Origin of the sequence: Pandoraea oxalativorans (genome assembly GCF_000972785.3) — a bacterium.
GTDB classification, from domain to species: Bacteria; Pseudomonadota; Gammaproteobacteria; order Burkholderiales; family Burkholderiaceae; genus Pandoraea; species Pandoraea oxalativorans.
The window spans coordinates 4,945,111-5,002,781 of record NZ_CP011253.3 but is presented as its reverse complement, the minus strand read 5'-3'; the positions used below and the strand labels follow the sequence as shown (position 1 = coordinate 5,002,781).

42 protein-coding genes, 2 tRNA genes, 3 rRNA genes and 4 pseudogenes (2 of these 51 only partly in view) are annotated in these 57,671 nt (G+C 61.5%); 32 read left to right on the top strand and 19 right to left on the bottom strand.

Annotated elements, in window-relative coordinates; translation table 11 throughout:
* The 6 genes from rbbA to rpe form a co-directional block, all read right to left on the bottom strand.
* On the bottom strand, positions 1-2,057 hold the 5' portion of the coding sequence (rbbA, locus tag MB84_RS22050; RefSeq protein WP_084009928.1) for a ribosome-associated ATPase/putative transporter RbbA. 724 nt of this gene lie to the left of the window's left edge; only the first 2,057 of its 2,781 coding nucleotides appear in the window; it begins with the start codon at positions 2,055-2,057; its stop codon lies off the left edge, out of view.
* A gap of 10 nt (positions 2,058-2,067) precedes the next feature.
* Entirely contained in the window at positions 2,068-3,141 is a 1,074-nt protein-coding gene (locus tag MB84_RS22045; protein WP_046289900.1) for an HlyD family secretion protein, read from the bottom strand.
* A 19-nt stretch (positions 3,142-3,160) separates the two neighbouring features.
* On the bottom strand, positions 3,161-4,612 hold the full coding sequence (locus MB84_RS22040) for an efflux transporter outer membrane subunit (RefSeq protein WP_245725429.1): 1,452 nt from the start codon (positions 4,610-4,612) through the stop codon (positions 3,161-3,163).
* A 422-nt stretch (positions 4,613-5,034) separates the two neighbouring features.
* Positions 5,035-6,540, bottom strand: a complete 1,506-nt coding sequence (gene trpE / locus MB84_RS22035) for an anthranilate synthase component I (protein WP_046289899.1) — start codon at positions 6,538-6,540, stop codon at positions 5,035-5,037.
* Between the two features lie 417 nt (positions 6,541-6,957).
* On the bottom strand, positions 6,958-7,674 hold the full coding sequence (locus MB84_RS22030) for a phosphoglycolate phosphatase (protein WP_046289898.1): 717 nt from the start codon (positions 7,672-7,674) through the stop codon (positions 6,958-6,960).
* Entirely contained in the window at positions 7,671-8,351 is a 681-nt protein-coding gene (gene rpe, locus MB84_RS22025; protein ID WP_046289897.1) for a ribulose-phosphate 3-epimerase, read from the bottom strand. Before rpe ends, MB84_RS22030 begins: the two co-directional genes overlap by 4 nt.
* A 344-nt stretch (positions 8,352-8,695) precedes the next feature.
* Here rpe and apaG point away from each other — a divergent pair, with 344 nt between their 5' ends.
* Positions 8,696-9,070 (top strand): Co2+/Mg2+ efflux protein ApaG, encoded by a 375-nt coding sequence (gene apaG / locus MB84_RS22020; protein WP_039393382.1) that lies wholly within the window; start codon positions 8,696-8,698, stop codon positions 9,068-9,070.
* A gap of 45 nt (positions 9,071-9,115) precedes the next feature.
* On the opposite strand, the gene MB84_RS22015 is transcribed toward apaG, so the two are convergent.
* On the bottom strand, positions 9,116-9,367 hold the full coding sequence (locus MB84_RS22015) for a hypothetical protein (protein WP_046289896.1): 252 nt from the start codon (positions 9,365-9,367) through the stop codon (positions 9,116-9,118).
* Here MB84_RS22015 and mltA point away from each other — a divergent pair.
* On the top strand, positions 9,366-10,508 hold the full coding sequence (mltA, locus tag MB84_RS22010) for a murein transglycosylase A (protein ID WP_046289895.1): 1,143 nt from the start codon (positions 9,366-9,368) through the stop codon (positions 10,506-10,508). The two genes, MB84_RS22015 and mltA, sit on opposite strands and share 2 nt — an antisense overlap.
* A 96-nt stretch (positions 10,509-10,604) precedes the next feature.
* Here mltA and paaK read toward each other — a convergent pair whose 3' ends face one another.
* The 5 genes from paaK to paaN form a co-directional block, all read right to left on the bottom strand.
* Positions 10,605-11,900: a phenylacetate--CoA ligase PaaK gene (gene paaK / locus MB84_RS22005; RefSeq protein ID WP_046289894.1), complete on the bottom strand. Its 1,296-nt coding sequence runs from the start codon at positions 11,898-11,900 to the stop codon at positions 10,605-10,607.
* 129 nt (positions 11,901-12,029) lie between these two features.
* Entirely contained in the window at positions 12,030-12,485 is a 456-nt protein-coding gene (gene paaI / locus MB84_RS22000; RefSeq protein WP_425415876.1) for a hydroxyphenylacetyl-CoA thioesterase PaaI, read from the bottom strand.
* A gap of 169 nt (positions 12,486-12,654) precedes the next feature.
* Positions 12,655-13,437: a 2-(1,2-epoxy-1,2-dihydrophenyl)acetyl-CoA isomerase PaaG gene (paaG, locus tag MB84_RS21995; protein ID WP_046289893.1), complete on the bottom strand. Its 783-nt coding sequence runs from the start codon at positions 13,435-13,437 to the stop codon at positions 12,655-12,657.
* Between the two features lie 42 nt (positions 13,438-13,479).
* A complete protein-coding gene (gene pcaF, locus MB84_RS21990; RefSeq protein WP_046289892.1) occupies positions 13,480-14,682 on the bottom strand; it encodes a 3-oxoadipyl-CoA thiolase in 1,203 nt (400 codons plus the stop codon).
* Between the two features lie 169 nt (positions 14,683-14,851).
* On the bottom strand, positions 14,852-16,546 hold the full coding sequence (gene paaN, locus MB84_RS21985) for a phenylacetic acid degradation protein PaaN (RefSeq protein ID WP_046289891.1): 1,695 nt from the start codon (positions 16,544-16,546) through the stop codon (positions 14,852-14,854).
* Positions 16,547-17,173: 627 nt separating this feature from the next.
* Between paaN and MB84_RS21975 the strand changes: the two genes are divergently transcribed.
* The 13 genes and pseudogenes from MB84_RS21975 to MB84_RS31075 all read left to right on the top strand — a co-directional run.
* Positions 17,174-17,950: an enoyl-CoA hydratase gene (locus MB84_RS21975; RefSeq protein WP_046289889.1), complete on the top strand. Its 777-nt coding sequence runs from the start codon at positions 17,174-17,176 to the stop codon at positions 17,948-17,950.
* An 83-nt stretch (positions 17,951-18,033) separates the two neighbouring features.
* Complete coding sequence (locus MB84_RS21970) at positions 18,034-18,834, top strand: basic amino acid ABC transporter substrate-binding protein (protein ID WP_046289888.1); 801 nt, start codon at positions 18,034-18,036, stop codon at positions 18,832-18,834.
* A 573-nt stretch (positions 18,835-19,407) separates the two neighbouring features.
* Positions 19,408-20,940 (top strand): 16S ribosomal RNA (locus MB84_RS21965).
* Between the two features lie 64 nt (positions 20,941-21,004).
* Positions 21,005-21,081 (top strand) — tRNA-Ile (locus MB84_RS21960).
* Positions 21,082-21,133: 52 nt separating this feature from the next.
* Positions 21,134-21,209 (top strand) — tRNA-Ala (locus tag MB84_RS21955).
* A gap of 298 nt (positions 21,210-21,507) precedes the next feature.
* Positions 21,508-24,385: ribosomal RNA gene (locus MB84_RS21950) — 23S ribosomal RNA — on the top strand.
* 128 nt (positions 24,386-24,513) lie between these two features.
* A 5S ribosomal RNA gene (gene rrf / locus MB84_RS21945) occupies positions 24,514-24,626 on the top strand.
* The 16S, 23S and 5S rRNA genes sit together here with 2 tRNA genes alongside, the layout of an rRNA operon.
* Before the next feature lie 436 nt (positions 24,627-25,062).
* A pseudogene (locus MB84_RS21940) lies at positions 25,063-25,983 on the top strand (IS110 family RNA-guided transposase); the annotation flags it as partial.
* A 143-nt stretch (positions 25,984-26,126) separates the two neighbouring features.
* Positions 26,127-27,337 (top strand): IS3 family transposase gene (locus MB84_RS21930; protein WP_157122856.1). Its coding sequence is split into 2 segments (ribosomal slippage): positions 26,127-26,442 and positions 26,442-27,337, totalling 1,212 coding nucleotides; the frame shifts between segments, so codons are not numbered across the junction.
* Between the two features lie 57 nt (positions 27,338-27,394).
* Positions 27,395-27,853 carry an IS66-like element accessory protein TnpA gene (gene tnpA, locus MB84_RS21925; protein WP_052654594.1) on the top strand — a complete coding sequence of 153 codons (459 nt, stop codon included), beginning with the start codon at positions 27,395-27,397 and terminating at the stop codon, positions 27,851-27,853.
* The gene (gene tnpB / locus MB84_RS21920; RefSeq protein ID WP_046289885.1) at positions 27,850-28,197 is read left to right on the top strand and encodes an IS66 family insertion sequence element accessory protein TnpB; all 348 of its coding nucleotides are present in this window, start codon (positions 27,850-27,852) and stop codon (positions 28,195-28,197) included. Before tnpA ends, tnpB begins: the two co-directional genes overlap by 4 nt.
* 58 nt (positions 28,198-28,255) lie before the next feature.
* Positions 28,256-29,842, top strand: coding sequence for an IS66 family transposase (tnpC, locus tag MB84_RS21915; protein WP_046289884.1), 1,587 nt, complete (start codon positions 28,256-28,258; stop codon positions 29,840-29,842).
* 56 nt (positions 29,843-29,898) lie between these two features.
* Positions 29,899-30,006: pseudogene (locus tag MB84_RS31075) on the top strand (IS110 family transposase); the annotation flags it as partial.
* A gap of 326 nt (positions 30,007-30,332) precedes the next feature.
* Here MB84_RS31075 and istB read toward each other — a convergent pair.
* From istB to istA, 4 genes and pseudogenes are all read right to left on the bottom strand, one after another.
* A complete protein-coding gene (gene istB / locus MB84_RS21910; protein ID WP_044453167.1) occupies positions 30,333-31,154 on the bottom strand; it encodes an IS21-like element helper ATPase IstB in 822 nt (273 codons plus the stop codon).
* Positions 31,151-31,420 (bottom strand): annotated as a pseudogene (locus MB84_RS21905) (IS21 family transposase); the annotation flags it as partial. The pseudogene MB84_RS21905 and the gene istB, both read right to left, overlap by 4 nt.
* A gap of 59 nt (positions 31,421-31,479) precedes the next feature.
* Complete coding sequence (locus tag MB84_RS21900) at positions 31,480-33,018, bottom strand: IS3 family transposase (protein ID WP_046289882.1); 1,539 nt, start codon at positions 33,016-33,018, stop codon at positions 31,480-31,482.
* Positions 33,019-33,053: 35 nt separating this feature from the next.
* A pseudogene (gene istA, locus MB84_RS21895) lies at positions 33,054-33,887 on the bottom strand (IS21 family transposase); the annotation flags it as partial.
* Positions 33,888-34,269: 382 nt separating this feature from the next.
* Here istA and MB84_RS21890 point away from each other — a divergent pair.
* Complete coding sequence (locus MB84_RS21890; protein ID WP_046293136.1) at positions 34,270-35,061, top strand: DUF3047 domain-containing protein; 792 nt, start codon at positions 34,270-34,272, stop codon at positions 35,059-35,061.
* 87 nt (positions 35,062-35,148) lie between these two features.
* On the opposite strand, the gene MB84_RS21885 is transcribed toward MB84_RS21890, so the two are convergent.
* Positions 35,149-36,345 (bottom strand): M20 aminoacylase family protein, encoded by a 1,197-nt coding sequence (locus MB84_RS21885; RefSeq protein WP_046289881.1) that lies wholly within the window; start codon positions 36,343-36,345, stop codon positions 35,149-35,151.
* A gap of 213 nt (positions 36,346-36,558) precedes the next feature.
* Between MB84_RS21885 and MB84_RS21880 the strand changes: the two genes are divergently transcribed.
* Together MB84_RS21880 and MB84_RS21875 are read left to right on the top strand one after the other, a co-directional pair.
* On the top strand, positions 36,559-38,634 hold the full coding sequence (locus tag MB84_RS21880) for a molybdopterin-containing oxidoreductase family protein (RefSeq protein WP_046289880.1): 2,076 nt from the start codon (positions 36,559-36,561) through the stop codon (positions 38,632-38,634).
* A 135-nt stretch (positions 38,635-38,769) separates the two neighbouring features.
* Positions 38,770-39,840 carry an aminopeptidase gene (locus MB84_RS21875; protein ID WP_245725428.1) on the top strand — a complete coding sequence of 357 codons (1,071 nt, stop codon included), beginning with the start codon at positions 38,770-38,772 and terminating at the stop codon, positions 39,838-39,840.
* 37 nt (positions 39,841-39,877) lie between these two features.
* On the opposite strand, the gene MB84_RS21870 is transcribed toward MB84_RS21875, so the two are convergent.
* Together MB84_RS21870 and MB84_RS21865 are read right to left on the bottom strand one after the other, a co-directional pair.
* Complete coding sequence (locus MB84_RS21870; protein ID WP_039393362.1) at positions 39,878-40,357, bottom strand: MarR family winged helix-turn-helix transcriptional regulator; 480 nt, start codon at positions 40,355-40,357, stop codon at positions 39,878-39,880.
* Between the two features lie 183 nt (positions 40,358-40,540).
* On the bottom strand, positions 40,541-41,698 hold the full coding sequence (locus tag MB84_RS21865) for a porin (RefSeq protein ID WP_046289878.1): 1,158 nt from the start codon (positions 41,696-41,698) through the stop codon (positions 40,541-40,543).
* A 318-nt stretch (positions 41,699-42,016) separates the two neighbouring features.
* On the opposite strand from MB84_RS21865, the gene coq7 reads away from it, so the two are divergent.
* The 14 genes from coq7 to MB84_RS21795 all read left to right on the top strand — a co-directional run.
* The gene (coq7, locus tag MB84_RS21860; RefSeq protein ID WP_046289877.1) at positions 42,017-42,664 is read left to right on the top strand and encodes a 2-polyprenyl-3-methyl-6-methoxy-1,4-benzoquinone monooxygenase; all 648 of its coding nucleotides are present in this window, start codon (positions 42,017-42,019) and stop codon (positions 42,662-42,664) included.
* Positions 42,665-43,086: 422 nt separating this feature from the next.
* Positions 43,087-43,515, top strand: coding sequence for a division/cell wall cluster transcriptional repressor MraZ (gene mraZ / locus MB84_RS21855; RefSeq protein ID WP_046289876.1), 429 nt, complete (start codon positions 43,087-43,089; stop codon positions 43,513-43,515).
* Between the two features lie 22 nt (positions 43,516-43,537).
* Positions 43,538-44,491, top strand: a complete 954-nt coding sequence (gene rsmH, locus MB84_RS21850) for a 16S rRNA (cytosine(1402)-N(4))-methyltransferase RsmH (RefSeq protein WP_046289875.1) — start codon at positions 43,538-43,540, stop codon at positions 44,489-44,491.
* Complete coding sequence (ftsL, locus tag MB84_RS21845) at positions 44,488-44,832, top strand: cell division protein FtsL (protein WP_046289874.1); 345 nt, start codon at positions 44,488-44,490, stop codon at positions 44,830-44,832. The genes rsmH and ftsL overlap by 4 nt, the downstream gene beginning before the upstream one ends.
* Positions 44,829-46,604, top strand: a complete 1,776-nt coding sequence (locus MB84_RS21840) for a peptidoglycan D,D-transpeptidase FtsI family protein (RefSeq protein WP_046289873.1) — start codon at positions 44,829-44,831, stop codon at positions 46,602-46,604. The genes ftsL and MB84_RS21840 overlap by 4 nt, the downstream gene beginning before the upstream one ends.
* Before the next feature lie 32 nt (positions 46,605-46,636).
* Complete coding sequence (locus MB84_RS21835) at positions 46,637-48,175, top strand: UDP-N-acetylmuramoyl-L-alanyl-D-glutamate--2,6-diaminopimelate ligase (protein ID WP_046293135.1); 1,539 nt, start codon at positions 46,637-46,639, stop codon at positions 48,173-48,175.
* Positions 48,172-49,596, top strand: coding sequence for a UDP-N-acetylmuramoyl-tripeptide--D-alanyl-D-alanine ligase (locus tag MB84_RS21830; RefSeq protein ID WP_245725427.1), 1,425 nt, complete (start codon positions 48,172-48,174; stop codon positions 49,594-49,596). The genes MB84_RS21835 and MB84_RS21830 overlap by 4 nt, the downstream gene beginning before the upstream one ends.
* Positions 49,597-49,611: 15 nt before the next feature.
* On the top strand, positions 49,612-50,781 hold the full coding sequence (gene mraY, locus MB84_RS21825; RefSeq protein WP_046289872.1) for a phospho-N-acetylmuramoyl-pentapeptide-transferase: 1,170 nt from the start codon (positions 49,612-49,614) through the stop codon (positions 50,779-50,781).
* Positions 50,782-50,990: 209 nt separating this feature from the next.
* Positions 50,991-52,517: a UDP-N-acetylmuramoyl-L-alanine--D-glutamate ligase gene (gene murD / locus MB84_RS21820; RefSeq protein WP_046289871.1), complete on the top strand. Its 1,527-nt coding sequence runs from the start codon at positions 50,991-50,993 to the stop codon at positions 52,515-52,517.
* Positions 52,514-53,782 carry a putative lipid II flippase FtsW gene (gene ftsW, locus MB84_RS21815; RefSeq protein WP_039393354.1) on the top strand — a complete coding sequence of 423 codons (1,269 nt, stop codon included), beginning with the start codon at positions 52,514-52,516 and terminating at the stop codon, positions 53,780-53,782. Before murD ends, ftsW begins: the two co-directional genes overlap by 4 nt.
* On the top strand, positions 53,779-54,882 hold the full coding sequence (gene murG / locus MB84_RS21810) for an undecaprenyldiphospho-muramoylpentapeptide beta-N-acetylglucosaminyltransferase (RefSeq protein WP_084009925.1): 1,104 nt from the start codon (positions 53,779-53,781) through the stop codon (positions 54,880-54,882). Before ftsW ends, murG begins: the two co-directional genes overlap by 4 nt.
* A 1-nt stretch (position 54,883) precedes the next feature.
* Entirely contained in the window at positions 54,884-56,293 is a 1,410-nt protein-coding gene (murC, locus tag MB84_RS21805) for a UDP-N-acetylmuramate--L-alanine ligase (RefSeq protein ID WP_046289870.1), read from the top strand.
* Positions 56,294-56,339: 46 nt separating this feature from the next.
* Entirely contained in the window at positions 56,340-57,278 is a 939-nt protein-coding gene (locus tag MB84_RS21800) for a D-alanine--D-alanine ligase (protein WP_046293132.1), read from the top strand.
* A gap of 47 nt (positions 57,279-57,325) precedes the next feature.
* A protein-coding gene (locus MB84_RS21795) for a cell division protein FtsQ/DivIB (protein ID WP_046289869.1) crosses the window boundary here: on the top strand, positions 57,326-57,671 show its beginning. The gene runs 488 nt beyond the window's last position; only the first 346 of its 834 coding nucleotides appear in the window; it begins with the start codon at positions 57,326-57,328; its stop codon lies beyond the right edge, outside the window.

Genomic DNA, 57,671 nt, shown 5'->3' with positions numbered 1-57,671 from the left:
ACGGTTTCGGCACGCATCGGCATCGCGCCGTCGATCCACGCGCCAACCTGCACGGCTTTGCCGCGCGACACGTCGCGCGCGAAACCCGGCGGAATCTCGATGGCCAGCGCCAGTTCGCCGTCGCGCAGGCGGCGGTCCATGTCGTCGTAATCGGTAATGGGCGGCTGTTCGATGAAGTATCGCGACCCCGCGATGTTGAGCGCGTAGTTCTGGCTCATCGTGGTCTGGTCGCGGTCGAGCACCGCGTAGCGCAGATCTTCGACGTCCATGCTGATGCCGTACCCCATCACCAGCATGAGCACGAGCGAGCCGACCAGCGCCAGCGTGGCGCGCACCGGATCGCGCTGCAACTCCAGCGTCTCGCGCCACAGGTAGCTGATCATGCGGCCGAGCGAGAAGCCCCTGAGCTTGGTATGGGGCGCTGTCGCAGCGGTGGCCACTTCCGTCTTCGGCGTCTCGGGGGCCTCCGGGGTGCCGCCACCGGCCTCCACCAGATATTCGATGAACGCCTGTTCGAGCGTGTCCGCGCCTTTGTCCTTCGTGATCTTCGCGGGCGGATCGGAGACGAGCACCTTGCCCGCGTGCATCAGCGAGATGCGGTCGCAGCGGTCGGCCTCATTCATGAAGTGCGTGGAGATGAAGATGGTCACGCGGTCGCGGCGGGACAACGCCACGAGCAGACGCCAGAAGTTGTCGCGTGCGACCGGATCCACGCCGGACGTGGGTTCATCGAGGATCAGCAATTCGGGCTTGTGCACCATCGCCACGGCCAGCGACAGACGCTGACGCATGCCGAGCGGAATGCTGTCGGGCAGCGCGTCGAGCACGTCGGCCAGCCCGAAGCGCTGCACCATTTCGTCGACACGTGCGTCGACTTCGGCCTCGGGCACGTGGAACAGTCGTGCATGCAGCACGAGGTTCTGATGCACCGTCAGTTCGGTGTAGAGCGAGAATGCCTGCGACATGTAGCCCACGCGACGGCGCGTGTCGATGTCCTTCGGGTCGACTTGATGACCGAACAGCCAGGCCTGTCCTTCGCTTGCTTGCAGCAGACCCGTGAGCATCTTCATCGTGGTCGACTTGCCGCAGCCGTTCGAGCCGAGGAAGCCGAAGATCTCCCCGCGACGAATCCGGAAGTCCACATGATCGACGGCGACGAAATCGCCGAAGCGCATCGTCAGCCCTTTGGCTTCGATGGCGATCTCGGTGTGTTCGTCGATATGCAGCGGTGGGATCACGACCGGCTCATAGCCGCGTTTCTTCTCTTCCGGCAGCAGATCGATGAAGGCGGCTTCGAGGTTATCGCGCTGCGTGCGGGCGAGCAGTTCGGTCGGTGTGCCGGTCGCGAGGACATTGCCTGCGTCCATGGCGACGAGCCAGTCGAAACGCTGTGCTTCGTCCATGTAAGCGGTCGCGACGATCACGCTCATCGCGGGGCGTTCGCGTCGGATCCGCGCGATCAGATCCCAGAACTGCGCGCGGGCGAGCGGGTCCACGCCGGTGGTCGGCTCGTCGAGAATCAGCAGATCGGGATCGTGGATCAGCGCGCAGCACAGACCGAGCTTCTGCTTCATGCCGCCGGAGAGCTTGCCCGCCGGACGATCCAGAAACGGACGCAGACCGGTGCTGCGCGTGAGATCGTCGATGCGGCGGCGTCGCTCGGCGGCGTCGTGACCGAACAGGCGCGCAAAGAATTGCAGGTTCTCCTCGACGGAGAGTGTCGGATACAGGTTCTTGCCCAACCCCTGCGGCATGTAGGCGATGCGTGGGCAGACGAGGTCGCGGTGCGCTTTGCTTGCCATGTCGCCACCCAGCGCTTCGACGGTGCCCGTCTGCACGGCGCGTGCGCCGGCGATCAGCGAGAGCAGCGTCGATTTGCCGACACCGTCCGGCCCGATCAGCCCGACCATGCAGTTCGCCGGGATGTCGATGGAGACGCTATCGAGCGCGACCGTCTTGCGGCCGTACTTCAGCGTGACGTCAACGACATGGACGACCGGCGGTGCGCCGTACCCGGGCGTGTGTTTGCCGTTCTCAGGTGAGGAGGAGTCCGTCATGACGCGCGGCTCACTGCGGCAACCGGATCTGCAACTGGGCGGGCCACTCTGCCTTGCTGTCGGTCTTCACCCATGCCACGCCGGGCAGGCCGGTCTTCACGAGCTTCAGATGCTGTTGCAGCAGTTCGGGCGCGATCTGCGCGCGCACGCGGAACATCAGCTTCTGACGCTCGCTCTCGGTCTCGACCGTCTTCGGCGTGAATTGCGCCGTGCTGGAGACGAACGAAATGCTGGCGGGAATGACGAACTGCGGCGCGGCGTCGAGCACGATGCGGGCTTCGGCGCCCATTGCGAGGCGTCCCGCGACGGCTTCGGGCAGGAAGAACGTCATGTAGACGTCCGACAGGTCGACGAGGTTGAGGACCTTGCCGCCCGCCGCGAGCACTTCGCCCGGCTGCGCGACGCGATACTGCACACGCCCGTCGCGCGGTGCCTTGAGTTCGCTGTCCGTGATATCGGCTTCGATTCGGGTGATGGTGGCCTGTGCGGCTTCGACCGTCGATTTCGATCCGGTGACTTGTGCGTTGGCCGCTTCCACGGCCGATTGCGCGGCGGCGACCTGCGCCTTGGCGGCGGTGACGGCGGCGCGGGTGCTGCGTACGCGTGCGCGGTCGTCGTCGAGCTCCTGCACCGACGATGCGCCTTCCTTCGAGAGCGTTTCCGAGCGCGATAGGCGGCGTTGTGCGGCGTCGAGTTCGGCCTCGCGCGCGGCCACGTTGGCTTCGGCCGTGGCCTTGTCCGACAGACGTGCAGCGGCCTGTGCCTGAATCGCGGCGACGTTGGTGACGGCTTGCTGATACTGCGCGCGCGCTTCGTCGCGCTGGGCGTTGAGCGTGTCGATCTGCATCTTGGCGAGGACTTGCCCCGCCTTCACGAAGTCGCCTTCGCGCACGTAGATCGCTTCGACGCGTCCGGCCATCTTCGTCGCGATATCGACTTCGGTGGCTTCGATGCGTCCGTTACCACTGGCGAAACCGTCGCCCGGGCCGCTGTGGCTGTAGGTCTTCCATCCGTACCATCCCAGCCCGATCACGACGAGCACGATCAGGGCCGGAACGAGTTTCTTGGCGTTGGGAAGCGTCATGTTTTATGACCTCTTTAATTTATTGGACAGTCGGCGCGGTGGTCGCCGTGCCCGGCGATGGCTCGATGACGCGGGGCGTTTGTCCGAACGGTCCCGACGGTGTGTCGGCCGCAGGCATGAGACGGCTGCCGCCGCCGAGCGCCGTGTAGAGCGACACGCGAGCGGAAAGCAGCGCGCGTCGTGTCTGCACCGTGGTTTGTTCGATGGCGAGGAGGTCGCGTTGGGCATCGAGGACTTCGAGGAACGCAGCGGCCCCGTGGTCGTAGCGCAGCTTGGCGAGACGCGCGCGTTCCGCCTGCGCATCCTGCGTCGCTTGCAGAATCGTCACCTGCTCGGCGAGCCAGCGGCGTGCGCTCAACGCATCGGCGACGTCGCGGAATGCGCCCTGAATCGTCTTCTCGTAATTCGCCACCGACTCCACGCGGCGCGCTTCGGCCAGATCGAGATTGTTGACGAGACGTCCGCCCTGGAAGATCGGAATGTTGATGCTCGGCGTGAAGGTCCACGCGGCGCTGCCCGCTTTGAACAGGCCGTCGAGTGCGCTGCTTGCCGTGCCGACCGAACCTGTCAGGGTGATCTGCGGGAAGAACGCCGCGCGCGCTGCGCCAATGTTGGCGTGCGCTGCGCGCAGTTGATACTCGGCGGCGATGATGTCCGGACGATCCTCCAGCAACGACGACGGCAAGCCGGGATCGAGATCGCGCATCAGACTGGCATCGTCGACCGTGCGATCGAGCGCTTGCGGTGAGGTGTCGATGGGCACGCCGACCAGCACTTGCAACGCGTGCGCTTGCGCGGCGCGTTGCTGTTCGAGTTGCGTGACGAGCGCCCGCGCTTGCTGCCAGAGCGTAGTGACTTCGGTGAGATCGAGTTTCGACGTCGAACCGACTTGCTCGCGTCGCGTGAAGATGCGCAGCGACTCGGCGCGGCTGTCGACCGTTTGCTGCGCGAGCGCGATGCGTTCGTCGAATTCGCGCAGACTCAACCACGTCTGCGCAACTTGCGAGATCAGACTGAGTTCCAGCGCGCGGCGCGAGGCGTCGGACGCGAGGTAGTCGTCGAGCGCGGCGTCTTTCAGATTGCGGATGCGGCCCCAGAAGTCCAGCTCCCATGTCGACAGCCCGAGCCCGACCTGATACTGGCTGCTGATGTAGGGATTGCCGGTCAGACTCAGGTCGCCGGGCAGACGCTGCCGTGTGCCGCTCGCACCGATGCCTGCGGACGGAAACAGATCGGCGCGTTGAATGCCGTACACCGCGCGCGCCTGTTCCACACGCGCTAACGCGACGCGCAGATCGCGATTGTTCGCAAGTGCAGTGTCGATGAGGCTGCGTAGCTTCGGATCGGCGAAGTACTCACGCCAGTCGAGCGCGGACGCGGGCTGCGCCGTGGCCGTGGCGGGGGAGGTGCCGACGTCAGACGTCCACACATTGGCGACCGGCGCGGCGGGGCGCTCGTAACTGGGCGCCATCGAGATACAGCCGCTAAGCACCGCAGCGGCAAGCGCGGCCGTGATCGATATGAGGGACCGAGGCCTGTCAGGCCGATTAAGCCTATTGGACCTATGGGGCCGAATGGGCCTGACGGACGTTGGGGACATCGCTTGGGTATTCGCGATGTCGGAACGCATACGTGGATTGCATGGTTTCGCCATAGAAGCTTCGACCTCCCGACGGACACCTAACTATATCGTGGGTGACGTCAATCGGCGTATGCCAAAGAGGTCGAAAAAAGCGAACGGTTGTGCTAAATCAAGAAAGGCCCCGAATCGATTAGAGCGTCGATTCGGGGCCTTTCCGGGTGAAGCGTCACCCGCATGCAATGTAGGGATGCTTGTGCCGTTTTAAACGGCAATGCGCTTCACCTTGGTGCAGCGGTATGAGGAGGCGGGGATCAGTACTCTGCGTCGAGACCGTCCTGCACCTGTTCGGCCGCACGCAGTACGGCGCGCGCCTTGTTCTCCGTCTCTTGCCATTCCGATTCGGGCACGGAGTCGGCCACGATACCGGCGGCGGCTTGCACGTAGAGATTGCCGTCCTTCACCACGCCGGTGCGAATGGCGATGGCAACGTCCATTTCACCGCCGAACGACAGATAGCCCACTGCGCCGCCGTAGAGGCCACGCTTGACCGGTTCGAGTTCGTCGATCAGCTCCATCGCACGCACCTTCGGCGCGCCGGTGAGCGTGCCAGCCGGGAAGGTGGCGCGCAATACGTCGATGTTCGATAGGCCCGGTTGCAGGCGGCCTTCCACCGAACTCACGATGTGCTGCACGTGCGAATACTTCTCGATGACCATCTTGTCGGTGACTTCGACGGTGCCGGTTTGCGCGATGCGGCCCACGTCGTTGCGTGCCAGATCGATCAGCATCACGTGTTCGGCGATTTCCTTGGGGTCGCCGAGCAATTCCTTCGCCAGTTCGGCGTCGCGCTCGGGCGTCGCACCGCGCGGACGCGTGCCTGCGAGCGGACGAATCGTCACGATCTCGTGTTCGCCGTCGGGCGTCTGACGACGTTCCTGACGCACCAGAATCTCCGGCGATGCGCCCACGACCTGGAAGTCGCCGAAGTTGTAGAAGTACATGTACGGCGACGGGTTCAGCGAGCGCAGCGCGCGGTAAAGCGAGAGCGGGGCGTCGCGGTACGGTTTGATGAGGCGCTGGCCGACCTGCACCTGCATCAGTTCACCGGCGGCAATGGCTTCCTTCGCCTTGGCGACGGCGGCCAGATAGTCCGGCTTGGCGAATTCGCGGAAGGTCTCGGTGCGCACGCTGCCGGACGTGACGGGAGCGTCGACCGGCGCTTTCAGGCGCGCGCGCAACTCGCGCAGACGCAGGCGTGCCTTCGAATAGGCTTCCGGCTGCGTGGGGTCGGCGTAGATGATGAGGTAGAGCTTGCCGGTCAGGTTGTCGATCACGGCGAGTTCTTCGGTGAGCAGCAACTGGATGTCCGGCAGATTCAGGTCGTCGCGCGGCGCGGTGTGCGCGAGCTTCTTCTCGATGTAGCGCACGGCGTCGTAGCCGAAGTACCCGGCGAGGCCACCGCAGAAACGCGGCATGCCCGGGCGCAGCGCCACTTTGAAGCGCGCCTGAAACTGGGTGATGAATTCGAGCGGGTCGCCCTCATGCGTCTCGACGACGGCGCCGTCGCGCACGACTTCGGTCTTCGGGCCGAAGCTGCGCAGCAGCGTGTGGGCGGACAGGCCGATGAAGGAGTAGCGCCCGAAGCGCTCGCCGCCGACGACGGACTCCAGCAAGAAGGTGTTCGCACCGCGACGGTCCCCCAACGCCAGCTTGAGATAAAGCGACAGCGGGGTGTCGAGGTCGGCAAAGGCTTCTGCGATCAGCGGGATGCGGTTGAAGCCCTGGTTGGCCAGCGATTTGAATTCGAGTTCGGTCATGTTGCACTCTGCCTGCAAGTTTGCCGGCGGGCGGTCCCGCAATATCGGCGTGGATTGGCGTTGAAACTACCTGAGTCGTGTCGGAGTGGCGTGTGCTGACCCACGTCGCGGCGCATCGGTTCGCAGCGAATCCGCGCGCATCGGCGGCGAGCGCGATGGCTTGGCGAAAGCTGAGGAAACGATGCGTCTCGACGAATCCGCACGCCGTACGGGACCGCGCGCCGATCGATAACTTCTTGGGAACAACAACGATGCAAGAAACGGGTTGCCGAAGACGAACTTCGACGGTCCCGGCCACCCCTTGGGAAGGGTTCAGCAGGACCAGCGTCGCCAGGGCCAGGCCCCCCGGTCGATCACGCTAAGACTCCGTTTCTTGTTCAGGAACATTGCTTGAATGCAGTGTGGAAGATGACGAATTCAGTTCGCCAGTGCGGACGTCGCCTTGGGCAGAATCGCCCGGGCAGCGCCCAGAATTGAGGCGACTATACCATCCGTGTCGATCGTTTGTATAGATTCGCCATGGTTGTAGCCGTACGGCACCGTGAGCGAGCGGCAGCCCGCAGCGCGGGCGGCCTGCGCGTCGTTACCGGAGTCGCCGACGAGCACCGTCTGCGCAGGCGTCACACCGAACGCTTCACACGCTTTGACGAGTGGCATCGGGTCCGGCTTGCGCCTGGGCCACGAGTCGCCGCCGTACACGAGGTCGAACTGATCGCTCAGGCCGTAGTGGGCGAGCAGGTCGACCGCGAAGCGATGCTGCTTGTTCGTGATGCAGGCGACCGGCAGACCGGCTTCGCGCAACGCGGCCAGCCCTTCGCGCACTTCCGGATAGAGCACCGTGTTCTCGCCGTTGATCGACGTGTAGACGGCTTCATACTTGTCTTGCGCACGGTCGAACAGCGCGTCGATGTCCGACTCGGGGAAGCGTTCGGCAAGCGTCTTGCGCACGAGGTTGGCCGTGCCCTTGCCTACGAACGTCATCAGACGCTCGACAGGCACCGGTTCGGCACCGAGGTCGGCGAGCATGGCATTCAACGCGACACCGAAGTCGCCTGCGGTGTCGACAAGCGTGCCGTCGAGGTCGATCAGCACGGCGCGGATGCCGTCCAGCTGGAGATGCGGATTCTGGATCATGCGACGCTCGCGAGTTGGGCACGCATCTGATCGATGACCGTCTTGTAGTCGGGTTTGCCGAAGATGGCCGAACCGGCGACGAACGTGTCCGCGCCTGCGGCCGCGATTTCGGCGATGTTGTCGACCTTCACGCCGCCGTCGATCTCGAGACGGATCTCACGGCCGGTCTCGGCGGTGTACGCGTCGATACGGGCACGCACGGCGCGCAGCTTGTTGAGCGCTTCCGGAATGAACGACTGGCCACCGAAACCGGGGTTGACCGACATGATGAGCACCATATCCAGACGGTCCATCACGTGATCGAGGTAATGCAGCGGGGTGCCGGGATTGAAGACGAGGCCGGCCTTGCAGCCGTTGTCGCGAATCAGGCTGAGCGTGCGGTCCACGTGTTCCGAGGCTTCCGGGTGGAACGTGATCAGATTGGCGCCAGCCTTGGCGAAGTCGGGCACGATGCGGTCGACCGGGCGCACCATCAGGTGCACGTCGATGGGCACGTCCACGTGCGGGCGAATGGCTTCGCAGACCATCGGGCCGATCGTCAGGTTGGGAACGTAATGGTTGTCCATCACGTCGAAGTGAATCCAGTCGGCGCCCGCCGCCACGACGTTACGGACTTCTTCGCCCAGCCGGGCAAAGTCGGCGGACAGGATGCTGGGGGCGATACAGAATTGCGTCATGGCAGGGCAGGGGGGAAGCGTCAAAAGCGCCATTTTAAAGCTTTCACATGACGCTTGCCCGTTGTGTGCCGCAGGCCCCGGCCCGAAAGCCTTTGCGTGAGTTACAACGCCGGATTCGGCGCTGGATTCGACTCGGCGGCGTTTGAAGCGCGTTTGGCGAGCATCCGGGGGACATTCGACGGGCGTTTGCTGGTTGCGACCCGCGACGACTTGCCGCAGAATGCCTTGCAAAACGGGACAGCATTTGTGTTTATCGCCTGTCACGCTGCTGGAACCCGCCGCCGTCCCATAAGAGTCAGACCAGAACAACATCAGAGAGCCCGCATGCGCTACAGGAACACCCGATGAGCCAGTACGAATTTACCGTCACCGTGCGTCCGCAGTACCTTCCGGAACAATCGGAACCGGATCGGCGGCAGTTTGCCTTCGCCTACACGATCACCATCCGCAATAGCGGCGAGGTACCGGCACAGCTGATTTCACGTCACTGGGTGATTACCGACGGCGACAACAAGGTGCAGGAAGTGAACGGGCTGGGTGTGGTCGGCCATCAGCCGTTCCTCCAGCCTGGCGAACAGTTCGAGTACACGAGCTGGGCGATGGTGGCGACGCCGGTGGGCACCATGCGCGGCGAGTACTTCTGCGTGGCGGAGGACGGCACACGCTTCGAAGCGCCCATCGCGGAATTCGCGCTGACCATGCCGCGCACGCTCCACTGAGCCGGGCATGCGTGCACCGTTGGCGTGGTTTGGCGGACTGGCGCGTCAGCGACGGTCGTCGGACCAGTCTTCCTTCTTGAGCGGGTCGCCGGACGCGTCGCGTGGATCCGCGGGGTCCACCCTGTCCACCCCTTCTACCGTATCGCTTGGCATCGGCCGGGTGGCGCGCATCTGGCGAACCCTGCGTCCGGGCGACGGCTTGCGTCGCAAGATCACGATAGCGGCGACGATCACGATCGCCAGCAACACCTCCGGCAATACCAGCAAGGCCGGATATTCATCGAACAGATTACTCATGACGTCCTTCCTGAATGTGTTCGGGCGGTGGCGCCCGGGCCGGGGCCTGGCGCTCGCCGCGTTTGCCGCATTGCTCTATGGTTGTTCGAGTGTGCCTCCGTCGACCCCGTCGCGTCCAGGCGTTCCGCCGTCGAATGTGGCAACGCCTCCGGCCAGTGCGGGACGCATGCAGGCCGTGACATGGGCCGACGTCGATGGCTGGCAGGATGATTCCCTGATCGGCGCACGTCTCGCGCTCGCCCAAACCTGCGTGAAACTGGGACGTCAGACGAAGTGGCAACCGGCGTGCCGGGCCTCCGAGCAACTCGACGATCTCGACGCTGCCTCGGTGCGTCAGTTCTTCGAGCAGTACTTTACGCCGTTTCGCATCGCGAACTCCGATGGGACGCAGACGGGGCTGATCACCGGTTACTACGAACCGCTGCTGCATGGCTCGCGCGTGCGCAGCGGGGTCTACCAGACGCCGCTGTATAAATGGCCCGCCGGACGCAAGGCCGGATCGCTTCCCGCCCGTGCCGAACTGATGCGCAGCGGCATGTTGCGCGGCTACGAGCTGGTGTACGTCGACGATCCGATCGAGGCGTTCTTCCTGCAAGTCCAGGGCTCCGGTCAGATCGTGCTCGACGACGGCTCGATCATGCGCGTGGGCTACGGCGGCAACAACGATCAGCCGTACAAGTCGATCGGCCGCTGGCTGATCGATCGCGGCGAGATCACGGCGGCGCAGGCGACGATGCAGGGCATTCGTGCCTGGGCGCGCGCGAACCCGTCGCGCGTCGATGCGCTGCTCGACGTGAATCCGCGCTTCGTCTTCTTCCGCGAAATGCCGAACCACGGCGTGGGCGGCATCGAAGGCCCCATCGGCGCGCTGGGCGTGCCCTTGACGGCAGAGCGCTCGATTGCCGTCGATCCGGCGTCGATCCCGCTGGGCAGCCCTGTGTTCCTGTCGACGACGCGTCCGCCGTTCGGGCCGCAGGCCAATTCGCCGATCAACCGGCTGATGTTCGCGCAGGACACCGGCAGTGCAATCAAGGGCGGCGTTCGTGCCGACTTCTTCTGGGGGCTGGGCGACGATGCCGGTGATCTGGCCGGACGCATGCGCCAGAGCGGCAAGATGTGGGTGTTCCTGCCGAACCAGTGAGCCGGAGCGCTTTCGGCAAATTTCGACGCCGACGCCCATGAAAAAGCCCGAGAACGACGCGGGCTTTTTTCATGCTGACGAGATGCCGTGAGCGTCTTAGCGCGGGCGCTTGTCCACGACCCGGCGTGCTTTGCCGACGGAGCGTTCGATGCCGCCGACCGGCTTCACGCGTACCGCACACGACACGCCGATGAGCGTCTTGATGTCGCGCTTGAGTTCACCGCCCGCCGCTTGCAACGCAGCGGCGTCGTCGCATCCGACGGCCGCTTCGACGTCCACCGCCATTGTGTCCATCGGACCTTCCTTGTCCAGAATGATCTGATAGTGCGGGGACAGCACCGGCTGACGCAGCAGCAATTCCTCGATCTGCGACGGGAAGACGTTCACGCCGCGAATGATCATCATGTCGTCCGAACGGCCGGTGATCTTCTCCATCCGACGCATCGTGCGCGCCGTGCCCGGCAGCAGGCGCGTGAGATCGCGCGTGCGGTAACGAATGATCGGCAGCGCTTCCTTCGTGAGCGACGTGAACACCAACTCGCCAAACTCGCCGTCGGGCAGCACTTCACCCGTCTCCGGATCGATGATTTCGGGATAGAAGTGGTCTTCCCAGATGGTCGGACCGTCCTTCGTCTCGGCGCATTCGCAAGCCACGCCCGGGCCCATCACTTCCGACAGGCCGTAGATGTCGACCGCGTCGATTCCCATGCGCTTTTCGATGGCCGTGCGCATGTCGTTCGTCCATGGCTCCGCGCCGAAGATGCCGATGCGCAGCGACGATTCCGCTGCCACGATGCCCTGACGTTCCAGTTCGTCGGCGATCGCGAGCATGTAGCTCGGCGTCACCATGATGATGTCCGGCTTGAAGTCCTGAATCAGTTGCACTTGCTTCTCGGTCTGACCGCCGCCGAACGGAATCACCGTCAGGCCGGCGCGCTCTGCACCGTAGTGCGCACCGAGACCGCCCGTGAACAGGCCATAGCCATAGCTGATATGCACCTTGTCGCCGCGACGCGCACCCGAGGCGCGGATCGAACGTGCGACCAGATCGGCCCAGGTGCTGATGTCGTTAGCGGTGTAGCCCACAACCGTCGGCTTGCCTGTCGTGCCCGAGGACGCATGCACGCGCGAGACCTGCTCCATCGGCACCGCGAACATGCCGAAGGGATAGCTGTCGCGCAGATCCTGCTTCGTCGTGAACGGGAACTTGGCCAGATCGGCCAGCGAGGTCAGTTCGTCCGGGTGGACGCCGGCCTCTTCGAACTTCCGGCGATACACCGGCGAATTCTCGTAGGCATGCCGCAGCGTCGTCTTCAGTCGGTCGAGCTGAAGGGCGCGCAGTTCGTCGAGGCTCGCTTTCTCGATCGGCTCGAGCGGCAAGGCGGTGGTCATGACTGTCTCCTTGGGGTCTTGCTTCTTACGCTGATACGTTGATTACCTCGCGCGCGCCCGATGCCGGAGGTGCGTAATACCGAGTACTGCCGAGTACTACCGAGTACTACGGGGTATTGCCGGACTTCGTCAGACGACGCTGCCCTTGATCTGTGCGGACTTGCCGCGGAACATCGCCACCACCTCACCGGCGCTGTTCGTCAAACGAATGTCGTAAATGCCATGACGCCCTGAGAGCACCTGCTCCTGCGCTTCGGCGGTGAGCGTGTCGCCGCCCGAGACCGGCTTGAGGAACTCGATGCTGCAACCGGCCGCCACCGTCACGACGTTGTAGCTGTTGCAGGCGAACGCAAACGTCGAATCGGCCAGCGTGAACATCAGGCCGCCGTGGCAGATGGCGTGACCGTTGAGGAATTCGTCACGAATGCGCATCGACATACGGGCATAGCCCGGACGCACTTCCTGCAACTCCATGCCCAGCCATTGGCTCGCTCGGTCGGTGCTGTACATCGCTTCGCCCGTCGCGTGGGCGAGTTCTTCCGGCGTCATGTCACTGACGGCTTTGGCGGCGGAGGTTTGGCTCATCGGGGGTTCCTCTTGTGTCTCGTCTAATCTTGTTATGTCGTGGTCTCTTGCGCGGCGCGTGTGGTTTTGGCGTTCGGTGTGCGTCGCTGCCTGTTTTGTTTTTCCTCGGTCCTGCGTACCTTCAGCTTGCTCGGTGCTTCGTCCGTGCTTGTCCGTGCTTCGTCGGCGATCAGCGGCCCTCGAACTTCGGCGCGCGCTTTTGCAGGAACGCGTTCACGCCTTCCGCATAGTCGTAGGAGGCGCCCAGCGAGCGTTGTCCGTCGCGCTCCAGATCCAGTTGCTGATCTAGCGTGTTGGTCGCCGAGGCGTAAAGCGCTTCCTTGATGGTCGCGAGCGCCTTGGTGGGTTGCGTGGCCAGTTGCGTGGCGAGCTTTTGGGCTTCGGGCAACAACGCGTCGTCGTCGACGCATCGCCAGATCAGGCCCCACTGTTCCGCCTGCTCGGCCGAGAGCTTGTCGCCGAGCATCGCCAGTCCCATCGCGCGGGCCATGCCGATGCGTTGCGGCAGGAACCACGTGCCGCCGGTGTCCGGCACGAGGCCGATCTTCACGAAGGCCTGCACGAAGTTGACGCAAGCGCCCGCCAGAACGATGTCGCACGCGAGCGCCAAATTTGCACCCGCCCCTGCGGCGATGCCGTTCACTGCCGCAATCACCGGCATCGGCATGGCGCGCAGCCTGCGCACGAGCGGGTTGAAGTTCTCGTCGATCAGCGCGCCGAGATCGGTCGATGCGCCCGGTGTGAAGTCCAGATCCGCCAGATCCTGCCCGGCGCAGAAGCCGCGGCCCGCACCGGTGATCACAATGGCGCGTGCGCCTTGTGCCTGCGCGGTGTCGAGGGCGTCGCGCAGTTCCGCGTGCATCTGCCGCGTGAAGCTGTTGAGCTTCTCGGGACGGTTGAGCGTGATCGTGGCGACATTGTCTTGCAGCGTCAGTTGAATCGTGGCGGTCATCGGGGGCTGTCTCCGGGGCTCTCTATATAGAAGGGTTATCGCTCAGACGCGCTCGATGGCGATGGCGATGCCCTGACCCACGCCGATGCACATCGTGCACAGCGCGAAGCGGCCGCCCGTGCGGTGAAGCTGATACATCGCCGTCGTCACCAGACGTGCGCCCGACGCACCCAGCGGATGGCCCAGCGCGATCGCGCCGCCATTCGGGTTCACGCGGGCGTCGTCATCGGCGAGGCCGAGTTGACGCATCACCGCCAGGCCCTGGCTGGCGAACGCTTCGTTCAGCTCGATGACGTCGAACTGGTCGAGCGTCATGTTCAGTTGCTTGAGCAACTTGACCGTGGCCGGGGCCGGCCCGATGCCCATGATGCGCGGTGCGACACCGGCGGTCGCCATGCCGAGCACGCGGGCACGCGGCGTGAGGCCATGCAGTTTGGCGGCGCTTTCGCTGGCCAGCAGCAGAGCGCACGAGCCGTCGTTCACGCCGGAGGCGTTGCCGGCGGTGACGGTGCCGTCGGCACGAACCACGCCCTTGAGCTTGCCCAGCGCTTCCATGCTCGTGGCGCGCGGATGTTCGTCATGTTCTACGACGATGGCGTCGCCCTTTTTCTGGGCGATGGACACCGGCGTGATTTCCTGTGCGAGCGTGCCGTCGGCTTGCGCGCGCGCGGCCTTCTCCTGGCTGCGCAGCGCAAAACGGTCCTGATCTTCGCGATTGATCTTGAAGTCGTCGGCCACGTTCTCTGCCGTCTCCGGCATCGAGTCGACGCCGTACTGCGCCTTCATGAGCGGGTTGATGAAGCGCCAGCCGATGGTCGTGTCGAAAATCGCGGCCTGACGCGAGAACGCGCTGTCGGCCTTGCCCATCACGAACGGTGCGCGCGTCATCGATTCGACGCCGCCTGCGATCATCAACCCGGCTTCGCCCGCCTTGATGGCGCGTGCGGCGGTGCCGATGGCGTCCATGCCGGAGCCGCACAGGCGGTTGAGCGTCGCGCCCGGCACGTCGGTGGGCAACTCGGCAAGCAGCGACGCCATGCGAGCGACGTTGCGGTTGTCTTCACCTGCCTGATTGGCGCAGCCGTAAATAACGTCGTCGATCAGCGTCCAGTCGACGTTCGGGTTGCGCGCCATCAGCGCCTTGAGGGGGATCGCGCCGAGGTTGTCGGCGCGAACGTCCTTCAGCGCACCGCCGTAACGGCCGATGGGAGTGCGGATCGCGTCGCAGATGAAGGCTTCGGTCATGGTGTCTCGTTCCTGTCTTGGCTTGGGGCGGGAAGATCGGTCGCGGGGCCTGAGCACTGAAGCGCAGGGGCCATGCGACGGTGAGTGACTATGGTGGTGACTTACCGTCGCAATTGCGTGAGGGGTTTCCCGTCCTCTCTATCTATAGATGTGACTCGATGGACGTGAGTCAGGCAGCGCCCGCTTCGGACTTGGCCGGCACGTGGTGGCGGCTTTGCACGACGCGGAAACGATTGGCAACGAAAGCTGCGTCGGCCAGGCTGGCGTTTGCAGCCGGGTTGCCGCCCGTGCCGTGGTAGTCCGAGTAGGCCGCCGACTGATTGACGAACACGCCGCCGGTCAGATTGAGCGACAGAGCGACGCGGCCTTCGATGGCGGCGTCGAGTGCCAGTGCTTCGCCTTCCGGCGTCGTCGTGTAGGCCGACAGCGTGAGGGCGCCGTGCTGCGCAGCGGTGCGTCCGGCCAGCGCGAAGGCTTGCTCGCCGCTGTCCACCGCGATCACGAACGTGACCGGGCCGAACCATTCTCGGGTGTAGGTGGCTTCGTCGGCGACGTCGAGCGCGACGATCAGCGGCGTGCGCACGCGCGCACCGGCGAAGGCCGGGTGTTCGAGCGTCTGGCTGTCGAGCACCACACGGCCGACCTTGCGGGCTTCGTCGATGCGAGCGAGGACGCCTTCGTTCTGGATCGCGCCGAGCAGTTCGACGGCCTTGGCCGGATCGCTGCACGTCTTCTGAACGCTACCGGCAATGGCGGCCACCACTTCGTCGAACGAGACCTTACCGTCCGGCGTCTGAATTCCGTCTCGCGGGATGTAGATGTTCTGCGGCGCGGTGCACATCTGGCCCGAGTACAGCGCGAGCGAGAAACCGATGTTGCGGGCCATGCCCTTGAGGTCGTCCGTCGAGTCGATCACGATCTGGTTCACGCCGGCCTTCTCGGTGTAGACCTGCGCCTGACGCGCGTTGATCTCCAGCCAGTCGCCGTTGGCGGTGCTGCCGGTGAAATCGATCACGCGCACTTCGTCGCGCTTCGCGAGTTGCTGGACGATGGCGCCGTCGTTCGGGTTGGTCGCGGCGAGCGTGACGACATCCGGATCGAAACCGGCTTCCTTGAGCACTTCACGCGCGATCTTCACGGTGATGGCGAGCGGCAGGATCGCGCCCGGATGCGGTTTGACGACGACGGCATTGCCGGTCGCGAGGCTGGCGAACAGGCCGGGATAGCCGTTCCACGTCGGGAACGTGCAGCAGCCAAGCACCAACGCCACGCCACGCGGCACGACGGTGTAGCGCTTTTCCATCGCCAGCGGCGGGTTCTTGCCCTGCGGCTTTTCCCAGTAGGCGTCTGCCGGAATGCGGCGCAGTTCGTCCCATGCGTAGGCCACGGCTTCGAGACCGCGATCTTGTGCGTGCGGGCCACCGGCCTGAAACGCCATCATGAAAGCCTGACCCGTCGTGTGCATCACGGCGTTGGCCATCTCGAAACTACGTGCGTTCAGGCGCTTGAGGATTTCGAGCGAGACGCCGACCCAGGCGTCCGGCGTCGCGGCGCGCCACGACTTGTGGGCATCCTTCACGCGGGCGAGCAGGGCGTCGATTTCGAATCCGGGGTAGGTCGTGCCGAGCGCAAAGCCGAACGGCGAGGCTTCCTGGCCGACGCTACCCGTGCTGCCGCGCTGCTCCAGCGGGAAGGCGGCGTTCAGATACTGTTTAAAAGCGGCTTCGCCATCGGCGGCGGCCGTCTCGCCATAAGCGCGCGGGCTCGGCATTTCCGTAAACGGGCTCCAGTAACCACGCGTGGCGATGGCCTGAAGGGCGCGCTCGAGAGTCTCTTGGTGTTTGGCGAAGAGGGGATGAGTCATGGTTGTGGATCTGTCCGTGTCGGGATGCGGCTGGCGGATTCGCTATCTTGCGGGCAAGTTCGTGGCTCGCGTGGCAAGACGCAGGGGACGGCACCGGGTCGTCTGACTAATGGGGCTGACGCATGCTTGGACCGATGCTTGTCGTCGCTTCGTCGTCAACATTAATTGACCGACCGGTTGGTTTGTTAATATAGCACCAAATCTTCCGGGCGTGGAGCACGATGATGCCGGGTTTTCCCCGACGGATCCGGGCGGGCGCGCTGTGCGGCGCAAGCGGGCGTGGCGAATGCCGGGCGGGCGGTCGGTTCGGGGAATTCATCGTCGGATGCAACTGGCTCTCGCGCCCGATTTCTCGGACTTTGTCCCGACATTGGATGGCTTGCGGCCTCCAATCTGCGCTGCGGAACGAAAGGTGCGTGCCCGGGGGATCGATGGCATCATGCCTAACCACTGCAGTCGACGCGCCGCGAGCCGCACACCCAGGCCCGTGGAGAGCGCCGCGGCGCCGTCGCAAACCGATGGCGCGCCCATCGCCTTATTTGTTTCCGGCGGCTACCCGGGTATCGAGCCCGAGTAACCGCAGACCCCCGAATCACAAGACGAGACTTTGACTGGAGGAGTAAGAGGATGACGTACGAGAACATTCTGGTGGAGACGCGCGGTCGCGTCGGTCTGATCACGCTGAATCGTCCGAAAGCGCTCAACGCGCTGAATGACGCGCTGGTGGACGAGCTGGGCGCTGCGCTCACCGCCTTCGACGCCGACGAAGCCATCGGTTGCATGGTGATCACCGGGAGTGAGAAGGCGTTCGCCGCCGGCGCCGACATCGGCATGATGTCCAAGTACACGTTCGCCGACGTCTTCAAGGGCGACTACATCACGCGCAACTGGGAGACGGTGCGCCGCATCCGCAAGCCGGTCATCGCTGCAGTGTCGGGATTCGCACTCGGCGGCGGGTGCGAACTGGCGATGATGTGTGACTTCATCATCGCCGCGGACAACGCAAAGTTCGGACAGCCCGAGATCAAGCTTGGGGTGATTCCGGGCGCGGGCGGTACACAGCGTCTCACGCGTGCCGTGTCGAAGGCCAAGGCCATGGACATGTGCCTGACCGCGCGCTTCATGGACGCCATCGAAGCCGAGCGCGCCGGCCTCGTTTCGCGCATCGTGCCGCTCGACAAGTTGCTCGACGAGGCGATCGGCGCGGCCAACACCATTTGTGAATACTCGCTGCCGGTCGTCATGGCTGCGAAGGAAGCCGTCAACCGCGCTTTCGAATCGACTCTCGACGAGGGCGTGCAATTCGAGCGTCGGATGTTCCATTCGCTCTTCGCACTGGAAGACCAGAAGGAAGGCATGGCGGCGTTCGTCGAAAAGCGCAAGCCGGTTTTCAAGCACCGCTGATCTATTGCGAAAAGCCGGGACGGCCGCCGTTGGGGAGGTCGTCCTATGATAGGCTGCCGGTTTTTTCAGCAAGGGACGAAACAATGTCGATGAAACGACGTGCATTTGCGCTGGCCCTGGTGGTGGCCTCGGGGCTGCTGTTGAGTGCCTGCGGGAAGAAGGAAGAATCGGCTGCGGGCCGGTCGGTCGGGCCGGACGGCTCGCAACCTGTGTACGTCGTCGGATCGGACGCTGCCTATGCGCCGTTCGAATTCGAAACCGATACCCGGCAGATCGCCGGTTTCGATATCGATGTGATGAAAGCCGTCGCCGATAAGGCGGGCATCTCCATTCGTTTTATCAATACGCCGTTCGAAGGCATCTTCAATTCGCTGGTGCAGGGCGACCGCGACATCCTGATCTCCGCGATCACGATTACGGACGAACGCAGCAAACAGATGGATTTTTCGAAGCCTTACTTCGAGGCGTCGCAGTTGATCGCCGTGCCCGCGAACTCGACCGTGCAGAAGTTCGACGATTTGAAGTCGATGAAGGTCGGCGTGCAGACGGCGACGACGGGCGACGAAGTCGTGCAGAAACTGATGGGCAAGAACAATCCGTCGGTCAAACGTTTCGAAGGCACGCCGCTGGCAATGAAGGAACTCGAAGCGGGGGGCGTTGATGCAGTGGTCGCAGATAACGGTGTCGTGGTGAACTTCATTGCGAATAATCCGAATGCGAAGCTTCGCACGGTCGCTGACAGCAGCTTCCCGAAGGAGTACTACGGCATTGCGGTGCGCAAGGGCGATGCCGAGTTGCTGGCCAAGATCAACAAGGGTGTCGATGCGATCAAGGCGGATGGCACGTATGACGCCATCTACGAGCGGTACTTCGGTAAGAAGTAGTCCCGAAGTCACCTGGCATACAGCGCCTGCCGACGCTGTATGAAATGAAAAAACCCCGTCGCGACGGGGCTTTTTCATGGGTTTTCAAATTATTTTCACAAAGTGCTTGCCAGGGTTCGGGGTTTTCACTAATATTCCGTCTCTCGCAACGACAGCGACGCAGCGAAAGCAGCGACGAAGTTGAAGCGACGGGCTGGAAAGCCCGGTGGTTAGTGGTTTTGGAGCTTGCGAGTCGCTACGGCGACGAACGAAGAAAGCGAAAAAAACTGTTGACGACGACGAGAAGCTGCGACATAATCTCACTTCTCTGCTGCTGATGCAGCGACGCAGAAAACGAAGCGACGGCGCGGTAACAAAGCGACGAAGTTAAGTCAGATGCGATTGATCTTTAAAAATTAAACAACCGATAAGTGTGGGCACTCGATGAATGGTGCGTCTGCTTCGGCAGATAAGCTTTAAATTTATTGAGGCTCACATAGTAATAGGTAAGTTAAGTAATTAACTTGTCAGCATACTTTGAGAGCGACCGGTTCGAGTGATTTATCACGAAAAACCGAAAACAGTAACAGGTTTAAACTGAAGAGTTTGATCCTGGCTCAGATTGAACGCTGGCGGCATGCCTTACACATGCAAGTCGAACGGCAGCACGGGTGCTTGCACCTGGTGGCGAGTGGCGAACGGGTGAGTAATATATCGGAACGTACCTTGTAGTGGGGGATAGCTCGGCGAAAGCCGGATTAATACCGCATACGCTCTGAGGAGGAAAGCGGGGGACCTTCGGGCCTCGCGCTACAAGAGCGGCCGATATCAGATTAGCTAGTTGGTGGGGTAAAAGCTTACCAAGGCGACGATCTGTAGCTGGTCTGAGAGGACGACCAGCCACACTGGGACTGAGACACGGCCCAGACTCCTACGGGAGGCAGCAGTGGGGAATTTTGGACAATGGGCGAAAGCCTGATCCAGCAATGCCGCGTGTGTGAAGAAGGCCTTCGGGTTGTAAAGCACTTTTGTCCGGAAAGAAATCCTCTGGGTTAATACCTCGGGGGGATGACGGTACCGGAAGAATAAGCACCGGCTAACTACGTGCCAGCAGCCGCGGTAATACGTAGGGTGCAAGCGTTAATCGGAATTACTGGGCGTAAAGCGTGCGCAGGCGGTTTTGTAAGACGGATGTGAAATCCCCGGGCTTAACCTGGGAACTGCATTCGTGACTGCAAGGCTAGAGTATGGCAGAGGGGGGTAGAATTCCACGTGTAGCAGTGAAATGCGTAGAGATGTGGAGGAATACCGATGGCGAAGGCAGCCCCCTGGGCCAATACTGACGCTCATGCACGAAAGCGTGGGGAGCAAACAGGATTAGATACCCTGGTAGTCCACGCCCTAAACGATGTCAACTAGTTGTTGGGGATTCATTTCCTTAGTAACGAAGCTAACGCGTGAAGTTGACCGCCTGGGGAGTACGGTCGCAAGATTAAAACTCAAAGGAATTGACGGGGACCCGCACAAGCGGTGGATGATGTGGATTAATTCGATGCAACGCGAAAAACCTTACCTACCCTTGACATGTACGGAAGTCCGCTGAGAGGTGGATGTGCTCGAAAGAGAACCGTAACACAGGTGCTGCATGGCTGTCGTCAGCTCGTGTCGTGAGATGTTGGGTTAAGTCCCGCAACGAGCGCAACCCTTGTCCTTAGTTGCTACGCAAGAGCACTCTAAGGAGACTGCCGGTGACAAACCGGAGGAAGGTGGGGATGACGTCAAGTCCTCATGGCCCTTATGGGTAGGGCTTCACACGTCATACAATGGTCGGTACAGAGGGCTGCCAAACCGCGAGGTGGAGCTAACCCCAGAAAACCGATCGTAGTCCGGATCGCAGTCTGCAACTCGACTGCGTGAAGCTGGAATCGCTAGTAATCGCGGATCAGCATGTCGCGGTGAATACGTTCCCGGGTCTTGTACACACCGCCCGTCACACCATGGGAGTGGGTTTTGCCAGAAGTAGGTAGCCTAACCGTAAGGAGGGCGCTTACCACGGCAGGATTCATGACTGGGGTGAAGTCGTAACAAGGTAGCCGTAGGGGAACCTGCGGCTGGATCACCTCCTTTCTAGAGCATGCACTGGAAGTTGAGTGTTCACGCTTATCGGTTGTTGACTGCGTAGATCTAAGTCGGGTCTATAGCTCAGTTGGTTAGAGCACCGTCTTGATAAGGCGGGGGTCGATGGTTCGAGTCCATCTAGACCCACCAAGCTTTTTAACCACTGTGCGACAGACTCAAGTGGTGGTAAGTCGGCTTGATTGGGGGATTAGCTCAGCTGGGAGAGCACCTGCTTTGCAAGCAGGGGGTCGTCGGTTCGATCCCGTCATCCTCCACCAATACCTTAGATCGCATCGATGTCAGTCAAAAGCAAGTTATCTCAGTGGTACTTCTGAAGTAAATCCCTGAAAATGAATGCTTTTGAATGACAACAATGTCATGCAGTTTATGTTCTTTAACAATTTGGAAGAAGAAGTAGTACAACGGAAGCGCGTTAGAGATGGCGCGTGGAAATTGTACGGGTTGTGATTGTATCAACCAGTATTTAAGTGATCGAAAGATGACTTGGAATACGGCACAACGCTAATACTCAACCTGTAGCGAATGTCTGGCTTCGGCAAGACACACTCGTTATAGGGTCAAGCGAATAAGTGCATGTGGTGGATGCCTTGGCGATTACAGGCGATGAAGGACGCGATAGCCTGCGAAAAGTTGTGGGGAGCTGGCAAATAAGCATTGATCCACAAATGTCCGAATGGGGAAACCCGGCCTTTTAGGTCATCCTAGACTGAATACATAGGTCTAGCGAAGCGAACGCGGCGAACTGAAACATCTAAGTAGCTGCAGGAAAAGAAATCAACCGAGATTCCCAAAGTAGTGGCGAGCGAAATGGGACCAGCCTTCAAGATTTAGCACCGGTGTTATCAAAACGGAATGGAAAGTCCGGCCATAGTGGGTGATAGCCCCGTATGAGAAAACCCTGGTGTGGAACTAAGCTTGAGAAAAGTAGGGCGGGACACGTGAAATCCTGTCTGAAGATGGGGGGACCATCCTCCAAGGCTAAATACTCGTAATCGACCGATAGTGAACCAGTACCGTGAGGGAAAGGCGAAAAGAACCCCGGGAGGGGAGTGAAATAGATCCTGAAACCGCATGCATACAAACAGTCGGAGCCTCGTAAGGGGTGACGGCGTACCTTTTGTATAATGGGTCAGCGACTTACATTCAGTGGCAAGCTTAACCGAATAGGGAAGGCGTAGCGAAAGCGAGTCCGAATAGGGCGTTCAGTCGCTGGGTGTAGACCCGAAACCAAGTGATCTATCCATGGCCAGGTTGAAGGTGCGGTAACACGTACTGGAGGACCGAACCCACTAACGTTGAAAAGTTAGGGGATGAGCTGTGGATAGGGGTGAAAGGCTAAACAAACTTGGAAATAGCTGGTTCTCTCCGAAAACTATTTAGGTAGTGCCTCGTGTATCACCTTCGGGGGTAGAGCACTGTCATGGTTGAGGGGTCCATTGCGGATTACCTCGCCATAGCAAACTCCGAATACCGAAGAGTGCAATCACGGGAGACAGACATCGGGTGCTAACGTCCGGTGTCAAGAGGGAAACAACCCAGACCGCCAGCTAAGGTCCCTAAATATTGCTAAGTGGGAAACGAAGTGGGAAGGCTAAAACAGTCAGGAGGTTGGCTTAGAAGCAGCCACCCTTTAAAGAAAGCGTAATAGCTCACTGATCGAGTCGTCCTGCGCGGAAGATGTAACGGGGCTAAGCAATATACCGAAGCTGCGGATGCGAGCTTGCTCGCATGGTAGGAGAGCGTTCTGTAAGCCTGTGAAGGTGTCTTGTAAAGGATGCTGGAGGTATCAGAAGTGCGAATGCTGACATGAGTAGCGATAAAGGGGGTGAAAGGCCCCCTCGCCGTAAGCCCAAGGTTTCCTACGCAACGTTCATCGGCGTAGGGTGAGTCGGCCCCTAAGGCGAGGCAGAGATGCGTAGCTGATGGGAAGCAGGTTAATATTCCTGCACCGTCGTATGATGCGATGGGGGGACGGATCGCGGAAGGTTGTCCGGGTGTTGGAAGTCCCGGTCCCTGCAGTGGAGAAGGCGCTTAGGCAAATCCGGGCGCGTAATTCAAGGCTGTGGGGCGAGCGAACTTGTTCGCGAAGCAATTGGAAGTGGTTCCAAGAAAAGCCTCTAAGCTTCAGTCATACGAGACCGTACCGCAAACCGACACAGGTGGGCGAGATGAGTATTCTAAGGCGCTTGAGAGAACTCGGGAGAAGGAACTCGGCAAATTGGTACCGTAACTTCGGGATAAGGTACGCCCTTGTAGCTTAACTGGCCTGCGCCAGGAGGGTGAAGGGGTTGCAATAAACTGGTGGCTGCGACTGTTTAATAAAAACACAGCACTCTGCAAACACGAAAGTGGACGTATAGGGTGTGACGCCTGCCCGGTGCCGGAAGATTAAATGATGGGGTGCAAGCTCTTGATTGAAGTCCCGGTAAACGGCGGCCGTAACTATAACGGTCCTAAGGTAGCGAAATTCCTTGTCGGGTAAGTTCCGACCTGCACGAATGGCGTAACGATGGCCACACTGTCTCCTCCCGAGACTCAGCGAAGTTGAAGTGTTTGTGATGATGCAATCTACCCGCGGCTAGACGGAAAGACCCCATGAACCTTTACTGTAGCTTTGCATTGGACTTTGAACCGGTCTGTGTAGGATAGGTGGGAGGCTTTGAAGCAGGAACGCTAGTTTCTGTGGAGCCGTCCTTGAAATACCACCCTGGTTTGTTTGAGGTTCTAACCTAGGTCCGTAATCCGGATCGGGGACAGTGCATGGTAGGCAGTTTGACTGGGGCGGTCTCCTCCCAAAGTGTAACGGAGGAGTACGAAGGTACGCTAGGTACGGTCGGAAATCGTGCTGATAGTGCAATGGCAAAAGCGTGCTTAACTGCGAGACTGACAAGTCGAGCAGGTGCGAAAGCAGGTCATAGTGATCCGGTGGTTCTGTATGGAAGGGCCATCGCTCAACGGATAAAAGGTACTCTGGGGATAACAGGCTGATACCGCCCAAGAGTTCATATCGACGGCGGTGTTTGGCACCTCGATGTCGGCTCATCTCATCCTGGGGCTGTAGCCGGTCCCAAGGGTATGGCTGTTCGCCATTTAAAGAGGTACGTGAGCTGGGTTTAAAACGTCGTGAGACAGTTTGGTCCCTATCTGCCGTGGGCGTTGGAAGTTTGAAGGGGGCTGCTCCTAGTACGAGAGGACCGGAGTGGACGAACCTCTGGTGTACCGGTTGTCACGCCAGTGGCATCGCCGGGTAGCTATGTTCGGAAGAGATAACCGCTGAAAGCATCTAAGCGGGAAACTCGCCTTAAGATGAGACTTCCCTAGGAACTCGATTCCTTTGAAGGGTCGTTCAAGACCAGGACGTTGATAGGTCAGGTGTGGAAGCGCAGTAATGCGTTAAGCTAACTGATACTAATTGCCCGTAAGGCTTGATCCTATAACCAGTGTGTTTTTCCTGGTGTGAGTATCGCTGTGCCGATACACTCACAACCCACAAGAATTGTTGTACTACGCTTCTTCCGAATTGGTTTTGCTGACCCCGCTCAGCAGAACATACAAGTTAAGCCTGATGACCATAGCGAGTTGGAACCACCCCTTCCCATCCCGAACAGGACCGTGAAACGACTCCACGCCGATGATAGTGCGGATACCCGTGTGAAAGTAGGTAATCGTCAGGCTCCCCTTAAAAACCCCTTGCTACTCACGTAGCAAGGGGTTTTTGCTTTGTGGGGCGTATTTGTACACGAATCCACTGCACCGTCAGTTCCGGGTGTCGCTTCGCACTTCAACAGCGTTGTTCGGCTGCAGGTCCGAGGTAACGGGGCCGCTAACACCACGATCCAGTCTCCAGAATGCCCCCAGCGACCGGCCAATCAGGCTCGGTTGCCTTAACAGGCTGTGCCTTGGTCAGCGCTTTGGTTATGGCTCTCGGTTAATCGATCATCTCAAATAGCGTCGATTAGACAGATGGTATGAACGCCGCCCTCCCTTCGCGCTGGATTCAGGCCCCGGACACGGAAGTGACTTTGGGAGTGTTGGGTCCCTCCAGAACCGAATGGCATCAATGTGCCAAAGTGGAGGTGTCGCGACCACTTGAGGAACGGAGGGACCATCATGAATACTACGACGTTCGGGCTCGACATTGCAAAGCGGGCTTTCCAGATGTATTGGGTCGAAACGGAAACGGGAGAGATTGTGAACCGGCGGTTCACGAAGCAACAGGTTATAGAATTTCTTGGCCAGCGACCGGCCGGACGGGTGGCTTTGGAAGCCTGCGGAAGTGCGCACTGGTGGGCACGCAAGATCGTAGCGCTGGGTCATGAAGTCGTATTGCTGCATGCGAGATTCATCCGCCCGTTCGTCCAGAATAACAAGACCGATGCGACGGACGCTCGTGCGATCTGGACGGCAGCACAGCAACCCGGCATGCGTTCGGTAGCACCGAAGACAGCGGATCAGCAGGCCACGCTGGCCCTGCATCGCATGCGTTCACTGCTAGTCAAGTCACGTACCATGCAAGTCAACCAGTTGCGCGGCCTGCTGTACGAATTTGGCGTGACGCTCAAAGCGGGTCGCGTCGCCGGCCTTGCCGAGGTCCGCGAGCGACTACATGAAATCGAAGAGGTCGTTCCGGGCACGTTGTTCGATGCGCTGCGCGACCAGCTTCAGCACATCGAGCGGATCGACGGCGAGATCAGGAAACTCGAGAGACAGATCGTTGCCTGGCAACGACAGGAGGCGGCATGTCAGCGGGTCGCTACGATTCCAGGTATCGGACCATTGACGGCGACAGCCCTGGTCGCGACGATCGGCGATCCTGCTGCATTCAAATCCGGACGTGAGCTTGCCGCGTACCTCGGCCTGGTTCCCAGGCAAAGCGGTACAGGCGGCAAGGTACGGTTGGGCGGCATAAGCAAGCGCGGCGACAGCTATATACGCATGCTACTGATTCACGGTGCACGAGCGGTCATGTTCAAGAGCAGGAGCAAGGGCGCCTGGAGCGAGCAACTGTCCCTGCGTCGGCCTACGAATGTGGGTAAAGGCTCGAGGAGTACCGTCTTGATGGGAGGCGAGTCTGTGGGTATGGAGCGGCCCCATGAAACACCGGACACAGCGACCCACTTACAATAACGGGTAGGCATAAGACTGTGTTTTTGACTAACACCAAGCAGGAAGTGATGGAAGTGTTGACGGGCCCAGAGCGCCGGCGTCGCTGGACGGCGGAGCAGAAACTGTCGATGGTTCGCGAGAGTTTCGAACCGGGAAAATCGGTTTCAATGGTCGCGCGCCATTACGGCGTGAACCCGAACCAGCTATTCCACTGGCGCAAGCTGTACCAGGACGGTAGCCTGTCAGCGGTCAAGGCTGGCGAAGAAGTGGTTCCGGCATCGGAGTTGGCTGATGCGCTCAAGCAGATTCGCGAGCTGCAACGGATGCTCGGCAAAAAAACAATGGAGAACGAGATTCTCCGGGAAGCAGTTGAATACAGCCGAGCAAAAAAATGGATAGCGCACTCGCCCTTGCTGCCGGAGGACGGCCAGTGAAACTGGTCTGTGAAGTTCTCGGCGTGTCGCGCTCGAACGTATCGGCACGACTGTCGCGTCCGGCGACGTGGCGCGATGGCCGGCAATCAAGGCCGACCGACGACGAAACTGTAGTCGAGGAAATCCGCCGTGTCGTCGGCGATTTGCCCAGCTATGGCTACCGGCGGGTTTGGGGCACGTTGCGCAACGAGCGCGTTGCAGTTGGACTGGCGCCGTTCAATGCCAAGCGCATTTATCGCATCATGCGAACGCATGGGCTGCTGACGCAGCGCCGACCGATTGCGCCGCGAGCCCACCGTCGACATGATGGCAAAGTGGCCGTCGCGCGCAGCAATCAGCGATGGTGCTCGGACGGCTTCGAGTTCCGCTGCGACAACGGCGAGCCGCTGCGTGTGACGTTTGCGCTGGATTGCTGCGACCGAGAAGCGATGAGCTGGGCGGCGACGACAGCAGGCCACAGCGGCGACATTGTGCGCGACGTGATGCTGGCCGCAGTGGAAAATCGGTTCGGCAACGAGGTGCATACGCCGTCCGAAATCGAGTGGCTGAGCGACAATGGTTCGGGCTATACGGCTGACGATACGCGCCGGTTTGCGATGAACATCGGACTAAAGCCATTGACCACGCCCGTGTGCAGTCCGCAAAGTAACGGCATGGCCGAGAGCTTCGTGAAAACGATGAAGCGCGACTACGTCGCCTTCATGCCGAAGCCGGATGCTGCAACCGCTGCTCACAATCTGGCCATTGCATTTGAGCATTACAACGAGAAGCACCCCCATAGCGCGCTGAAATACCGCTCGCCTCGCGAGTTCCGGCGCTCGATGGATTCAGCAACCTTAGTGTGATGGTGTGTCCGGTTTTACAGGGTCAACTCCAGGGTACTTTTGCGTCCACCAAATGAAATGGTGGGCGCAAAAGTGGACAAGGTTTTGAGTGTGGCTGTGGAAGCGGTACCTTACCGACGAGCGAATTTCTCAATGGAGTTCAAGCGCGCAACGGTTGAGGCAACGTTAAGGCCAGGTGCGTCGGTTGCTTTGACGGCGCGCAAGGCAGGCATCAACGCCAACTTGTTATTCAAATGGCGCCGGCATTATCTGGCTGGCGCTTACGGTGATGTCACGCCTGAGCTTGTTACTCGCCAGAGTTCTGCGGCTTCGGTGACCGAGTTTGTTCCCGTGACGATCACGAAGGCTCTCGTTGGTATCCCCACGCCGTCGGCAGACCAAGCAGTCCCGACCTCACGATGTTCATTGCGGCACGAGGGGAAGATCGAGTTGGTGATGCGTGGCGGCACAATGCGCTTCGATGGTCCGCTGAGTTTGGAGTTACTGCGCGAGTTGATCTCGGAGCTACGCACATGATCGGGTTGCCCTCGAACACGCGGGTGTGGATTGCCGCTGGCGTCACGGATATGCGCTGCGGCTTTAATAGCCTGGCAGCCAAGGTCGAGTTGGTGCTGCAAAAGGACCCGTTCTCGGGGCACATCTTTCTGTTTCGTGGCCGGCGCGGTGATCTGCTCAAGGCCCTGTACTGGAGCGATGGCGGGCTGTGCCTGCTGGCCAAGCGGCTGGAGAAGGGGCGATTCGCGTGGCCACGGGCCGATGGTGGTGTCGTGGCACTCACCACTGCGCAGCTCTCACTCTTGCTTGAAGGGTTCGATTGGCGCGAGCCCATCGACGCGGCTCGCCCACGCAGTGCGAGATAACGTATTTTTTGGGAGATATCCGATAGGCAACGGGTGCTCTGGGCGATAGGCTTACGTCATGAGCTTCTCCCGCGCCAATCTGCCTGACGACATCGATGCCCTCAAGGCGTTGGTGTTGGCTAGCCAGCAGGTTTTGCACGAACGCGAAACACAGCTCGCCGAGCTGCAGACGCGCCTCACATCGCGCGAGCAAGAGATTGCGCATTTGAAGCTGCTCATCGACAAACTCAAGCGTATGCAGTTTGGACGAAAGTCGGAGAAACTGGCGCGTCAGATCGAACAGCTTGAGCTGCGCCTGGAAGATCTGCAGGCCGACGAAGGTGCCACCGAGGCGGCCACGCCGATCAAGTCCCAGGCAAAAGTCCGAGTCGAGCGCCAGGCGCTGCCGGAGCACCTCGAGCGCGAAGTGCGCGTCTACCTACCCGAGGCAGACGATTGCCCGGCCTGCGGTGGTAACCTCAAGCCGCTGGGCGAAGACGTCTCGGAGCAGCTCGAATACGTGCGAGCGCACTTCCGTGTGATTCGCCACCGCCGCCCCAAGCTCGCTTGTGCGTGCTGCGACACGATTGTGCAGCAGCCGGCACCGAGTCGCCCGATTGAGCGTGGCGTGGCCGGCCCCAATCTGCTCGCACACATTATCACCAGCAAATTCCTCGACCACCAACCGCTGTACCGCCAGCAGGCAATCTATGCCCGTGACGGCGTGGAACTCGAGGCCGGGCAGATGGGGCATTGGCTGGGGCGTGTTTGCTGGTTGCTCGATCCACTGGTAGACGCCGTGCGAGCCTACGCGCTGGGCGGCACCAAGGTCCACGGCGATGACACACCATTACCGGTGTTAGAGCCCGGGCGAGGCAGCACAAAGACCGGACGGCTCTGGGTGTACGTGCGTGACGACCGGCCGTGCGGCTCGGATGAGGCGCCCGCGGTGTGGTTTGCCTACACGTCGGATCGGCGTGGTGAGCACCCACAGCGACATCTGGCAAGCTTTAGCGGGGTGCTGCAAGCCGATGCGTTTGCCGGTTACGCGCCGCTCTTTGAGGACGGCAGCATCCGCGAAGCGGCGTGCATGGCGCACGCGCGACGCAAGATCTACGACCTGCATGCGGTACGCCCCAGCGCCATTACAGAAGAAGCGCTGCACCGCATCGGCGAGCTATATCGCATAGAAGCCGAAATCCGGGGTAAGCCGCCTGATGAACGACGGCAGGTGCGCCAAACTCGGGCGGTACCGCGACTCGAGGCACTGCGACAATGGTACGAGTCGGTATTGCCCATGCTCTCGGCCAAATCCGACACGACCAAAGCGATTCAGTATTCTCTGAACCGCTGGCCTGCACTCGCCTATTACTGCGAGGACGGGCAAGCGGAGATCGACAATCTGATTGCCGAGCGTGCGCTGCGCGGCGTGGCGATTGGCCGCCGCAATTATCTGTTTGCTGGCGCTGATTCGGGCGGTGAGCGTGCTGCGGCGATGTACAGCCTCATCGGTACGGCACGCTTGAACGGCATCAACCCGGAAGCCTACCTCGCCCACGTGCTCGAGCGCATTGCCGATCATCCGGCCAATCGGATCGACGAGTTGCTGCCATGGAATGTGGCGCAGCAACTGCCTGACACCGCCAAGATCGAGCCCATTCGCTAACCGCCATTTACCGGCGCGTCAACAACCCGATCTACGGTACACATCGAGTGCTTACGAATGTGGTTGCCGTCGCGCTGGCAAACAAGATGGCGCGAACAGCGTGGTCGTTACTCGCGCACGACAAAACTTACCAGACAGACTACGCAGCACAAAGGGCTAGCTGAAAAGCAGGGGTATCGAGCACGAGTCACGCAGACAGGTTGCGAAGGTCGATAACGATGTGATGGCGAGACAGGTTGGTCCGCAAGAACGTAAGCCTGATTGACGCTGTGCGCTTCGAGCGCGCTAGACAGTAGAGGTCGTTCTTGGCGAATTCCATCAGGGCGCGCAGGCTGGCCTGCAGACGCCGGATATAAGCCTGCAACCAAATTCTCGTCCAATGTCACAACGATATTACCTTGCAAGCCGGGCGGCGTTCATATAAGCGTCAAGCAGCATGGCCGGTCAGCGACAACTATCTTGGCCGGTCAACGGGTGTAGTTGTCGCTGGTTAAGAGGCCATAGTTGTCGTTCCTCCTTCGCAATTGTCGTTAGGTAATTGACGCCGGCGGGCGCTTTGTTTGTCGCTGGCCTTACGACGGCGATAGCTTTCGACGTTGAGCTCGAAGATCGTCGAGTGATGGACGAGCCGGTCGATAGCGGCGATCGTCATGCCCGGATCAGGGAAGACATCGTTCCATCCAGAGAAGGGCTGGTTGGCCGTAATCAGCAGGCTTTTGCGCTCATATCTCTCGGCGATCAGCTCGAACAGCACGCTGGTTTCGGCCTGGTCCTTGCGAGCGTATGACAGGTCATCCAGGATGATGAGATCGAAGCGATCGAGCTTCGCGAGCGCGGACGGCAGTTGCAGGCTTTGGCGCGCGGCCTGGAGCTTCTGGACAAGTTCAGCGGTGCGCGTGAACAGCACGCGATAACCGGCGTCGATCAACGCATGACCGAGGGCTGAGCCCAAATGACTCTTGCCGCCGCCCGGCGGGCCGAACAGGAGAATTGTGGCGCCTTTCTCCAGCCAGGATTCTCCGGTGGCCAGCGCCGTAACATGCGCCTTCGAGACCATCGGCACCATGCCGAAGTCGAAGGTAGCAAGCGTCTTCGTCGGGTCCAGATGCGACTCGGTACGGTGCCGCTCAATGCGTCGTTTGGCGCGTTCGGCCAGTTCGTGCTCAAGCAGCGCCCCAAGCAATCGCGTAGCGGGCCAGCCTTCCTTGTCAGAGCGCTCAACGAACTCGGGCCATAGCCTGCCGATCGTCGGCAGGCGTAACTCGTTCAACATCAGGGCCAGACGGCCGTTGTCGTGGGCAGGGGCGTTCATGCTGCCACCTTGTCGAGAAGCTCGTCATAGAGCGCAACGGGCGGCATCTCGACCACCACCTCGGGACATAGGGCCTGACGCGGCGCGAATTCATTGCACAACTGCTTTAGATCGGGCAGCTCGCCTGCTGCGAGCAACGCATCAAGCCGTTCGGCCAATAACGCCTCAACGCCGTGGTGGCCCGCGAGTTCAAGCAGACCCACCATGGTCTTGCAGGCCTGCCGTTGCGTCAGTTGCGCCTCCAGCCGCTCCCAGGTCCGGCGGTAGGTGTTAGCGCCGATGTAAAACTGACCCACCGGGGATGCGGCTATTTTCTTGGACTGTTTTACGTCGTTAACCCGAGGCTTTCACGGTACTCGATGGGGCTGAGATAGCCAAGGGAGCCCTTGATCCGCTTTTCGTTGTACCAGCGAATGTAGGCGTTCAGTGCCTCTACGAATTGCACGATGGTCGTCGAACGCCAGTCCCCTGGATAGAACATTTCGGTCTTCAGCCTTCCGAAGAATCCCTCACAGGCCGCATTGTCTGGTGAGCAGGCTTTACGCGACATGGATCGGATCAGATTAGCCTTTGCAACTCGCGATAGCCAGCCAGGCCAACGGTAGTGGCCACCCCGATCGGAATGTACGATCGGCTTCTCATCGTCCTCGGTCACGGTCTCGATAGCCGCATCTAACATGGTATTCACGAGCTCGGCGTCGGGGCTTGTGCCAATCGACCAACTGACTACCATGCCATCGAAGCAGTCGATCATCGGCGATAGATATACCTTCCCGGCCGGGATCTGGAACTCGGAGATATCCGTCAGCCACTTTTCGTTGGGGGCGGTAGCGTGGAAATCGCGATTGATGATGTTATCTGGGGCAGGGCTAATTTCCCCGACATAAGAACGATATCGGCGCCGCTTGGGCCTCGCCGCGTAGAGGCCGCCTTGTTTCATGAGGCGACGCACGACTTTCTCCGATAGAAACACGCGTTGTCTGCTGAGCGCTGCCTGCACCCGACGATAGCCGTAGGATCGGTGATTGTCCTCGAAGATTTCCGCAACGGTACGACGAACTTCGGCATATTTGTCGGCAACCCGCATGGGCGACCGATGGTAGAAATAGGAGCTGCGCGCCAAGTCCAGCTGCTCAAGCAGCTCAGCCAAAACGTACTGCTCTCTCAGGGCGTCAACCAGCGTCGTCTTCTCCCGGTTGCTCAGGAGTTGCAGGTCGACGCCCAGGTCTTTTTTTAGGAGTTCATTCGCCTTCTTCAACAGGTCCTGTTCAAGCTGCAGATTGCGAATTTTGCGCTGGAGCGCTTCGACCTGCCGTTCCAGTTCGTCCCGATCTGTCTCTGCGGGCGAGCCTTTGTCGCGTTTCATGGATGCAGGAGCCTCTCGGCCGAGTAACTGGTTCTTCCAGTTGTACAGCGTCACCCTGTCGACGTCCAGCTTTCGGGCCACCGCCTCTGCACTTCCTTCCCGTGTGCACAGTTCGTACACCGCAGCCTGCTTGGACACCAATGAAGCAGTTGGTCGACCGGCCTTGCCAACCACGCATTTCCTGGTTTCCGGATAGCGCTCGCGAACCCACTCCGTTAGTATCTGGCGACAGGGATAGCCCAATGTCCTGAGGGTGAAGGCGAAGCAGCGCCCGTGGTTGACGTAATGCTCGAGTGCTACGTTCTTCTGTTCTTCTGAGTACTTCGGCTTTACGCGAACATACCCCCTCTGCAGATCGCCAATCTTCTCGAATTCGTTACACCACGCCTTGAGAGAATTCTTCGTCGGGTAACCCAACTGGCGAATGGTCGCTTTGCTGCGCTTCCCGAGTTTCAGGTACAGCTCGACCGCCCGAACGCGTTCTTGGTATGAATACATGGACTACCTTCAAAGTAGTCCAAGATTTTGTCCGCATCCCCGTAGGCAGGCCGGTCAGCGAAGTCACGATGGCCGCGAAGCATCAATGCCTGCTCGAGCGCTTCCTTCAGATACCGATGCGAGGATTCCACGCTGCCGTTCTCATGGCCCAGGCCGCGATTGTTGCGCGTGCCATTCATGCCGTAATGGTCGAGCAGCGCTGCGTAACGCGCCGTGAAGTCCTCCTGCTCCGTCAGGTTCTTGAAGGCGGCCGACAGGCTGTCAGATCGATGTTCACGGGGACAGCCGCCCGCCTGCCATAGCGCGTTCTGCAATCCGGCCGCGAGGGCTTCGAAACTCTCGCCCCCCTCAACCACGTTCGCGTACTCCCAGCGCGAGAACGCCAGCACGAAGTGATACAGCCGGTGACCGAACGGGGCGCCACCGATCGTCACGCACAGCTTGCTCATATCAGTGAAGTCCGACAGTCCGCGCACACCGGGCTGATGCTCCTGCGGGAAGAACACCTCTTGAGTGGGGCCCTCGAGAGCGCGCCACTGGCGAATACGCCGCTCCAGCGTGCGCCGCATACTATCGGGATAACGATCCGGGTGATCATCTTGCAGCTTGCGTAAGACCGTGATGCCCATCAGGTGGGGCGAGTTACGCAGCAGCGGCACGACTTCGCGGTCCCAGACGTCGACAAACGGATCGGGACGGGTCCGCCAGGAATGCCGCGGCTTCTGGGATGGCAAAGTGGCGTCACGTTCGATACGGCGTGCCGTACGCACGCTGATGCCGGTCTTGGCGGCCGCGACTTCCTGCGGGTGGTGTTTGCGCTTGTTCATGTAGAGACGAACCTGTTGGTCGGTAATGCGGGTTCCAGACATGAGCTGACCGCTTCCTCAAGCTTCGGTCAGTTCATCCTAAGCCCCGTCGACCCGGCGTCGCCGGTGGCTCGTCGTCTCCGGCGGCTACGCCGCCTCCAACGCCTCACCACCGGCCAAAACAATCGTCAACGACCGGCCAAGATAATTGTCGCCGCCCAGTCGATAGAGCCGCGTTGCAATATGCACGGCGTCTCGGGTCGCGCGATTCTGCAAGTCATCTAATCGATGTGCGTTGTTGTAACGCCGGCACGAAGTGAAATTCCGGGTAGATCGTCGTGCATTTCTCGCTTAGCATTCGACCACGCGGTTGGGAGTTCGGGGAGTAAAACGGGTGGTCGAACGAAATAGAAATAGGCATTACGCATGGTTGCAGGTCGGGTTGGTGAGCTTTAGTGCTGCCATCGCGATCGGCGGTATTGGTGGATGTGCGTCGCAAGACGTGTCGATCGCGCATGCTTCAGCTTCGACGGCGTTGCCTCATCATGAGGAAATCGCACCGCTCTCCGCGGCTGTTGATGCCGAAGGCCTTCCTCCGCATTGGGAAACATATCTTGTCACTCGCAACGAGCGCCTGACGCACTATGAGCAGACTACGGATAGCGAAGGCATCGCAGTGATTCGTGCAACCGTTGACGGTTCGGCGTCCGGCATTGCACAGAAGCTCGATATTCCCGTATATCCCGGTGGGAAGCTGACGTGGCGTTGGCGCGCGGATGGCATGCCGGTCGACGCGGACATCCGTACGAAGCGATACGATGATGCACCGCTGCGCATTGCGCTCGCCTTTGACGGCGACGCAGGCAAACTCTCGATGCAAGATCACATGCACCGTGAGTTGGCCCGAATGGTCAGCGGCCGGGAGTTGCCGTTCGCGACGCTGATGTACACGTGGGGTGACGAAAAACTCGCCGTGAATGACGTGGCGCCTAATCCCTACGCCGCCCGCATCCGTTCCGTCGTCGTCGAGACGGGGACGAGCAACCTCGGCCAGTGGCTGACATATTCCCGGGATATCGCGAAGGATTACGAAAAAGCGTTTGGTGAACCGCCAGGCCGCCTAATCGGCATCGCCATCATGAGTGACGGCGATAATACGCAGTCCAAGTTCACCGCATGGTACGGCGACATCCACCTGGACACAGACGGCATTCCCACGACGACGGCAGCAAAATAGCTACTGATGCCACCAATAAAAGCGAAAAAGCCAGCAATTCATATTGCTGGCTTTTTTGTTGAGCGCTGAGATGTCAGTGCCGTTCACTCATTTATTGCGCTCGAAATACGTCTCGACCAGCTTGACCCAATAGGTGCCACCGAGCGGCAGCAGATCATCGTTGAAGTCATAGCTGGCATTGTGAAGGTTGCAAGGACCGAGGCCGTGGCCGCTGTCCCGGTGCGTCCCATCCCCATTCCCGATGAAAACGTAGGCACCCGGTTTCTCGAGCAGCATGAACGAGAAATCTTCCGCGCCCATCGTGGGCTCGACCTTGTCATTGACGTTCTCGTCGCCCACCACTTGCCGCATCACATCGGCACACAGCGCAGCCATGCCCGGCTCGTTAATGGTCGGTGGGTAGTTGCGGTGAAACTCGATTTCGGCCGTGCAACCGAGCCCCTTGGCCACAAACTCGGAAACCTCGCGAAGTCGCGTCTCGATCAGATCGAGGACCTCGATCGAGAACGTGCGAATCGTACCGCCAAGCCATGCCAAATCAGGAACAACGTTCGTCGTATCGCCAGCGTGGATTTGCGTGATCGAGAGTACTGCCGCGTCAATCGGGCGCTTATTTCGAGTAATGATGCTCTGTAGCGCCTGAGCGACCTGGACGGCCGCAATCACCGGATCGATCCCTGCGTTCGGAATACCGGCATGCGTACCCTTGCCGCGAATCGAAATCTTGAATTCGTTGCTCGAAGCCATCATCGGCCCAGGCGTGACGGCGAAGGTGCCCGTCGGTACGCCTGGCCAATTGTGCATGCCGAACACTGCCTGCATCGGAAACCGTTCGAACAACCCGTCCTTGATCATCTCGCGGGCACCGCCACCGCCTTCCTCCGCTGGTTGGAAAATCAGGTAGACCGTGCCGTCGAAATTCCGGTGTTTCTGCAGATATTGCGCCGCAGCAAGCAGCATGGCGGTGTGTCCGTCATGCCCGCAGGCGTGCATCTTCCCTTCATGCCGCGAGGCATGTTCGAAGGTATTGGCTTCGTGAATCGGGAGTGCGTCCATGTCGGCGCGCAGACCGATCGCGCGGTCGCTGCTGCCATTCTTGATGATGCCGACGAGGCCGGTCTTGCCAAGGCCACGATGAATCGGGATGCCCCATTGGGTCAACGTGTCGGCGACGACGTCGGAGGTGCGTTTCTCTTCGAAGCACAGCTCGGGGTGCGCGTGGATGTCGCGTCGGATGGTCTGGATTTCGCCGCGAGCGGCGTCGATTTCTGGAATGAGCTTCATGACGGGGTTTCCTGCGGAGCGCAATGGCTCATCTTACCCCTAATGGGCAAGTCTGGCACTCCGCTCGGAAATGTCCGAACGGGCGGTCGGAATCGCCCGAAAAAAGCCGGAAATGCCCGTGTGGCGGGGCAGTCCACGGGCGAACGTAATACAATATCGCCAGCGCGCCAATGTCCCCGAGCGCGCAAATTTGGTAGAGAGAGGAGTAGTTTGATGACGACCAATACCCACGTCGTTCGGGCCGCATGCCCGCATGACTGCCCCGATACATGCGCCATGCATGTGACGGTGGAGAACGGCGTCGCGATCAAGGTCCAGGGAGATGCGGACCATCCGACGACCAAGGGTGTCCTGTGTACGAAAGTCTCTCGTTACACCGAACGAACGTATCACCCGGATCGTCTGCTGCACCCGCTGAAGCGCGTTGGGCCGAAGGGCAGCGGCGAGTTCGTGCGGGTGAGCTGGGACGAAGCGCTCGATGAGATCGCGACCCGCTTAGGCGCCATTGCGGCCCGAGAGCCCGAAGCGATCCTGCCGTACAGCTACGCCGGTACGATGGGCTTCGTGCAGGGCGAGTCGATGGCCGCACGATTCTTCAATAAACTCGGTGCGTCCGATCTTGACCGCACCATCTGTGCGAGCGCAGGGGCCGCAGGGCTTCGGTATACGTATGGCGCTGGCGTCGGCATGCATGTCGAGCATTTCGTCGACAGCAAACTGATCCTCATCTGGGGGAGCAATCCCATCACGTCGAGCGTGCACTTCTGGGCCATTGCCCAGGAAGCCAAGCGACGGGGCGCCAAGCTGATTGCCATCGATCCCTACCGATCCCTCACTGCCGAGAAGTGCCATCAGCACATCGCACTGCTGCCGGGCACCGATGCGGCGTTGGCGCTGGGCATGATGCATGTGCTGATCGCAGAAGATCTGGTCGATCACGAGTACATCGCGCGTCACACGGTCGGTTACAGCGAGCTCAAGGGTCGCGTTCGTCGCTACACGCCGGCGCGAGTCGCCGAGATTTGCGGCATTCCCGAAGAAACGGTGACGACGCTGGCGCGCGAGTACGCCAGCGCGAAGCCTGCCGCCATTCGTCTTAACTACGGCATGCAGCGCGCGAAGGGCGGTGGTCAGGCAACCCGCGCGGTGGCCTGTCTCCCGGCGCTGATCGGTGCATGGCGGGACCCGGCAGGTGGCCTGCTGATGTCGACGTCCGGCTATGCGCCGGTGGATGTGGCGGCACAGGCGCGCCCCGATCTGCGGGCGCGTCAGGACAAACCGGCGCGCACCGTGAATATGAGCGCCATCGGGGACGCGTTGTGTCATCCGGGGGACGACGTTTTCGGCCCGAAGATCGAGGCGCTGGTGGTTTACAACAGCAACCCGGTGGCCGTTGCACCTGAGTCGAGCAAGGTCGCGGCTGGCTTCGCGCGTGAAGATCTCTTCACTGTCGTACTTGAGCACTTCCAGACGGACACGGCAGACTATGCCGACTTCGTGCTGCCTGCGACGACGCAGTTAGAGCATCTGGACATTCACAAGGCCTACGGTCACACGTATCTGCTCGCGAATAACCCGGCCATCGCGCCGCTCGGCGAGTCGAAACCGAACTCGGAGATTTTCCGTCTGCTGGCCCGGCGGATGGGCTGGCAGGAGCCGTGTTTTTCCGATACCGACGACCAACTGGCAGCGCAATCGATTCACTGGAGCGATGCTCGTATGGCTGGCAGTGACTGGGAGACGCTCAAACGTGACGGGTGGATTCGCTACGATCTGCCTGAGGCACCCTTTGCGAACGGCCAGTTTTATACGCCGTCCGGTAAATGCGAGTTCTACTCCGAGCGTATGCGTGAAGAAGGATTCGATCCGCTACCGGATTGGGTGCCGCCGTACGAATCGGTCGCCAGTAATCCGGAATTGGCTGAGCGCTATCCGCTGGCCATGATTTCGCCGCCGGCGCGCAATTTCCTGAATTCCAGCTTCGTTAACGTCGACAGTCTTCGGGCTTCAATCGGAGAGCCCACGTTGGATATTCATCCGAAGGACGCGGCACCACGCGGCATCTCGGATGGTGCGAACGTTCGTATTTTCAACGACCGTGGCACGCTCAGTGCCAAGGCTCGGGTTACGGAGAAAGCGCGGGAGGGCGTTGTGGTCGGGCTTTCGATCTGGTGGAAGAAGCTCGCGCCGGATGGAAAAAACGCCAACGAAGTCACCAGCCAGCAACTCACCGATCTTGGCCGGGCGCCGACGTTTTACGATTGCCTGGTCGACGTCGCACCGGTCTGATGGCGGCGACGTTCCGAGCCGGTTCCCAGTTCGTTCCGAGTCCCTTCCGAACCCATACCCAGGAGTCCAGCAATGCCGATTTTGCTTGCGAGGCTCCTGCGCCGGGCTTCCCGGGGCGCGGGACTCGCTCTCACGATGGCCTTCGCAATTGGGCTTCCGGGCTGCGCGCAGGTCGGCTACTATGCGCAGTCGATCAACGGCCACTTCACCGTCTTACATGAAGCGCAGCCGGTCAGTGATTTGCTGGCGGATCCGTCTATCGATCCGCGTTTGCGCTCACGGCTGATCGAGGCAGAGCAAATTCGAAGCTACGCCGTCTCGGCACTCGGCGAACCGGATAACGGCAGCTATCGTAGCTATGCCGATCTCAAGCGGCCATTCGTTGTGTACAACGTGTTCGCCGCACCAGCCCTGTCCCTGAAGCTCCATGAGTCGTGCCTATTGGTTGTGGGTTGCGTCGAGTACCGTGGCTATTACTCGCGTGAGTCCGCCGAGGCATACGCGGCCGAACTTCATAGGGACGGCTGGGAGACCTTCGTCGCGGGAATCCCTGCCTATTCGACGCTGGGCTATTTCGACGATCCGCTGCTCAACACCTTTATCTATCTCCCGCGGGCGGAAGTTGCGCGCATGATCTTCCACGAACTTGCGCATCAGATTCTGTTCGTTCGGGGAGATACGGCGTTTAACGAGTCCTTCGCCGTGACCGTCGAGACGGTGGGGGTTAGGCGCTGGCTTGCGGCGCACCCCGACGCGGCGATCGAGTACGACCGTTACGATGCGCATCGCCGCCAGTTCCGCAAATTGGTCGACGGGTATCGCAAACGTCTCGCAGCCGTGTATGACAGCTCGGAAGCGGACGCGGAAAAGATAGCGAACAAGACCGTGCTATTCGATCGTATGCGTGCGGATTACGACGCGCTGAAGACGTCCTGGGGCGGTTACAAGGGCTTCGATCTGTGGTTTGCCACGGACCTGAACAACGCCAAGATCGGATCGTTCGCGACCTATAACCAGTGGGTGCCTGCGTTTATGGCGCTGCTAGCGCAAGAGCACGACGACCTGCCGACGTTCTACGCAGCGGTCAAAGCCATGTCGAAACGGCCGGAAGCAGAACGAAATGCGACGCTCGCAGCATTGGACGGTACGCCAGCGGCTGCCGCTGCCCGAGCGCTACTGGATGCCCCGATGCAGGCTGTGCGGTGATCTGCGTGTGAAGTGTGTTCGTGGGACTTCGCTATCGCTACGAAATGACCGACTTCAAATCCCCGAGCAGCAGATAAAGTTGCTGCCGCTGATCTTCAGGCAAGGCGCCAAGACGTTGCTCAATCCATTGCTCATGAGCGCGGGCCATATTGGAAAACGCCTTCTTTCCACGCGCCGTCAGTTTGATCAGAAACGCGCGCCGGTCGTTGACGACGGTCTCGCGCGTCACCCAGCCTTCTTTCTCCAACTGATCGGTGATGCCGGTCACGTTTCCGCCGGTTACCATCATCCGTTTGCTGAGCTCACCCATCTTCAGTCCTTCCGGGTGGCGATCAAGCTGCGCGAGCAAATCGAAGCGCGGAAGCGTGCAGTCAAACTCCTGACGCAGGCGTGAGCGGATGTCCGTCTCGATCAGGTTGGCGCAGGTTAGCAGCCGCAACCAGAGCCGCAGTGCGTCGTGCTCGCGATCGTGGGCTCGCGTTTCGAGATCGAGAGAATCGGAGTCGGCGAGGCTCATGGTCGATGGTGGAGAATTTACAGTATGGAAATTTTAGGTTTGAAATAATCGCCGGGTCAAGATAGGGCGGCTACCGGGCCGGGGTGATGGGATCAAGGGCGGTTGTGCTGTGCGATTGACGCACAAAAAAAGGGCACCCGAAGGTGCCCTTTCGCCAAAGCCTAAGTGACAGAAACTGTCAGCTTAGAACTTGTGACGGATACCGGCCGTAACAGCGAATTGGTTCGAGCTGTTCGAGAAGCCCAGGCCGTTCAACGATGCGCCGCCAGGAGCGTCGTTGTTGGCGTGTTGCCACAGACCAACCAGGTACGTGTCCGTGCGCTTCGACAGGAAGTAGTCGACGCCCAGGTTGACTTGGTGGTACTTCGGCGAACCGCTGTTGCCTGCCAGAGCGATCGTCGACCACGTGTACGTGTACGATGCGCCGAGTTGCAGAGCCGGGGTCAGCATGTACTTGGCGTTCAGTTCGGCGTTGTCGAACTTCCAGCTGCCGCCACCAACGTATTGGTACACGCTGTGTGCGTAGACCAGACCCAGCGTGGCCGGACCGAAGGCGTACGAACCGCCTGCCGATGCGATCCATGCCTTGTCGCTGGCAACCAGGCCGCCGAGCGTCATCGGGGTCGTAGCATCGCCACCGTTGTTGATCACACCGGTCGAGTTGCTAGCCGGCGAACCAAGGTACAAGTAGCCTGCGCCGAACGACACCGGGCCGTTAGCGTAGCCCAGACCGAACGAGTAAGCACGGTTGTTGGCGAAGCCCGAACCCGTCGAACCGTTGTTAGCCGAGTTCGAGAAGCCATACATACCGCCGGCGCTGAAGCCGTTGTAGTTGACCGTCGTGTACTTGACCGAGTTGTTGACGCGGAACGAGTTGTTCAGGTTGTCGTTATCGAACGGGTGAGCGCCCGCGAACGTCGACCATTGGCTACCCGAAGCGTACGGGCCAACGAAGTCAACCACGGAGTCGTACTGACGACCGATGGTGAACGTGCCAGCCGTTGCGCTGCTCAGACCAACGTAGGCTTGACGACCGAACATACGGCCGTTCTGGCCCAGCGTGCCCGAACCCAGGTTGAAGCCGTTTTCCAAGACGAAGATCGCCTTCAGGCCGCCACCGAGGTCCTCAGCACCCTTCAGGCCCCAACGCGAACCTTGCAGGTTACCGTTGGCGAACTGGAAGTTCTTCGAGGTGTTACCCGTGCCAGCCAGGTTGCCACCAGTCTTGCTGACGTACTGCAGGCCAGCGTCGATGATACCGTACAGGGTCACGCTGCTTTGAGCGTGAGCAGCGCCAGCGAATGCGCCGAGCACACCCAGAGCGAGAAGCGACTTTTTCATTGAGTGATCTCCAAAGGATTGTGAGATTTGTTTAACAAGGTCACTAGTGATAACGTCCTTGCTAATCAACTTCGCGAGAAGTTGGACGTAATGTAACAAATTCACTTTAGGCGGCAAAGGAAAAGGCCGGTTTTACGCGGGTTCGCGGCGGGTTTTGTTTCGTTTACGCAACATCGCGGAAACCGGCCTCTGGCGGGCATTTCGCGCGTTTGCGCCCGCGCAAGGCGCGCCGGACAAAGGGGCGTATCATTGGCCGCGGACGTGAAAGAATCGTCCTGCATTCCGTATTGTGAAAGATTTGAGTGAGTCGAAAGTACGATGTTCTCCGACAGTCTGATCTCCGAGCTCGACCGAGGTCTGCGTGCCATCGCAGGCGTCACGCAAGCGTCCCGTCCGACTCCCGCTGCGATCCAATCCGAAAATAGCGCCCCCCCCGCAGGCGACGACGCGCTGACGGCCGAAGAGCGGCGTCACGTGGCCGGGCTCATGCGCGTGAATCACGTCGGTGAGGTGTGTGCGCAAGCGTTGTATCAGGCGCAGAAGCTGGCGACGAAGCGCCCGGAGTTGCGCACGGCGTTCGAGCACGCGGGCAAGGAAGAGGAGGACCACCTCGCGTGGACGGCGCACCGTCTCTCGGAGCTCGGTTCGCGTCCCAGTCTGCTCAATCCGTTGTGGTACGCGGGGGCTTTTGCCATCGGCTTCGTCGCCGGAAAGTGCGGCGACAAGGTGAGTCTCGGCTTCATGTCGGAGACTGAGCGTCAGGTCGAGCATCATCTGGACAGCCATCTAGATGACTTGCCGGCGCACGACCTGCGTTCGCGGGCCATCGTCGATCAGATGCGTCTGGACGAGATCGAACACGGGCAGGCCGCGCGTGACGCGGGCGGTATCGAGCTGCCTGCGCCGGTCCAGCGCGTCATGCGCGCTGCGGCAAAGGTCATGACGACGACCGCCTACTATATATAGAGCGTCCGCAAGAACTCCCCCGAAAGACCCCTGCCTCCTGCATCGATTCCCTCTCGTGTGAGCGCGTGCCGACCGGTTTTCCACGGTGTCGGCACGGCGTGAGCGCGCACTACGCCGTATCGACAGTGCTGACGGGGCCTCGCGCGAAGTGCTGCTCGAAATATGAGGTTCCACTTTCACTATCGCACTTATGTCTTTAATTTTCCTGACAAAATTCCGTTTTCCAACTTTAGGAAAGTGAGCTAAGTCATTGTTCTGACTACCAAATTCCCTCTGAAAAATGGGTGAAACGCTTGACCGCCCATACACTCTCCTCTAAAGTGGGAAATAGTGTGAGAAAGTGTATTTTTGTGTGGTGTAGAGCACAAAATCTTTCTCTTTCGGCATGACGGGCAGACGGAAGAAATCTCACGGGAGCGCACGTGTTTCAGGGAGCCTCGGCACTTTCACTGGATGCAAAGGGACGGATGTCGATTCCGGCCCGGCACCGTGACGTGCTTCAAGGCGACGCTGAAGGCAAGGTGACGATCACCAAGCACCCGGATGGATGTCTGCTGCTGTTCCCGCGTCCCGAATGGGAGGTCTTCCGCGGCAAGATCGCCGCACTGCCGATGGACGCGCACTGGTGGCGACGCATCTTCCTGGGCAACGCAGCCGACGTCGAGATGGATTCTGCGGGCCGTGTCCTGGTGGCGCCCGAATTGCGCGCCGCCGCGGGCATGGACAAGGAAGTCATGCTGCTGGGCATGGGCAGTCATTTCGAACTCTGGGATGCCGCGACGTATGCCGCCAAGGAACAGGCAGCGATGGCGCAGGGCATGCCGGAAGCACTGAAGAACTTCACTTTTTGACAGATCAGGTGGTCCGACGAGCATGGCGCACGCGGTGGAAACGGTAATGCAGCACCGCACGGTCCTGCTAGAGGAGGCCGTGGATGCCTTGCTGTGGCGCGACGATGGCGTCTACGTCGACGGCACGTTCGGCCGCGGCGGGCACAGTCGCAGGCTGCTCGAGCGGCTGGGTGCCCAGGGGAGACTGATCGCATTCGACAAGGATCCCCAAGCGATCGCGGAGGCGGCAAAGATTGCCGATCCGCGATTTTCGATTGAGCACGAGAGCTTCGCGACGTTGCGCGAGGCGCTGGCCCGGCGCGGTATCGACAAGGTGTCGGGCGTTTTGCTGGATCTGGGCGTGTCGTCGCCGCAAATCGACGACCCGGCGCGCGGGTTCAGTTTTCGGGCCGACGGTCCGCTCGATATGCGCATGGATCCCACGCGCGGCGAGTCGGCTGCCGATTGGCTGGCCCGGGCAACGCTGGAAGAAATGACGGAGGTCATCAAGGACTATGGGGAAGAACGGTTTGCTTTTCAGATTGCAAAGGCGCTTGTTGCTCGCCGGGCAGACGCCGACCGCCTCGGGCCTCTCGTCAGTACACGCGAGCTTGCCTCGATCGTGGCGGGCGCCGTCAAAACCCGTGAGAAGGGCAAGGACCCGGCAACACGTACCTTTCAGGCTCTACGGATTCACGTCAATCAAGAGCTTGCGGACTTGCAGATAGCACTGGATGTGGCGGCCGATGTCCTCGAAACGGGAGGCAGACTCGTGGCGATCAGCTTTCATTCACTGGAAGACCGGATCGTGAAGCGCTTCATGCAGGCTCGCTCAAGCGCGCCGGCGGTGGATCGCCGCGTGCCCTTGCGCGCCCACGAAATTCCCGAGCCGCCGTTCAAAGCCAGCCGCAAGATCAAGCCATCCGCCGCCGAAGTGGAGGCGAACGCTCGTTCGCGCTCGGCGATCATGCGGGTCATGGAGCGGGTGTCGACATGAGCCGCCTCAATGTCCTCCTGCTCGCCGTGCTGATCGGCTGCGCCCTTTCCCTGATCAATGCGCAATATCGTGCGCGCGGCACGTTCGTCGAACTGAACCGCGAGCAGGCGCTCGAGCATCAATTGCTGCAGGACTGGGACCGTCTCCAGTATGAACAGAGCGCACAGAGCAAGAGCGCCCGTATCGAGAGCGTCGCCCGTAGCGACCTGAAGATGCAGGCCGTCTCGCCTGGCCGCACGCAATATCTGTCCGCGCTGGCCGGCAGCACGGGCGCGATGGTGGACGTGCCGGTGCCGACCGCGAGCGCCGCGTCCGCCCCTGCGAGCGGAGGCAAACGATGATTCGCCGCAAAGACGCCAAAGCCAAGACCAAGGATGTGCAGTTCTCTGCCAGCCCGGTCCTGTCCGTGCGTCTGCCGATGTGGCGCTCGAAGATGCTCGTCTTCGTGATCTTCGGCGCGTTCGCGTCGCTGGTCGCACGTGCCTTCTGGATTCAGGGGCCGGGCAACGCCTTCTATCAACGTCAGGGCGAGAGCCGTTACGAACGCACACTGGAGATGTCCGCCACGCGCGGCAAAGTGTTCGACCGTAACGGACAGGTGCTTGCCACCAGTCTGCCCGTGAAGGCTATTTGGGCGATTCCGGAAGACGTGCCCGACGACGTCTCGACGCAGCAGGTGCGTCAGCTCTCGAAGCTGCTCGAGATGAGCGAGTCGGATCTGCGTCGCAAATTCAATCAGGAAAAGAGCTTCGTCTATGTGAAGCGTCAGGTCCTGCCGGACGTGGCCAAGCAAGTCGCCGACCTCGACATCCCCGGCGTGTATCAGCGCAAGGAGTACAAGCGCTTCTATCCGGAAGGCGAGATCGCGGCGCACGTGGTCGGCTTCACGAACGTCGAGGATATCGGTCAGGAAGGCGTCGAACTGTCGATGCAGAAGGATCTGGCCGCAACGCCGGGCAGCCGCCGGGTGATCAAGGACCGTCTGGGCCGCGTGGTCGAGGATATCGACATCCTCGCGCAGCCGCGCGACGGTCACGACATCACGCTCTCGATCGACAGCAAGATTCAGTTCCTCGCCTACAGCGAACTCAAGGACGCCATGGAGCGCACCGGCGCGAAAGCCGCCAGCGCCGTGGTGCTCGACGTGCGCACGGGCGAGGTGCTCGCGCTGGCCAACCTGCCGACGTACAACCCCAACAACCGCACGAACCTGACGGGCGCACAGCTTCGCAACCGCGTCATCACCGACACGTTCGAGCCCGGCTCCATCATGAAGCCGATCACTATCGCCGCTGCGATGGATAACGGCTATGTGAAGCCGACGTCGACGGTCATGACCACGGGGCGCGCCAACTTCTTCGGCGCGAACATCACCGATACCCACGACTACGGCCTGCTCACGGTGGCCGGTGTCATTCAGAAGTCGAGCAACATCGGCACGGCGAAGATCGCGCTGATGATGAAGCCGCAGGACATGTGGGACATGTTCACGAGCGTCGGCCTCGGTCAGGCGCCGAAGCTGGGTTTCCCGGGGGCCGTGGCGGGCCGTCTGCGTCCGGCCAAGAGCTGGCGTCCGATTGAACAGGCGACGATGGGCTACGGCTACGGGCTGTCGGCCTCGTTGATTCAACTGGCGCGTGCGTACACGGTCTTCGCCCACGACGGCGAATTGCTGCCGATCTCTATCTATAAGACGGACGGAAGCGTCGTGAAGGGCACGCCGGTTATCTCGCCAGCCACGGCACGCGAAGTACGCAAGATGCTGGAGATGGTGACGTCGCCCGGCGGCACGGCCACGCGCGCTCAGGTGATCGGATATCGCGTGGGCGGCAAGACCGGCACGGCTTACAAGCAATCGGGCAAGGGATACGACAAAAGCAAGTACCGCGCATCGTTCGTCGGCATGGCGCCGATGTCCGAGCCGCGCATCATCGTGGCCGTCACGCTCGACGAGCCGGGCCGCGGTTCGCACTACGGTGGCGTGGCTGCGGGTCCGGCGTTCGCGTCGATCGTGGGCGGTACGTTGCGGGCATTGAACGTGGTGCCGGATTCGCCGGTGACGAAGCTCGTCGTGAGCGACAAGGTGGAGGAGAGCGAGCCATGGGCACCGTGACCCCGACGCCGCAAAATCCCGCCACGTTCGCCATGGTCGCGGACGCCACCGATCGCGCCGCGCTCGCGCAGGCGTGGGACTGGCTGCGCCGCACGGTGGCGGCGGGTGCCACGTTGCATGCGGATAGCCGTCGTGTGACGGCGGGTGACGTATTCGTCGCTTACGCGGTGAAGGGTGCCGACAGCCGTGGCTTTATTGCCGACGCCGTCGAGCGCGGCGCCGCTGCGGTGCTCTGGCAGAGCGACGATTTCACCTGGCCCGCATCGCTCACGTCTCTCGCCAATGTGCCGCAGTTTGGCGTGGCGCGCCTCGACTGGCTCGCGGGCCCGCTCGCGGCGCTCTGGTACGGCGAGCCTAGCGTCGGCATGACGATGTTCGGCGTGACGGGGACCAACGGCAAGACGTCGTGCAGCCAATGGCTGGCGCAATTGCTCTCGAAGACGAACGTGCGCAGTGCCGTGATCGGTACGCTGGGCAGCGGCTTTCCCGGCCATCTCACGGTGACGGGCTTCACCACGCCCGACGCCGTCCAGTTGCAACACAGCCTCGACGATCTGCGCGCGCAAGGCGCTGCAGCGGTCGCGATGGAGGTGTCGTCGCACGGTTTGTATCAGGGACGCGTGAATGGCGTGGCGTTCGACGTGGCGGTGTTCACCAACCTGACGCAGGACCATCTCGACTATCACGGCACGATGGCCGAGTACGAAGCGGCCAAGACGCGCCTGTTCGACTGGCCGGGGCTGAAGGCGGCGGTCGTCAATCGCGACGATGCGATGGGACAGCGTTTGCTGACACGTCTGGCTGGCAAGACACCGGTCTTCGAATACGGCATTCACGGTGCCGCGACGTCGGCGCACGGCAACCGCGTGCTGCGTGCGGAAGACATCCGTGCAACGACTGCGGGCACGCGCTTCACGCTGCACATCGACGATCACAGCCAGCAAGTGACGGTGCCGCTGATCGGTGAGTTCAACATCAGCAACGCCCTTGCCGTGCTAGGTGCCGCACTGGGCGCTGGTGTCGCGCAAGATGCCGCCATCGCCGGACTCGCGACGCTCGCGCCGGTGTCCGGCCGCATGGAGCAGATCGGACAGCCGGGGCAGCCGTTGGTGGTGATCGATTACGCCCATACGCCCGACGCACTCGACAAAACGCTGGCTGCCCTGCGGCCCGTCACGCAAGCACGCGGCGGCAAGCTCGTCTGCGTGTTCGGTTGCGGCGGCGATCGCGATGCGGGCAAACGTCCGCAGATGGGGGCGGTGGCCGAGCGTCTGGCGGATGCCATCGTGCTCACGAGCGACAACCCGCGCACCGAAGTGCCCGCCGAGATCATGGCGCAGATCGCTGCCGGTCTCGCGCAGCCGGACGCTGCACGTCGCATCGAAGACCGCGCAAGCGCAATTCTTCAGGCGGTGCGCGGCGCGCAGGCCGCAGACGTCGTGCTGATCGCGGGCAAAGGACACGAAAGTACACAGGAAATCATGGGCAAGAAGCGGCCGTTCTCCGATCAGGAACACGCGCGTCTGGCACTTGCTGCGCGTGCGACCACGGTGCGCGGAGGTGGCGAATGACGCCGACGCAGCACGCCATCATGTGGCAACTGAGCGACGCACAGTCGGCTGTGACGGATTCGCGCGTCAACGGCGTACCGTCGACGGCGTTCGCCCGCATCGTGACGGATAGCCGCTCAGTGCAGCCGGGCGACCTGTTCGTGGCGCTTAAGGGCGAGCGTTTCGACGCACACGATTTTCTGGCCGACGTGGCGCGCGCAGGCGCCGCCGCCGTGGTCGCGACCCGCGTGCCGGACGGTTTCGAGACGCCGACGCTGATCGTGCCCGACACGCGCATCGCGCTGGGTGAACTGGCCGCCGCATGGCGTCGCCGCTTCGCGATTCCGGTGGTCGCGGTCACGGGAAGCAACGGGAAGACGACCGTCAAGGAAATGATCTCGGCGATCTTCGCCGAGGCGGCGGGGGCGGACGCGCGTCTGGCGACCGCCGGGAACTTCAACAACGACATCGGCCTGCCGCTGACGCTGTTCCGTCTGAAAGACGGCGACAAGCTCGCGGTGCTCGAACTCGGCATGAATCACCCGGGCGAGACCGCGTATCTGGCGAAGATCGCACAGCCGACGGTGGCCGTCATCAACAACGCGCAACGCGAGCATCAGGAATTCATGGTGAACGTGGCCGCCGTGGCCGAGGAGCATTCGGCGGTGCTGGCGGCGCTGCCTGGCGACGGCGTGGCCGTCTTCCCGGCAGAGAGCGAATTCGCACCGATGTGGCGCGAGGTAGCGGGCAAGCGTCGCGTGCTGGACTTCGCGCTGGATGCCCGTGCGGCAGTGTCGGGGCGGTACGACGTCGCGACGCGTGTGTTGCGCGTGGCCTCGCCGGCCGGCGAGTTTTCGCTCACGCTGCCGCTGCTCGGCGAGCACAACGCACGCAACGCGCTGGCCGCGATCGCCTGCGCACTGGGTGTGCACGTGGACATTGGTTCGATCGTGCGGGCACTCGAAGCGTTCTCTGCCGTCAAAGGCCGACTTCAGGTGTCCACGCTGTCGAAGGGGCCGCTCGCGGGTGTCACGCTGATCGACGACACCTATAATGCGAACCCCGATTCCGTATTGGCCGCAATCGACGTACTTGCGCAGACGCCCGCACCGCGTGTTCTGGTGCTCGGCGACATGGGCGAGGTCGGTGACAACGGTCCCGCATTCCACCGCGAAGTGGGCGAATACGCCGCACAGCGCGGTATCGATCGCCTGCTCGCGATGGGTGAACAGACGCAGGCCAGCGTTGTCGCGTTCGGCGACGGCGGTGAACATTTTTCGGATGCGAACGACGTGGCGCCGCTCGTAGCGACGCTGAACGCCACGTTGAGTGCGCCGGCAACGGTGCTGGTGAAGGGAAGCCGCTTTATGCGGATGGAGCGCGTGCTTGAACAGTTGCGCGCGACGAGTGAAAGCGGGGGCGGCAACGCCCCGGCCAAGTGATAAAGGATTGATGGAATGTTGCTGACGTTGGCGCAATGGCTGCAAGCGGATGCGAGCTATTTGCGCGTGTTCAACTACCTGACGTTTCGGGCCGTGATGGCAAGCCTCACGGCGCTGGTGATCGGGCTCTCGTTCGGGCCGATGGTCATTCGCAAGCTCGCCGAGATGAAGGTGGGTCAGGCCGTGCGCACCGACGGCCCGCAGACGCACCTTGTGAAGTCGGGTACGCCCACGATGGGCGGCGTGCTGATTCTCATCGGCATTACCGTCGCCACGCTGCTCTGGGCGGATCTGAGCAACCGTTTCATCTGGATCGTGCTGCTGGTCACGCTGGGCTTCGGGATCATCGGCTGGATCGACGATTACCGGAAAGTCGTCTACAAGGACCCGCGCGGCATGTCGTCGCGCGAGAAGTATTTCTGGCAATCGATCATCGGTCTGTTCGCCGCCATTTATCTGGCGTTCTCCGTCTCGGAGACGAGCAACCTCAAGGTCTTCGAGCTGTTCATCAGTTGGGTGCGCAACGGCTTCCCGCTCGATTTGCCGCCGAAAGCGGACTTCATCGTGCCGTTCTTCAAGACGATGAGCTACCCGCTGGGCGTGTTTGGCTTCATTGCGCTGACCTACTTTGTCATCGTCGGCTCGTCCAACGCCGTTAACCTCACGGACGGCCTCGACGGGCTGGTCATCATGCCGGTCGTGCTGGTCGGCGCGGCGCTTGGCGTGTTCGCTTATGTGATGGGCAACGTCGTCTACTCGAAGTACCTGCTGTTCCCTCACATACCGGGCGCGGGCGAGTTGCTCGTGTTCTGTTCGGCGATGTCGGGAGCCGGGTTGGCGTTTCTATGGTTCAACACCCATCCGGCACAGGTGTTCATGGGCGACGTGGGTGCACTGGCACTCGGCGGCGCGCTCGGTACCGTCGCCGTGATTGTGCGACAGGAAGTCGTGCTGTTCGTGATGGGCGGTGTGTTCGTCGCGGAAACGCTGTCGGTGATGTTGCAGGTCACCTGGTTCAAATACACCAAGAAGCGGTTCGGCGAAGGGCGGCGCATCTTCAAGATGGCGCCGCTGCATCACCACTTCGAATTGTCGGGATGGAAAGAAACGCAGGTGGTGGTCCGTTTCTGGATCATCACGCTGATGCTGGTGCTGATCGGCTTGTCGACGTTGAAGCTGCGCTGACGCTGCTGACTTTGTGTCTCGACGTAACGAGACGAAACAAGACGAGACGTGACTGGCAGGAAGTCACAAGATAGCGACTTCGCAAATTTGTGAAGTCGCTTTCGTGCAGGTGGAATTAAAGGTAAGGCCGCTCGCGCCGATAGCAGTAGATCGGTGTCATTGAAGCGATGCATTCGTAGGTTGTTTGAATCGATAAAGGAAAGAGCGACGTGTTCGGCGAGAAGTTTGGTGAATCCTGGCAACCGCGTGTCCTGATCCTGGGTCTGGGAGAGTCCGGCCTGGCGATGGCGCGTTGGTGCGCGCGTTACGGCTGCCGAGTGCGTGCAGCCGACACGCGCTTTGCGTCGTCGGAGACACCGCCGAACGTTGCGACCCTGCGCATCGACGCGCCGCAAGCCGAATTCGTGGGCGGCGCGTTCGCCGATCAGATCGACGCGCTGCTCGACGACATCGAACTCATCGGCATCAGCCCGGGCCTCTCGCCGCTCGCCGACGACGTGGCGGCGCTGCTGGCCGAGGCGGCCCGGCGCGGCGTTCCGGTGTGGGGCGAGATCGAGTTCTTCGCGCAGGCCTTGCGTCACATGCAGTCGACGAGCGGTTACGCGCCGAAGGTGCTCGCGATTACCGGCACGAACGGCAAGACCACGACGACGAGTCTCACCGGGTTGCTGTGCCGCCGGGCTGGCAAGCGTACGGCGGTGGCGGGCAACATCAGTCCCACGGCGCTCGACCGTCTGAGCGAGTGCATTGCCGACGCCACGCTCCCCGACGTCTGGGTGCTCGAACTCTCCAGCTTCCAGTTGGAAACGACCCATTCCCTCGCACCCGATGCGGCGGCCATTCTCAACATTACGCAAGACCATCTGGACTGGCACGGCGATATGGACGCCTACGCCAGGGCCAAAGCACGCATCTTCGGTGAGAACACCGTGCGTGTGCTCAATCGCGACGACGCCCGCGTGATCGCCTTCGCGTCGCCCGACGCCAACGTGGTGACGTTCGGCACCGGCAAGCCCGACGCCGTCGGCGACTTCGGTCTGGAGATGGAAGGCGGCATGTGGTGGCTGGTCGAGGGCTTCACGCGCGACGACGCACCGCCCGCACCCAAGCGTCGTAAGGCGGGCGCGCCGGAAGCCACGGTCGAAGTGCTGGGCAAGCGTCTGATGCCGGCCGACGCGCTGCGCATCCGCGGTCAGCACAACGCTGCGAACGCCCTGGCGGCGCTCGCACTCGCCCGCGCGATCGATCTGCCGCTGGCCAAGCTGCTGCACGGCCTGCGCGAATATCCGGGCGAGCCGCATCGCGTTCAGCTCATCGCCACGATCAACGAAGTCGAGTTCTACGACGACAGCAAGGGCACCAACGTCGGCGCGACGGTTGCGGCGATTACGGGGCTCGAAAAGAAGCTGCTGCTGATCCTCGGCGGCGACGGCAAGGGGCAGGATTTTTCGCCGCTGGCCAATCCGGTCGCGCATCACGCGCGTGCGGTACTGCTGATCGGTCGCGATGCACCGCTGCTGCGCGACGCGCTCACCGATACCGGTGTCGATCTGATCGACGCCGCAACGCTGGAAGACGCCACACGCGAAGCCGCCCGTCTGGCGCAGCCCGGCGATGCCGTGCTGCTCTCGCCGGCCTGCGCGAGCTTCGACATGTTCCGCAACTACGAGCATCGCGCAAACGTGTTTCGCGACACCGTGGTTGATCTGGCCGCCGACGCGGGGGTGATGCTATGAACCGTATCAAGTCGTTCTTCAGCAAGAAGCGTCAGGCCGGTTTCGCCGGCGCGGGCACGGCCAACGCGCCGGGCGCGGCGACCACGGCGGCGAACCGCACGCTCGGCAGCATCAAGCCGACGCGCTCGCGCATGCTCGAATACGATCACGCGCTCGTGTGGGTGGTGATCTCGCTGCTGTCGCTCGGACTGATCATGGTCTATTCGGCGTCGGTCGCGTTGCCGGACTCACCGAAGTACAGCGGCTATTCGACGTTCCACTTCCTCGGTCGTCACATCGTGTCGCTCACGATCGGGCTGGTCGCGGCGGTCATCACCTTCCGGATTCCGGTCAAGACGATGGACAAGCTCGCGCCGAAGCTCTTCCTGCTGGCGCTGCTGTTGCTGGTGATCGTGCTGATCCCGCACGTGGGCAAGGGCGTGAACGGGTCGAAGCGCTGGATTCCGTTTGGCGTGCTGAACCTCCAGCCGTCCGAAATCATGAAGCTCGCCGTCACGCTGTACGCCGCGAACTACACGGTGCGTAAGCAGGAGTTCATGCAGAGCTTCGGCAAGGGCTTTCTGCCGATGGGGATTGCGGTCGTGTTCGTCGGCATGTTGCTGCTGCTCGAACCGGACATGGGCGCGTTCATGGTGGTCGCGGCCATCGCCATGGGCATTCTGTTCCTCGGCGGCGTGAATGGCCGCTTGTTCGGCGGTCTGGCGCTCACGGCGGTCGGCACGTTCGCGATGCTGATCTGGCTGTCGCCGTGGCGTCGCGAGCGGATCTTTGCGTACCTCGATCCGTGGCGCGAAGACTACGCCCTCGGCAAGGCTTATCAGCTGACGCACTCGCTCATCGCGTTCGGACGCGGCGAGTGGACCGGCGTGGGGCTGGGCGGCAGCATCGAAAAACTGCACTACCTGCCCGAAGCGCACACCGACTTCATTCTCGCGGTGATCGGCGAGGAGTTCGGGTTCGTCGGTGTGCTGGTCGTCATCCTGCTGTTCTACTGGCTGGTGCGCCGCGCGTTCGAAATCGGACGTCAGGCACTGGCGCTGGAGCGCACGTTCGCCGGGCTGCTCGCCAAGGGCGTAGGCGTATGGCTGGGGGCGCAGACCTTCATCAACATGGGCGTGAATCTGGGCCTGCTGCCGACCAAGGGGCTGACGTTGCCGCTGGTCAGTTACGGCGGCTCGGGCATCTTGCTCAACTGCGTGGCCGTGGCGATCTTGCTGCGGGTGGATTACGAAAACCGCGTGCTGATGCGGGGAGGCAAGGTATGACCGAGCGCGCTACCGCGATGCCGGCACCGCAGACGAAGACACGCACGCTGCTGGTCATGGCCGGCGGCACGGGCGGTCACGTCTTCCCGGGGCTCGCGGTCGCCAACTTCCTGCGTGTGCAGGGGTGGCGCGTCGTCTGGCTCGGCAACTCGACCGGCATGGAAGCCACGCTGGTGCCGAAGTACGACATTCCGATGGAGTTCGTGAAGTTCGGCGGATTGCGCGGCAAAGGCTTGATGACCAAGTTCCTGCTGCCGCTCAATCTACTGCGCGCGTTCTGGCAAAGCATCGGTGCGATTCGTCGCGCGAAGCCGAACGTCGTGCTCGGCATGGGCGGTTACATCACGTTCCCGGCGGGGATGATGGCGTCGTTGCTGGGGCGTCCGCTGGTGCTGCACGAGCAGAACTCGGTGGCGGGCATGGCGAACAAGGTGCTCGCGCGCGTGGCGGACAAGGTGTTGCTCGCGTTCCCGGATACGATTCCGGGCGGCGAGTGGGTCGGCAACCCGATTCGCGCCGACTTCGACGAGATGGCCGCACCGGCCGAGCGCTACAACGCGCGTACCGGGCCGCTGCGCATTCTGGTCGTCGGGGGAAGTCTGGGCGCGACGGTGCTCAACGAAATCGTGCCGAAGGCGCTGGCGAAGCTGCCGCGCGAAGATCGTCCGCAAGTCACGCACCAGGCGGGCGTCAAACATATTCAGACGTTGCAGGCGAATTACGCCGCAGCGGGGGTGACGGTCGAAGCACTGCCGTTCATCGACAACATGGTCGCGGCCTATGCCGGGGCGGATCTGGTGATCTGCCGCGCGGGAGCGATGACGGTGGCCGAAGTGGCGGCGGCGGGTGTGGCGGCACTGTTCGTGCCGTTCCCGCACGCGGTCGACGACCACCAGACAACGAATGCGCGTTTCCTCGCCGACAAGGGCGCGGCAACGCTGATCGACCAGCGCGAGCTGTCGGTCGAGACCCTGGCCGAGTGGCTGCGCCGTCAGACGCGCGAATCGTTGCTCGCGATGGGAGAGAAAGCCAGGGCGCTCGCCAAGCCGGACGCCACCGAACAAGTGGCGCGCGTGTGCGCGGCTCTGGCCAAGGATTGAAATGAAACACATCGTCAAACATATTCACTTCGTCGGCATTGGCGGCTCGGGCATGAGCGGCATTGCCGAGGTGCTGCTCAACCTGGGCTATCAGGTGAGCGGCTCCGATCTCGGCGACAACGCGGTCACGCAGCGTCTCGCCGGTCTTGGCGCGCGCATTGCACGCGGCCATGCGGCAGAACATATCGAAGGGGCCGACGCCATCATCGTCTCCACCGCCATCACGGCGGACAACCCGGAAGTGCTGGCGGGCCGTGCACGTCAGATTCCGATCGTGCCGCGCGCGCTGATGCTCGCGGAACTCATGCGTCTGAAGCAGGGCGTCGCCATTGCGGGCACGCACGGCAAGACGACCACGACGAGCCTCGTGGCCAGCGTGCTCGCGCAGGGCGGACTCGATCCGACGTTCGTGATCGGCGGCCGTCTGAACAGCGCCGGGGCGAACGCGAAACTCGGTACGGGCGATTTCATCGTGGTCGAAGCGGACGAATCGGACGCCTCGTTCCTGAATCTGAATCCGGTCATCGAAGTCATCACCAATATCGATGCCGATCACATGGATACGTACGGGCACGACTTCGCCCGTCTGAAGCAATCCTTCGTCGCCTTCACGCAGCGTCTGCCGTTCTATGGCATCGCGGTACTGTGCGTCGACGATCCGAACGTGCGCGAGATCCTGCCGTTCGTCTCGAAGCCGATCGTGCGTTATGGCCTGTCGGACGACGCGCAGGTACGCGCTATCGACGTACGTGCAGACGGCGGGCAGATGCGTTTCACCGTGCTGCGCAAGTTCGGCGCAGGCGCGGCACCGCTCGACATCACGCTCAATCTGCCGGGCGAACACAACGTGCGCAACGCGCTGGCTGCGATTGCAATCGCGACCGAACTCGAAGTGCCGGACGCCGCGATTCAACAGGCGCTGGCGGAATTTAACGGCGTGGGTCGACGTTTTCAGCGCTATGGCGACATCGCGTTGCCGAAGTCCAGTGGCACCGGTTCGTTCACGCTGATCGACGATTACGGCCATCACCCGGTCGAGATGGCGGCAACGCTGGCCGCGGCGCGCGGTGCGTTCCCGGGCCGTCGCATCGTGCTGGCGTTTCAGCCGCATCGATACACGCGCACGCGCGATTGCTTCGAGGACTTCGTGAAAGTCCTCTCGGATGCGGATGCCGTGGTGCTCGCCGAAGTCTATTCGGCCGGTGAGGCGCCCATCGTGGCGGCCGACGGTCGTGCGCTGGCGCGGGCGTTGCGTGTCGCGGGCAAGGTAGAACCGGTTTTCGTGGAAGACGTCGCGCAACTGCCCGACGCCATTCTGCAAGTCGCCCGTGCGGGCGACGTCGTGATCACCATGGGTGCCGGCTCCATCGGCGCGGTGCCCGGCAAGTTGCAAGTTCAGCAAGGAGTTTGACGTGAGTGCTTTCGATCCGAAACGTTTCGGCAAGGTTGGCGTCCTGATGGGCGGGCGCTCGGCCGAGCGTCAGATCTCGCTGATTTCGGGCAATGGTGTGCTCGAAGCGCTGCGCTCGCGCGGCGTCGATGCGCATGCGTTCGATACCGGCATGCACGATCTTGCCGCACTCGCCGAGCAGAAGTTCGACCGTGTGTTCATTGCGTTGCACGGACGTTACGGCGAAGACGGGACGATCCAGGGTGCGCTCGAACATCTGGGCGTGCCGTACACGGGCAGTGGCGTGTTGGCTTCCGCGCTGGCGATGGACAAGGAGATGACCAAGCGCATCTGGATCAACGAAGGGCTGCCGACGCCGCGCTTCACGATGCTCAATGCGGATACCGACTTCGATGCTGTCGCGCGCGATCTGGGGTTGCCGCTCATCGTCAAACCGTCGCGCGAAGGCTCGACCATCGGCCTGACGAAGGTGACGGAAGCCTCGCAACTGAAGGCGGCGTTCGAGAAGGCGGTGGCGCTCGACCCCGATGTGCTTGCCGAAGAGTTCATCGACGGCGACGAACTGACCGTGCCGGTGCTCGGCGTGGGCACGAAGGGCGCGAACGCCGCCCGTTCGCTGCCGGTCATCCGCATCGTCGCGCCGGACGCGAACTACGACTACCAGAACAAGTACTTCAAGGACGACACGCGCTACGAATGCCCGCCGCCGTTGTCGGTGTCCTTGCAAGAGGAAGTGCAGCGCCTCGTGTTGCGCGCCTACCTCGTGCTCGGCTGCCGTGGCTGGGCGCGTGCCGACGTGATGCTGCGCAAGCGCGATAACAAGCCGTACCTGTTGGAGATCAATACGTCGCCGGGGATGACCGGTCACTCGCTGGTGCCGATTTCGGCGCGCGCGGCGGGCCTGTCGTACGAAGACCTGGTGGTTGAAATTCTGGCAACTGCGACGCTCGATCTGCATCCGAACGCGCAGTGGAAACCCGAGTAAGACATTGAACGCGTTGAAGAACGCCCTGATACGGAAAGCAAATCGCCATGTGGCACAACGTACGCCTGCTCAACGCCATTGCGAGTGTGCTCGTCGCGCTCGTCGTGCTGGCGGCGCTCGCGGCGGGCGGTCATTGGCTGATTCAGCGGCCGGTTTTCACGCTCAAGGCGATTCAGATCGATGGGGACGTGTCCCACATCAATGGACCGACCTTGCGCGCGAATGCGGTCCCGAGGCTGAAGGGCAACTTCTTCACGATCGATCTGGACGCCACGCGAGCAGCGTTCGAAGCGGTGCCCTGGGTGCGTCATGCGAGCGTGCGGCGTGTCTGGCCGAACCAGCTTGCGGTGACGATCGAGGAGTACAAACCGCTGGCCACGTGGAACGACGGCC

What these genes read in the sequence shown, in the direction of transcription:
- ftsW (WP_039393354.1), top strand. Translation starts at nt 52,514, where the DNA reads ATGAACCGTATCAAGTCGTTCTTCAGCAAGAAGCGTCAGGCCGGTTTC.
- MB84_RS21970 (WP_046289888.1), top strand. Translation starts at nt 18,034, where the DNA reads ATGTCGATGAAACGACGTGCATTTGCGCTGGCCCTGGTGGTGGCCTCG.
- paaI (WP_425415876.1), bottom strand. Translation starts at nt 12,485, where the DNA reads ATGAGCCAAACCTCCGCCGCCAAAGCCGTCAGTGACATGACGCCGGAA.
- MB84_RS21835 (WP_046293135.1), top strand. Translation starts at nt 46,637, where the DNA reads ATGGTCGCGGACGCCACCGATCGCGCCGCGCTCGCGCAGGCGTGGGAC.
- ftsL (WP_046289874.1), top strand. Translation starts at nt 44,488, where the DNA reads ATGAGCCGCCTCAATGTCCTCCTGCTCGCCGTGCTGATCGGCTGCGCC.
- MB84_RS22015 (WP_046289896.1), bottom strand. Translation starts at nt 9,367, where the DNA reads ATGAGTAATCTGTTCGATGAATATCCGGCCTTGCTGGTATTGCCGGAG.
- pcaF (WP_046289892.1), bottom strand. Translation starts at nt 14,682, where the DNA reads ATGACCGAAGCCTTCATCTGCGACGCGATCCGCACTCCCATCGGCCGT.
- MB84_RS22030 (WP_046289898.1), bottom strand. Translation starts at nt 7,674, where the DNA reads ATGATCCAGAATCCGCATCTCCAGCTGGACGGCATCCGCGCCGTGCTG.
- tnpA (WP_052654594.1), top strand. Translation starts at nt 27,395, where the DNA reads ATGGTGGGCGCAAAAGTGGACAAGGTTTTGAGTGTGGCTGTGGAAGCG.
- MB84_RS21975 (WP_046289889.1), top strand. Translation starts at nt 17,174, where the DNA reads ATGACGTACGAGAACATTCTGGTGGAGACGCGCGGTCGCGTCGGTCTG.
- istB (WP_044453167.1), bottom strand. Translation starts at nt 31,154, where the DNA reads ATGAACGCCCCTGCCCACGACAACGGCCGTCTGGCCCTGATGTTGAAC.
- MB84_RS22040 (WP_245725429.1), bottom strand. Translation starts at nt 4,612, where the DNA reads ATGGCGCCCAGTTACGAGCGCCCCGCCGCGCCGGTCGCCAATGTGTGG.
- MB84_RS21900 (WP_046289882.1), bottom strand. Translation starts at nt 33,018, where the DNA reads ATGTATTCATACCAAGAACGCGTTCGGGCGGTCGAGCTGTACCTGAAA.
- mraY (WP_046289872.1), top strand. Translation starts at nt 49,612, where the DNA reads ATGTTGCTGACGTTGGCGCAATGGCTGCAAGCGGATGCGAGCTATTTG.
- coq7 (WP_046289877.1), top strand. Translation starts at nt 42,017, where the DNA reads ATGTTCTCCGACAGTCTGATCTCCGAGCTCGACCGAGGTCTGCGTGCC.
- paaN (WP_046289891.1), bottom strand. Translation starts at nt 16,546, where the DNA reads ATGACTCATCCCCTCTTCGCCAAACACCAAGAGACTCTCGAGCGCGCC.
- MB84_RS22045 (WP_046289900.1), bottom strand. Translation starts at nt 3,141, where the DNA reads ATGACGCTTCCCAACGCCAAGAAACTCGTTCCGGCCCTGATCGTGCTC.
- tnpC (WP_046289884.1), top strand. Translation starts at nt 28,256, where the DNA reads ATGAGCTTCTCCCGCGCCAATCTGCCTGACGACATCGATGCCCTCAAG.
- tnpB (WP_046289885.1), top strand. Translation starts at nt 27,850, where the DNA reads ATGATCGGGTTGCCCTCGAACACGCGGGTGTGGATTGCCGCTGGCGTC.
- MB84_RS21800 (WP_046293132.1), top strand. Translation starts at nt 56,340, where the DNA reads ATGGGCGGGCGCTCGGCCGAGCGTCAGATCTCGCTGATTTCGGGCAAT.
- paaG (WP_046289893.1), bottom strand. Translation starts at nt 13,437, where the DNA reads ATGACCGCCACGATTCAACTGACGCTGCAAGACAATGTCGCCACGATC.
- MB84_RS21885 (WP_046289881.1), bottom strand. Translation starts at nt 36,345, where the DNA reads ATGAAGCTCATTCCAGAAATCGACGCCGCTCGCGGCGAAATCCAGACC.
- paaK (WP_046289894.1), bottom strand. Translation starts at nt 11,900, where the DNA reads ATGACCACCGCCTTGCCGCTCGAGCCGATCGAGAAAGCGAGCCTCGAC.
- MB84_RS21865 (WP_046289878.1), bottom strand. Translation starts at nt 41,698, where the DNA reads ATGAAAAAGTCGCTTCTCGCTCTGGGTGTGCTCGGCGCATTCGCTGGC.
- trpE (WP_046289899.1), bottom strand. Translation starts at nt 6,540, where the DNA reads ATGACCGAACTCGAATTCAAATCGCTGGCCAACCAGGGCTTCAACCGC.
- MB84_RS21870 (WP_039393362.1), bottom strand. Translation starts at nt 40,357, where the DNA reads ATGAGCCTCGCCGACTCCGATTCTCTCGATCTCGAAACGCGAGCCCAC.
- rsmH (WP_046289875.1), top strand. Translation starts at nt 43,538, where the DNA reads ATGGCGCACGCGGTGGAAACGGTAATGCAGCACCGCACGGTCCTGCTA.
- murC (WP_046289870.1), top strand. Translation starts at nt 54,884, where the DNA reads ATGAAACACATCGTCAAACATATTCACTTCGTCGGCATTGGCGGCTCG.
- rpe (WP_046289897.1), bottom strand. Translation starts at nt 8,351, where the DNA reads ATGACGCAATTCTGTATCGCCCCCAGCATCCTGTCCGCCGACTTTGCC.
- MB84_RS21880 (WP_046289880.1), top strand. Translation starts at nt 36,559, where the DNA reads ATGACGACCAATACCCACGTCGTTCGGGCCGCATGCCCGCATGACTGC.
- mltA (WP_046289895.1), top strand. Translation starts at nt 9,366, where the DNA reads ATGACGTCCTTCCTGAATGTGTTCGGGCGGTGGCGCCCGGGCCGGGGC.
- murG (WP_084009925.1), top strand. Translation starts at nt 53,779, where the DNA reads ATGACCGAGCGCGCTACCGCGATGCCGGCACCGCAGACGAAGACACGC.
- MB84_RS21840 (WP_046289873.1), top strand. Translation starts at nt 44,829, where the DNA reads ATGATTCGCCGCAAAGACGCCAAAGCCAAGACCAAGGATGTGCAGTTC.
- apaG (WP_039393382.1), top strand. Translation starts at nt 8,696, where the DNA reads ATGAGCCAGTACGAATTTACCGTCACCGTGCGTCCGCAGTACCTTCCG.
- MB84_RS21830 (WP_245725427.1), top strand. Translation starts at nt 48,172, where the DNA reads ATGACGCCGACGCAGCACGCCATCATGTGGCAACTGAGCGACGCACAG.
- MB84_RS21875 (WP_245725428.1), top strand. Translation starts at nt 38,770, where the DNA reads ATGGCCTTCGCAATTGGGCTTCCGGGCTGCGCGCAGGTCGGCTACTAT.